The organism is Mycobacterium triplex (assembly GCF_000689255.1).
GTDB classification, from domain to species: Bacteria; Actinomycetota; Actinomycetes; order Mycobacteriales; family Mycobacteriaceae; genus Mycobacterium; species Mycobacterium triplex.
Genome location: NZ_HG964446.1, coordinates 5,713,118 through 5,768,918, shown reverse-complemented (window position 1 = coordinate 5,768,918; position 55,801 = coordinate 5,713,118). Strand labels below are relative to the sequence as shown.

At 65.7% G+C, this 55,801-nt stretch carries 59 protein-coding genes (2 of these 59 cut by a window edge); 38 read left to right on the top strand and 21 right to left on the bottom strand.

Annotated elements, in window-relative coordinates:
- The 6 genes from BN973_RS26820 to BN973_RS26795 all read left to right on the top strand — a co-directional run.
- Nucleotides 1–356 carry the end of an acetaldehyde dehydrogenase (acetylating) gene (locus BN973_RS26820; protein WP_036471751.1) on the top strand. It extends 571 nt beyond the left edge of the window, so the window shows 356 of its 927 coding nt (coding positions 572–927); its start codon lies beyond the left edge, outside the window; it ends in the stop codon at nucleotides 354–356.
- A complete protein-coding gene (dmpG, locus tag BN973_RS26815; RefSeq protein ID WP_036471750.1) occupies nucleotides 353–1,411 on the top strand; it encodes a 4-hydroxy-2-oxovalerate aldolase in 1,059 nt (352 codons plus the stop codon). Before BN973_RS26820 ends, dmpG begins: the two co-directional genes overlap by 4 nt.
- A gap of 61 nt (nucleotides 1,412–1,472) precedes the next feature.
- Nucleotides 1,473–1,772, top strand: a complete 300-nt coding sequence (locus BN973_RS26810; RefSeq protein ID WP_036471749.1) for a hypothetical protein — start codon at nucleotides 1,473–1,475, stop codon at nucleotides 1,770–1,772.
- 88 nt (nucleotides 1,773–1,860) lie between these two features.
- Nucleotides 1,861–2,988, top strand: a complete 1,128-nt coding sequence (locus BN973_RS26805; protein WP_036471748.1) for a hypothetical protein — start codon at nucleotides 1,861–1,863, stop codon at nucleotides 2,986–2,988.
- A 2-nt stretch (nucleotides 2,989–2,990) separates the two neighbouring features.
- The gene (locus BN973_RS26800; protein WP_036471747.1) at nucleotides 2,991–3,773 is read left to right on the top strand and encodes an SDR family oxidoreductase; all 783 of its coding nucleotides are present in this window, start codon (nucleotides 2,991–2,993) and stop codon (nucleotides 3,771–3,773) included.
- Nucleotides 3,773–4,918 (top strand): sulfotransferase family protein, encoded by a 1,146-nt coding sequence (locus BN973_RS26795; RefSeq protein WP_036471746.1) that lies wholly within the window; start codon nucleotides 3,773–3,775, stop codon nucleotides 4,916–4,918. The genes BN973_RS26800 and BN973_RS26795 overlap by 1 nt, the downstream gene beginning before the upstream one ends.
- Here BN973_RS26795 and BN973_RS26790 read toward each other — a convergent pair whose 3' ends face one another.
- A complete protein-coding gene (locus tag BN973_RS26790; protein ID WP_232232156.1) occupies nucleotides 4,919–5,209 on the bottom strand; it encodes a hypothetical protein in 291 nt (96 codons plus the stop codon).
- 100 nt (nucleotides 5,210–5,309) lie between these two features.
- On the opposite strand from BN973_RS26790, the gene BN973_RS26785 reads away from it, so the two are divergent.
- The gene (locus BN973_RS26785; protein ID WP_232232155.1) at nucleotides 5,310–5,897 is read left to right on the top strand and encodes a TetR/AcrR family transcriptional regulator; all 588 of its coding nucleotides are present in this window, start codon (nucleotides 5,310–5,312) and stop codon (nucleotides 5,895–5,897) included.
- Here the strand turns inward: BN973_RS26785 and BN973_RS26780 are convergent.
- The gene (locus BN973_RS26780; RefSeq protein ID WP_036471744.1) at nucleotides 5,870–6,316 is read right to left on the bottom strand and encodes a hypothetical protein; all 447 of its coding nucleotides are present in this window, start codon (nucleotides 6,314–6,316) and stop codon (nucleotides 5,870–5,872) included. The genes BN973_RS26785 and BN973_RS26780 overlap by 28 nt on opposite strands.
- A 5-nt stretch (nucleotides 6,317–6,321) precedes the next feature.
- The gene (locus BN973_RS26775; RefSeq protein ID WP_036471743.1) at nucleotides 6,322–7,494 is read right to left on the bottom strand and encodes a Rieske 2Fe-2S domain-containing protein; all 1,173 of its coding nucleotides are present in this window, start codon (nucleotides 7,492–7,494) and stop codon (nucleotides 6,322–6,324) included.
- 115 nt (nucleotides 7,495–7,609) lie between these two features.
- On the opposite strand from BN973_RS26775, the gene BN973_RS26770 reads away from it, so the two are divergent.
- Complete coding sequence (locus BN973_RS26770) at nucleotides 7,610–8,134, top strand: gamma carbonic anhydrase family protein (protein WP_036471742.1); 525 nt, start codon at nucleotides 7,610–7,612, stop codon at nucleotides 8,132–8,134.
- Between the two features lies 1 nt (nucleotide 8,135).
- On the opposite strand, the gene BN973_RS26765 is transcribed toward BN973_RS26770, so the two are convergent.
- The 6 genes from BN973_RS26765 to BN973_RS26740 all read right to left on the bottom strand — a co-directional run bounded on the left by BN973_RS26765 (nucleotide 8,136) and on the right by BN973_RS26740 (nucleotide 13,922).
- Nucleotides 8,136–9,113 (bottom strand): NHL repeat-containing protein, encoded by a 978-nt coding sequence (locus BN973_RS26765; RefSeq protein ID WP_085200645.1) that lies wholly within the window; start codon nucleotides 9,111–9,113, stop codon nucleotides 8,136–8,138.
- A gap of 109 nt (nucleotides 9,114–9,222) precedes the next feature.
- The gene (locus tag BN973_RS26760; protein WP_036471741.1) at nucleotides 9,223–10,188 is read right to left on the bottom strand and encodes an NHL repeat-containing protein; all 966 of its coding nucleotides are present in this window, start codon (nucleotides 10,186–10,188) and stop codon (nucleotides 9,223–9,225) included.
- 67 nt (nucleotides 10,189–10,255) lie between these two features.
- Nucleotides 10,256–10,663, bottom strand: a complete 408-nt coding sequence (locus BN973_RS26755; protein ID WP_036471740.1) for a nuclear transport factor 2 family protein — start codon at nucleotides 10,661–10,663, stop codon at nucleotides 10,256–10,258.
- A complete protein-coding gene (locus BN973_RS26750) occupies nucleotides 10,660–11,853 on the bottom strand; it encodes a thiolase domain-containing protein (RefSeq protein WP_036471739.1) in 1,194 nt (397 codons plus the stop codon). The genes BN973_RS26755 and BN973_RS26750 overlap by 4 nt, the downstream gene beginning before the upstream one ends.
- Complete coding sequence (locus tag BN973_RS26745; RefSeq protein WP_036471738.1) at nucleotides 11,853–12,917, bottom strand: thiolase domain-containing protein; 1,065 nt, start codon at nucleotides 12,915–12,917, stop codon at nucleotides 11,853–11,855. The genes BN973_RS26750 and BN973_RS26745 overlap by 1 nt, the downstream gene beginning before the upstream one ends.
- A 15-nt stretch (nucleotides 12,918–12,932) precedes the next feature.
- Nucleotides 12,933–13,922 carry a Zn-ribbon domain-containing OB-fold protein gene (locus BN973_RS26740; protein WP_036471737.1) on the bottom strand — a complete coding sequence of 330 codons (990 nt, stop codon included), beginning with the start codon at nucleotides 13,920–13,922 and terminating at the stop codon, nucleotides 12,933–12,935.
- A gap of 82 nt (nucleotides 13,923–14,004) precedes the next feature.
- Between BN973_RS26740 and BN973_RS26735 the strand changes: the two genes are divergently transcribed.
- Genes BN973_RS26735 through BN973_RS26725 form a run of 3 tightly spaced genes read left to right on the top strand, consistent with a single transcriptional unit; the run spans nucleotide 14,005 to nucleotide 16,996 of the window.
- Nucleotides 14,005–15,045 carry an LLM class F420-dependent oxidoreductase gene (locus BN973_RS26735; protein WP_036471736.1) on the top strand — a complete coding sequence of 347 codons (1,041 nt, stop codon included), beginning with the start codon at nucleotides 14,005–14,007 and terminating at the stop codon, nucleotides 15,043–15,045.
- A gap of 44 nt (nucleotides 15,046–15,089) precedes the next feature.
- The gene (locus BN973_RS26730; protein ID WP_139830137.1) at nucleotides 15,090–15,806 is read left to right on the top strand and encodes an acetoacetate decarboxylase family protein; all 717 of its coding nucleotides are present in this window, start codon (nucleotides 15,090–15,092) and stop codon (nucleotides 15,804–15,806) included.
- Nucleotides 15,803–16,996 carry a cytochrome P450 gene (locus BN973_RS26725; RefSeq protein ID WP_036471735.1) on the top strand — a complete coding sequence of 398 codons (1,194 nt, stop codon included), beginning with the start codon at nucleotides 15,803–15,805 and terminating at the stop codon, nucleotides 16,994–16,996. The genes BN973_RS26730 and BN973_RS26725 overlap by 4 nt, the downstream gene beginning before the upstream one ends.
- Nucleotides 16,997–17,055: 59 nt before the next feature.
- Here the strand turns inward: BN973_RS26725 and BN973_RS26720 are convergent, their stop codons facing one another.
- Together BN973_RS26720 and BN973_RS26715 are read right to left on the bottom strand one after the other, a co-directional pair.
- Nucleotides 17,056–17,919: a hypothetical protein gene (locus BN973_RS26720; RefSeq protein WP_036471734.1), complete on the bottom strand. Its 864-nt coding sequence runs from the start codon at nucleotides 17,917–17,919 to the stop codon at nucleotides 17,056–17,058.
- A 105-nt stretch (nucleotides 17,920–18,024) separates the two neighbouring features.
- Entirely contained in the window at nucleotides 18,025–18,837 is an 813-nt protein-coding gene (locus BN973_RS26715) for a crotonase/enoyl-CoA hydratase family protein (protein WP_036473133.1), read from the bottom strand.
- A 64-nt stretch (nucleotides 18,838–18,901) separates the two neighbouring features.
- Here BN973_RS26715 and BN973_RS26710 point away from each other — a divergent pair, with 64 nt between their 5' ends.
- The 4 genes from BN973_RS26710 to BN973_RS26695 are packed head-to-tail and all read left to right on the top strand — an operon-like array spanning nucleotide 18,902 to nucleotide 23,715.
- Complete coding sequence (locus tag BN973_RS26710; RefSeq protein WP_036473129.1) at nucleotides 18,902–20,554, top strand: acyl-CoA synthetase; 1,653 nt, start codon at nucleotides 18,902–18,904, stop codon at nucleotides 20,552–20,554.
- Nucleotides 20,551–21,318 carry a fructosamine kinase family protein gene (locus tag BN973_RS26705; RefSeq protein ID WP_036471733.1) on the top strand — a complete coding sequence of 256 codons (768 nt, stop codon included), beginning with the start codon at nucleotides 20,551–20,553 and terminating at the stop codon, nucleotides 21,316–21,318. The genes BN973_RS26710 and BN973_RS26705 overlap by 4 nt, the downstream gene beginning before the upstream one ends.
- Nucleotides 21,319–21,343: 25 nt before the next feature.
- Entirely contained in the window at nucleotides 21,344–22,168 is an 825-nt protein-coding gene (locus tag BN973_RS26700) for an amidohydrolase family protein (protein ID WP_036473126.1), read from the top strand.
- Nucleotides 22,165–23,715, top strand: coding sequence for an acetolactate synthase large subunit (locus tag BN973_RS26695; protein ID WP_036471732.1), 1,551 nt, complete (start codon nucleotides 22,165–22,167; stop codon nucleotides 23,713–23,715). Before BN973_RS26700 ends, BN973_RS26695 begins: the two co-directional genes overlap by 4 nt.
- Here BN973_RS26695 and BN973_RS26690 read toward each other — a convergent pair.
- From BN973_RS26690 to BN973_RS26675, 4 genes are read right to left on the bottom strand one after another with little or no spacing between them, the layout of a single operon-like run.
- Entirely contained in the window at nucleotides 23,701–24,414 is a 714-nt protein-coding gene (locus BN973_RS26690; protein WP_036471731.1) for a serine hydrolase, read from the bottom strand. The two genes, BN973_RS26695 and BN973_RS26690, sit on opposite strands and share 15 nt — an antisense overlap.
- A 4-nt stretch (nucleotides 24,415–24,418) precedes the next feature.
- The gene (gene fadD17 / locus BN973_RS26685) at nucleotides 24,419–25,927 is read right to left on the bottom strand and encodes a long-chain-fatty-acid--CoA ligase FadD17 (protein WP_139830138.1); all 1,509 of its coding nucleotides are present in this window, start codon (nucleotides 25,925–25,927) and stop codon (nucleotides 24,419–24,421) included.
- A gap of 4 nt (nucleotides 25,928–25,931) precedes the next feature.
- Complete coding sequence (locus BN973_RS26680; RefSeq protein WP_036471730.1) at nucleotides 25,932–27,029, bottom strand: acyl-CoA dehydrogenase family protein; 1,098 nt, start codon at nucleotides 27,027–27,029, stop codon at nucleotides 25,932–25,934.
- Between the two features lie 18 nt (nucleotides 27,030–27,047).
- Nucleotides 27,048–28,226 (bottom strand): acyl-CoA dehydrogenase, encoded by a 1,179-nt coding sequence (locus tag BN973_RS26675; protein WP_036471729.1) that lies wholly within the window; start codon nucleotides 28,224–28,226, stop codon nucleotides 27,048–27,050.
- Between the two features lie 191 nt (nucleotides 28,227–28,417).
- Here BN973_RS26675 and BN973_RS26670 point away from each other — a divergent pair, with 191 nt between their 5' ends.
- From BN973_RS26670 to BN973_RS26615, 12 genes are all read left to right on the top strand, one after another.
- Nucleotides 28,418–28,609, top strand: coding sequence for a ferredoxin (locus BN973_RS26670; protein ID WP_036471727.1), 192 nt, complete (start codon nucleotides 28,418–28,420; stop codon nucleotides 28,607–28,609).
- Between the two features lie 35 nt (nucleotides 28,610–28,644).
- Nucleotides 28,645–29,559, top strand: coding sequence for a 3-oxoacyl-ACP reductase (locus tag BN973_RS26665; RefSeq protein ID WP_036471726.1), 915 nt, complete (start codon nucleotides 28,645–28,647; stop codon nucleotides 29,557–29,559).
- 236 nt (nucleotides 29,560–29,795) lie between these two features.
- Complete coding sequence (locus BN973_RS26660; RefSeq protein WP_036471724.1) at nucleotides 29,796–30,560, top strand: MlaE family ABC transporter permease; 765 nt, start codon at nucleotides 29,796–29,798, stop codon at nucleotides 30,558–30,560.
- Nucleotides 30,561–30,567: 7 nt separating this feature from the next.
- A complete protein-coding gene (locus BN973_RS26655) occupies nucleotides 30,568–31,410 on the top strand; it encodes an MlaE family ABC transporter permease (RefSeq protein WP_036471722.1) in 843 nt (280 codons plus the stop codon).
- An 18-nt stretch (nucleotides 31,411–31,428) separates the two neighbouring features.
- Nucleotides 31,429–32,631: an MCE family protein gene (locus BN973_RS26650; protein WP_036471720.1), complete on the top strand. Its 1,203-nt coding sequence runs from the start codon at nucleotides 31,429–31,431 to the stop codon at nucleotides 32,629–32,631.
- Nucleotides 32,631–33,683 (top strand): MCE family protein, encoded by a 1,053-nt coding sequence (locus BN973_RS26645; RefSeq protein ID WP_036471718.1) that lies wholly within the window; start codon nucleotides 32,631–32,633, stop codon nucleotides 33,681–33,683. Before BN973_RS26650 ends, BN973_RS26645 begins: the two co-directional genes overlap by 1 nt.
- Complete coding sequence (locus BN973_RS26640) at nucleotides 33,673–34,737, top strand: virulence factor Mce family protein (RefSeq protein ID WP_036471716.1); 1,065 nt, start codon at nucleotides 33,673–33,675, stop codon at nucleotides 34,735–34,737. The genes BN973_RS26645 and BN973_RS26640 overlap by 11 nt, the downstream gene beginning before the upstream one ends.
- A gap of 7 nt (nucleotides 34,738–34,744) precedes the next feature.
- Complete coding sequence (locus tag BN973_RS26635; protein ID WP_036471715.1) at nucleotides 34,745–36,178, top strand: virulence factor Mce family protein; 1,434 nt, start codon at nucleotides 34,745–34,747, stop codon at nucleotides 36,176–36,178.
- Entirely contained in the window at nucleotides 36,175–37,329 is a 1,155-nt protein-coding gene (locus tag BN973_RS26630) for a virulence factor Mce family protein (RefSeq protein ID WP_036471713.1), read from the top strand. Before BN973_RS26635 ends, BN973_RS26630 begins: the two co-directional genes overlap by 4 nt.
- Before the next feature lie 9 nt (nucleotides 37,330–37,338).
- Nucleotides 37,339–39,027, top strand: coding sequence for a virulence factor Mce family protein (locus BN973_RS26625; RefSeq protein WP_036471712.1), 1,689 nt, complete (start codon nucleotides 37,339–37,341; stop codon nucleotides 39,025–39,027).
- Nucleotides 39,027–39,737: a hypothetical protein gene (locus BN973_RS26620; RefSeq protein ID WP_036471710.1), complete on the top strand. Its 711-nt coding sequence runs from the start codon at nucleotides 39,027–39,029 to the stop codon at nucleotides 39,735–39,737. The genes BN973_RS26625 and BN973_RS26620 overlap by 1 nt, the downstream gene beginning before the upstream one ends.
- Nucleotides 39,737–40,228 carry a mammalian cell entry protein gene (locus BN973_RS26615; RefSeq protein WP_036471708.1) on the top strand — a complete coding sequence of 164 codons (492 nt, stop codon included), beginning with the start codon at nucleotides 39,737–39,739 and terminating at the stop codon, nucleotides 40,226–40,228. Before BN973_RS26620 ends, BN973_RS26615 begins: the two co-directional genes overlap by 1 nt.
- A 3-nt stretch (nucleotides 40,229–40,231) precedes the next feature.
- Here BN973_RS26615 and BN973_RS26610 read toward each other — a convergent pair whose 3' ends face one another.
- The 3 genes from BN973_RS26610 to BN973_RS31225 form a co-directional block, all read right to left on the bottom strand.
- Nucleotides 40,232–40,804: a hypothetical protein gene (locus BN973_RS26610; RefSeq protein ID WP_407067557.1), complete on the bottom strand. Its 573-nt coding sequence runs from the start codon at nucleotides 40,802–40,804 to the stop codon at nucleotides 40,232–40,234.
- Between the two features lie 87 nt (nucleotides 40,805–40,891).
- The gene (locus BN973_RS26605; protein ID WP_036471705.1) at nucleotides 40,892–42,373 is read right to left on the bottom strand and encodes an alpha,alpha-trehalose-phosphate synthase (UDP-forming); all 1,482 of its coding nucleotides are present in this window, start codon (nucleotides 42,371–42,373) and stop codon (nucleotides 40,892–40,894) included.
- Nucleotides 42,374–42,538 (bottom strand): hypothetical protein, encoded by a 165-nt coding sequence (locus BN973_RS31225; protein WP_090607062.1) that lies wholly within the window; start codon nucleotides 42,536–42,538, stop codon nucleotides 42,374–42,376.
- 595 nt (nucleotides 42,539–43,133) lie between these two features.
- Between BN973_RS31225 and BN973_RS31470 the strand changes: the two genes are divergently transcribed.
- The 4 genes from BN973_RS31470 to BN973_RS26585 all read left to right on the top strand — a co-directional run bounded on the left by BN973_RS31470 (nucleotide 43,134) and on the right by BN973_RS26585 (nucleotide 46,892).
- Nucleotides 43,134–44,105, top strand: a complete 972-nt coding sequence (locus tag BN973_RS31470) for a DivIVA domain-containing protein (RefSeq protein ID WP_084163556.1) — start codon at nucleotides 43,134–43,136, stop codon at nucleotides 44,103–44,105.
- A 109-nt stretch (nucleotides 44,106–44,214) separates the two neighbouring features.
- Nucleotides 44,215–45,150, top strand: a complete 936-nt coding sequence (locus tag BN973_RS26595) for an enoyl-CoA hydratase (protein WP_036471703.1) — start codon at nucleotides 44,215–44,217, stop codon at nucleotides 45,148–45,150.
- 99 nt (nucleotides 45,151–45,249) lie between these two features.
- Nucleotides 45,250–46,104 (top strand): SDR family oxidoreductase, encoded by an 855-nt coding sequence (locus tag BN973_RS26590; RefSeq protein ID WP_036471702.1) that lies wholly within the window; start codon nucleotides 45,250–45,252, stop codon nucleotides 46,102–46,104.
- Nucleotides 46,101–46,892, top strand: coding sequence for an SDR family NAD(P)-dependent oxidoreductase (locus BN973_RS26585; protein WP_036471700.1), 792 nt, complete (start codon nucleotides 46,101–46,103; stop codon nucleotides 46,890–46,892). The genes BN973_RS26590 and BN973_RS26585 overlap by 4 nt, the downstream gene beginning before the upstream one ends.
- A 7-nt stretch (nucleotides 46,893–46,899) precedes the next feature.
- On the opposite strand, the gene BN973_RS26580 is transcribed toward BN973_RS26585, so the two are convergent.
- Nucleotides 46,900–48,480: an LCP family protein gene (locus tag BN973_RS26580; protein ID WP_036471699.1), complete on the bottom strand. Its 1,581-nt coding sequence runs from the start codon at nucleotides 48,478–48,480 to the stop codon at nucleotides 46,900–46,902.
- Nucleotides 48,481–48,735: 255 nt separating this feature from the next.
- Between BN973_RS26580 and BN973_RS26575 the strand changes: the two genes are divergently transcribed.
- Complete coding sequence (locus tag BN973_RS26575) at nucleotides 48,736–49,374, top strand: hypothetical protein (RefSeq protein ID WP_051641504.1); 639 nt, start codon at nucleotides 48,736–48,738, stop codon at nucleotides 49,372–49,374.
- Nucleotides 49,375–49,395: 21 nt separating this feature from the next.
- Here the strand turns inward: BN973_RS26575 and BN973_RS26570 are convergent, their stop codons facing one another.
- On the bottom strand, nucleotides 49,396–49,602 hold the full coding sequence (locus BN973_RS26570; RefSeq protein ID WP_407067558.1) for a hypothetical protein: 207 nt from the start codon (nucleotides 49,600–49,602) through the stop codon (nucleotides 49,396–49,398).
- A gap of 121 nt (nucleotides 49,603–49,723) precedes the next feature.
- On the opposite strand from BN973_RS26570, the gene BN973_RS26565 reads away from it, so the two are divergent.
- Nucleotides 49,724–50,875, top strand: coding sequence for a TDT family transporter (locus BN973_RS26565; protein WP_036471696.1), 1,152 nt, complete (start codon nucleotides 49,724–49,726; stop codon nucleotides 50,873–50,875).
- Between the two features lie 46 nt (nucleotides 50,876–50,921).
- On the opposite strand, the gene BN973_RS26560 is transcribed toward BN973_RS26565, so the two are convergent.
- Complete coding sequence (locus tag BN973_RS26560) at nucleotides 50,922–52,412, bottom strand: flavin monoamine oxidase family protein (RefSeq protein WP_036471694.1); 1,491 nt, start codon at nucleotides 52,410–52,412, stop codon at nucleotides 50,922–50,924.
- 266 nt (nucleotides 52,413–52,678) lie between these two features.
- Between BN973_RS26560 and BN973_RS31465 the strand changes: the two genes are divergently transcribed.
- From BN973_RS31465 to BN973_RS31460, 5 genes are all read left to right on the top strand, one after another.
- Nucleotides 52,679–52,849 (top strand): hypothetical protein, encoded by a 171-nt coding sequence (locus BN973_RS31465; protein WP_169718193.1) that lies wholly within the window; start codon nucleotides 52,679–52,681, stop codon nucleotides 52,847–52,849.
- Between the two features lie 24 nt (nucleotides 52,850–52,873).
- Nucleotides 52,874–53,749 carry an alpha/beta fold hydrolase gene (locus BN973_RS26555; RefSeq protein ID WP_198048964.1) on the top strand — a complete coding sequence of 292 codons (876 nt, stop codon included), beginning with the start codon at nucleotides 52,874–52,876 and terminating at the stop codon, nucleotides 53,747–53,749.
- A 147-nt stretch (nucleotides 53,750–53,896) separates the two neighbouring features.
- On the top strand, nucleotides 53,897–54,499 hold the full coding sequence (locus tag BN973_RS26550; RefSeq protein ID WP_051641651.1) for a S1 family peptidase: 603 nt from the start codon (nucleotides 53,897–53,899) through the stop codon (nucleotides 54,497–54,499).
- A gap of 157 nt (nucleotides 54,500–54,656) precedes the next feature.
- Entirely contained in the window at nucleotides 54,657–55,121 is a 465-nt protein-coding gene (locus BN973_RS26545) for a lipoprotein LpqH (protein WP_051641503.1), read from the top strand.
- Between the two features lie 50 nt (nucleotides 55,122–55,171).
- A protein-coding gene (locus BN973_RS31460) for an MAP_0585 family protein (RefSeq protein ID WP_036471691.1) crosses the window boundary here: on the top strand, nucleotides 55,172–55,801 show its 5' portion. It continues 294 nt past the right edge of the window; the window shows 630 of its 924 coding nt (coding positions 1–630); its start codon is at nucleotides 55,172–55,174; the stop codon falls past the right edge of the window.

Here is a 55,801-nt window from a genome sequence, read left to right as displayed (position 1 = left end):
GCAAGGCGATCATCATCTTGAACCCGGCCGATCCGCCGATGATCATGCGCGACACCATCTTCTGCGCCATCCCCGAGGACGCCGACCGCGACGCGATCGCCAAGTCCATCCACGAGGTGGTCGCCGAGGTGCAGACCTACGTGCCCGGCTACCGGCTGCTCAACGAGCCCCAGTTCGACGAGCCGTCGGTGGTCAACGGCGGCAACCACGTGGTGACGACGTTCGTCGAGGTCGAGGGCGCCGGCGATTACCTGCCGCCGTACGCCGGAAATCTCGACATCATGACGGCCGCGGCCACCAAGGTCGGCGAAGAGATCGCCAAGGAGACGCTAGCGGTCACCGGAGGTGCGCGATGACGACCGATATCTTCTTCAACCCGGTGTGGGACGTCCGGATGACGGACACGTCGCTGCGCGACGGATCCCACCACAAACGCCACCAATTCACCAAGGACGAGGTCCAGGCCATCGTCTCGGCCCTGGACGCGGCCGGGGTGCCGGTGATCGAGGTGACCCACGGCGACGGGCTGGGCGGCTCGTCGTTCAACTACGGCTTCTCCAAGACCCCCGAGCAGGAGCTGATCAAGCTCGCCGCCGAGACGGCCAAAGAAGCCAAGATCGCGTTCCTGATGCTGCCCGGCGTGGGAACCAAAGAGGACATCAAAGAAGCGCAGAACAACGGCGGGTCGATCTGCCGGATCGCCACGCACTGCACCGAGGCCGACGTGTCGATCCAGCACTTCGGGCTGGCCCGCGAGCTGGGCCTGGAAACCGTCGGGTTCCTGATGATGGCCCACACCATCCCGCCGGAGAAGCTGGCCGCGCAAGCCCGAATCATGGCCGACGCCGGTTGTCAGTGCGTCTACGTCGTCGACTCCGCCGGCGCCCTGGTACTCGACGGCGTGGCCGACCGGGTCTCGGCCCTGGTCGCCGAGCTCGGTGACGATGCGCAGGTCGGTTTCCACGGGCACGAGAACCTCGGGCTCGGCGTGGCCAACTCGGTCGAAGCCGTGCGCGCGGGTGCCAAGCAGATCGACGGCAGCGTGCGCCGGTTCGGTGCGGGCGCCGGTAACGCGCCGGTCGAGGCCCTGATCGGCGTCTTCGACAAGATCGGCGTCAAGACCGGCATCGACTTCTTCGACATCGCCGACGCCGCCGAGGACGTGGTGCGCCCGGCCATGCCGGCCGAGTGCCTGCTCGACCGCAACGCGCTGATCATGGGCTACTCGGGCGTCTACTCGAGCTTCCTCAAGCACGCCGTGCGCCAGGGCGAGCGGTACGGCGTCCCGGCTCACGAGCTGTTGCACCGGGCGGGCCAGCGCAAACTGATCGGCGGCCAGGAAGACCAGCTGATCGACATCGCGCTGGAGATCAAGCGCGAGCGCGACAGCGGCACCGCGGTCGCGCGCTGACTGCGCCGCCACACAGCGCGAGCACAGCCCGGCCACAGCCGCCGCGCGTAGCGTGGCGCGCATGAGGACGACATTCAGCACCAGCGGCGGACTGTACGGCCTGCTTGCCGGAGGGCTACTCACCGCAACCGCCGCAACGGTGATCGCGCTGCCCTTGGCGGGCGCGGCCAACGCGGATCCGTGCAATCAGACCGTCGGCCAATCCATCGACGCCTACCTGAGCCGGCATCCCGACGTGAAGGCGACGCTGTCCGCCAAGTCCCAGGCGGAGGGTGGCGGCCCGAACGTCATCGACTACCTGAATCGGCATCCGGATGTCCGGCAGCATCTGATCGACCTGTCCCAGCAGTGCACCTCGTAGCGAGCGGGCCTCGTGCTTGCACGGCGCCGTCGACGCGCTGGAATGTTCGCCATTGACGAAAAAGTAGAACACGTTCTAGCGTCTAGGCGTGTTCACTGATCCCCTAACCTCCGCGATCGCCGAGGCCGAGAAACTCGTGGCCGCCGCGCCGCACATCGAGACCGAAGCCGACCTGCTCGAGGGAATGCAATACCTGGCCGGCTGCATCTCGGCGTGCATTCATCTGGCCGTTGACTACGACCGCGACCATCCGTTCCTGCAGTCGGGAACCGGGCCGTTCACCAAGATGGCCCTCGACAACCCCGACACGCTGTACTTCGGCACCCGGGTACATGCCAACCACGAGTACGTCGTCACCGGCAGACGCGGCACCACCACCGACCTGAGCTTCCAGCTGCTCGGCGGCGAGTACACCGACGACAACGTGCCGGTCAGCCAGGCCGCCTTCGACGACCGTGAACTCGAGATTGCCGCCGACGGCAGCTTCGAGTGGCGGGTGACGCCGACCAGCCCGGGGCAGTTGGTCATTCGCGAGGTGTACGGCGACTGGGCGGCGCAGCGCGGCACGTTGGCCATTTCCCGCGTGGATACCGCGGGGACGGCGCCGCCGCCGTTGACTCGCGAGCTCATTGAGAAGCGTTATGCCACAGCGGGAAAGCAGCTGGTGCAACGGGTGAAGACCTGGCTGCAATTTCCGCAGTGGTTCTATTTGAACATCCCGGTCAACACCATGGTGGCGCCGCGGCTGACGCCGGGTGGGCTGGCGACCCAGTACTCGTCGGTGGGTCACTACGACCTGAATCCCGATCAGGCGCTGCTCATCACCATTCCGGTCAGCGATGCGCCCTACCTCGGCTTCCAGCTGGGCAGCATGTGGTACATCTCGCTGGACTACATCAACCACCAGACCTCGCTGAACAACACTCAGGCACAGGCGGATCCGGACGGCAAGGTCCGTATCGTCGTCGCCGATCAGAATCCGGGCGTGACCAACTGGGTCGAGACGCTGGGGCACCGACGCGGATATCTGCAGTTCCGCTGGCAGCGGGTGTCGCGCGAGCTGACCGACGCCGACGGCCCCACCGTCGAACTGGTCGACCTCGGTGCGGTGGCGAGCAAGTTGCCGTATTTCGACCACAACAAGATTTCCGAGGATGACTGGCGTGCACGAATTGCGCTGCGCCATCAACAAATTCAAGCAAGGATGCTGGGGTGACGATGTCAGGGATGCTCAAGAAAAAGGTAGTCGTCATCAGTGGCGTCGGACCGGGCCTCGGTACCACGCTGGCCCACCGATGTGCCCGCGACGGGGCCGACCTGGTGCTGGCGGCACGCACGGTCGAGCGGCTCGAACAGGTCGCCCAGCAACTCAAGGACGCCGGCCACCAGGCGCTGGCGGTGTCGACCGACATCACCGACGACGATCAGGTGAACAATCTCGTCGAGCAGACGATGGCGACCTACGGCAAGGTCGATGTGCTGATCAACAACGCGTTCCGGGTGCCGTCGATGAAGCCGTTGGCCGGCACCACCTTTCAGCACATCCGCGACGCCATCGAGCTGAGCGCGCTCGGGGCGCTGCGGCTGATCCAGGCCTACACGCCGGCGTTGGAAGCCTCCAAGGGATCGGTCGTCAACGTCAACTCCATGGTGCTGCGGCACTCGCAGGCCAAGTACGGCGCCTACAAGATGGCCAAGTCCGCGTTGCTGTCCATGTCGCAGTCGCTGGCCACCGAACTGGGCGAGAAGGGGATTCGCGTCAATTCGGTTGCACCGGGCTATATCTGGGGTGACACGCTGCAGGCTTACTTCAACCATCAGGCCGGCAAGTACGGCACCACGGCCGAGGAGATCTATCAGGCCACCGCGGCCAACTCCGACCTCAAGCGCCTGCCCACCGAGGATGAGGTGGCCTCGGCGATTCTGTTCATGGCCAGCGATCTGTCCAGCGGCATCACCGGGCAGACCCTGGACGTCAACTGCGGGGAGTACCACACCTAATGGCAGAACGCACCGACGTCGGCACGGTCGAGGACATGCACGCGTCGGCGACCAAGCTGGTCGGGCTCGACGACTTCGGCGTCGACGACGACAACTACCGCGAGGCCCTCGGTGTGCTACTGGAGTCCTATCGGCGTGATGCCGGCCTAACTCCGTTGGGCAGCAAGATGAATCGGTTTTTCCTGCGCGGCGCGCTGGTGGCCAGGCTGTTCTCCGAGTCCGCGTGGAAGCAGTATCCGCAGCACGCCGATGTCGCGATCGAGCGGCCGATCTTCGTCACCGGGCTGCCGCGCACCGGCACCACGATTCTGCATCGCCTACTGGGCGCGGACCCGGTCCATCAGGGCCTGCACTTGTGGCTGGCCGAGTTCCCGCAGCCGCGTCCGCCGCGCGACACCTGGGATTCAAACCCGTGGTACAGCTCGCTGAACGCGCAGTTCGAGAAGGCTCACGCGGAGAACCCGGAGTACACCGGCCTGCATTTCATGGCCGCCTACGAGCTAGAGGAGTGCTGGCAGCTGCTGCGGCAGTCGCTGCATTCGGTGTCCTACGAGACACTGTCGCATTTGCCCACCTACGCGCAGTGGCTGTCGCGGCAGGACTGGACGCCGTCGTATCAGCGGCACCGCCGCAACCTTCAGCTGATTGGGCTGAACGACGCCGAAAAGCGTTGGGTTCTCAAGAATCCCAGCCATCTGTTTGCGCTGGACGCGCTGATGGCGACCTACCCGGACGCCCTGGTGATACAGACGCACCGGCCGGTGGAAACGATCATGGCTTCGATGTGCTCGCTGGCGCAGCACACTGCCGAAGGATGGTCGACGACCTTCTCCGGGGCCCAGATCGGTGCTGACGCAATGGAAACCTGGTCGCGCGGTCTGCAGCTGTTCAACACCGCGCGCGCCAAGTACGACCCCGCCCAGTTCTGCGACGTCGACTACCACGACTTGATCGCCGATCCGCTGGGAACGGTCACCGGCGTGTACCGGCACTTCGGGCTGACGCTGACCGACGAGGCCCGAAAGGCCATGGAGGACAGCCACGCCGAGAGCCAGACCGGAGCACGCGCTCCGAAGCACAAGTACTCGCTGGCCGACTACGGACTGACCGCGGACGAGGTCAAGGAACGCTTCGCCGGGCTGTGATCAGCCCTCGATTCGTTGCGCGCCCAACCACACGCCGTCGGGGGCTCCGATCGCACCTGCTCGTTCGCGGGCCGCGGCCAGCTCGGGCGAGCCTGCGAATTGCCTTGCCGCGTCTATGTTCTGCATTTCCATGACGACGATGACGGTGTCGGGAGCGGTTCCGTCCACGTAGGTACCGGTCACCACCAGGCCGTGACGGCGCCGGATTGAGTCGAGCTCCGGATCGCGGAACACGGCGTTCCATTGATCGACGTCGGTCACTCGCTGTTTGACAAGCATGACTCCGGTCACGAGCACCTCCACACGGCGACACACGATGTCCACAGTCGTAGACATTTCCAAGCCTAGCGCGCCGACTACGCCATTGTCTACAGTCGTAGACATGAACGAGATGGCCGACGTGCCGCCGCGCCGCCGCGACGCCACTGCCACCAAAGCCCGTCTGCTGGAGGCGGCCCGTGAGCTGTTTCTCAGCCAGGGCTACACCGCGGTCGGACTACGCGAGGTGGCGGCGCGAGCAGGGGCAGACGTCACGCTGGTACGCCGTTATTTCGGCTCCAAGCAACAACTTTTCGCGGCTGCTACCGACGTCTCGGAGAACACCGAGGAGATCCGCGATGCCCCCGACGATGCGGTGGGGGAGCAGATGATCGCACGCGTCCTGGGTGCCCGCCGGGATGTCGATGCGCCCTTGTTCGCGCTGCTGCGCTCCAGCTCGGAACCGACGGTCGTCGCACGGCTGAATTCGCAACTGGACGTCGGCATCACCCGCAACCTCGCCAGGCGGATAACGGCGGACCACGCCAGGATCCGAGCCGACATGATCACCGCACTGCTATTGGGTATCGGCGTGCAGCGTGTGCTGCTGCAGAAAAGGCCGATGGCCAACGCGCGCGACGACGACATCCGAGCGGTGTTCCTCGAGGCGTTCGAGGCAATCACGAAGTTGGATCAATCCTCGTCGGGGGGCTCCAAATAGCCCTCGGCCACCGCGTGTTCGATGCTGTCGCTCAGCCGCGGGCAAGACCTGGTTCGGGCAGGGTCGCCACCGGATTCGCGGACCTCGGCGAAGTGAGCACACCGCTGCGATGCCTCGGTATTCCATTGCACCGCAGTATGTCCCGGCCCCAGCCTGCGCACGGTCACCGTGACATGGCAGAAGCGGCAATCCACCGGCTGCAGCCCCGACGTGAGGTAGCGCTGCCGGTCGGCCAGGCTGGCCTCGCGGACCGCCGCCGCCCGCTGCGGATCGTCGGTGAAATCCCTTGACTTCGACCAGGATCCCGACCCGCCATTGCGGGCCGGCTTGTCGTCATGGTCGTGGCCGTCGCCATGCAGCAGCAGCATCGATCGGGCGAGCCGATCGACGTCGGGAACCGCCGGCTGATCGTCAGACATGAGAGTCAGTGTTGTTCGGCTGGAACTTCTTCGGCCGCACGGGCTTCGGCATCCTGTGCCTTGAGGTTCTCGGCGACCTCGACGTTCCAGTGCTCGATGGCGCGCGTGGTGTCGACCTCGATCTCGAAGCGCTCCACCATCTCCGGCTCGATGTCGGCGACGTCGACGTAGAACTGTTGATACCAGCGGCGCAACTGATAAACGGCGCCGTCCTCCTCGACCAGCAGCGGATTGTCGATCCGGGTCTTGTGCTTCCAGATCTCGACGTCCTGCAGGAAGCCCTTGCTGACGCCCTCGGTGAACACCTTGGACAGCTTGTCGGTCATCTTTTCGTCCATGCCCTTGGGCTTTTCGACGATGACGCCCCACTGCAGCACGAACGAGTTCTGGGTCACCGGGTAGTGGCAGTTGATCAGAATCGACTCGGCCTTGTAACCGCCGTAGCTGTTGTGCAGCCAGTTGATCATGAAAGACGGGCCGAAGTAGGACGCTTCGGAGTCCAGGTGCGCCTCGCCGTAGGAGGTCCCCAGATCGTTGACGTCGGGGCGGCCCACGTTGTGCAGGTACTGCGAGGCGATGTGGCCCTCGAAGACGTTCTTGAAGTACGTCGGCAACCCGAAGTGGATGTAAAAGAAGTGCGCCATATCGGTGACGTTGTCGATGATGTCGCGGCAGTTGGATCCCTCGATGAGGATGCTGTTCCAGCGCCACTCGGTCCACTCGTCACTGTGGGATTCCGGGATGTCGGGAATGCGGACGGCGGGGTCCGGCGGGTTGTTCTCGTGGTCATGCCAGACGAACAGCAGGCCGCCGCGCACGTCGGTCGTCCACGACCGGGTGCGCGCGGTCTTGGGCGTGCGCTTGGCGTACGGCACCAGCTTGCAGCGGCCGTCGCCGCCCCAGCGCCAGTCGTGGAACGGGCAGGCGATCTCGTCGCCCTTGATGGTGCCCTCGGACAGATCGCCACCCATGTGCCGGCAGTAGCCGTCGAGGACCTTGATCTCCCCCTGCGAATCCGCGAAGACCACCAGCTTGGTGCCGAACGCCTGGATCGAGTGCGGCTTGCCGTCCTGGAAGTCCTTTGCGACGCCCAAGCAGTGCCAGCCGCGGGCGTATCGGGTCGGCAACGCGCCGGGATCGATTTCCCGGATGCCGACCGCCTTGGTGTCGGTACTCACCTGTCACCTCCAACTTGCTTGCCCTCTAACTAGAACACGTTACAGTTTTTAGACACGGGCGCGCAACGACAGCGGTCCTAACCACGGGATATTCATGCTGGGGTATATCTAGACGATGCCACTGTTTGCTTTCGAGGGTCGGGCACCTCGGATCGATCCGACAGCTTTCGTGGCGCCGACCGCGACCCTGATCGGCGATGTCACGGTCGAGGCCGGGGCGTCGGTCTGGTTCAACGCCGTGCTGCGCGGCGACTACGGGCCGATCGTCGTGCGGGAAGGCGCCAACGTGCAGGACGGGTCGGTGTTGCACGCGCCGCCGGGTATCCCCGTCGACATCGGGCCGGGTGCGACGGTGGCCCACATGTGCGTCATTCACGGCGTCCATGTCGGTTCTGAGGCACTGATCGCCAACCACGCCACCGTTCTCGACGGCGCGGTGATCGGTGCCCGCAGCCTGGTCGCAGCGCATTCTCTGGTCACCGCCGGCACGCAGATCCCGTCCGGCGTGCTCGTCGTCGGGTCACCGGCCCAGATCAAGGGCCCGATCGCCGGAACCGGCGCGGAGATGTGGATCAACCTGAACCCGCAGGCCTACCGCGATCTAGCACAACGGCATCTCGCCGGGCTGGAGCCGATCTAGGTCAATGCGCGAGTTCGGTCGGCTGGTATCCCGCCGCCAACTTCAGCACCCGGTTGCGGAAGTCGACCACATACACGTCGTCCTGAGGCCCGACCGCGATCCCATAGGGCGCAAAGAGATCGCCGAAAGGCAGCAAGCACAACGTGTTCGAGCCCGCGGTCAGTCGTAGCACCCGATTGTTGTTCAGGTCGGTGACGTACACGCTGTTGCTGTGGTCGATGGCCACACTGTTCGGGAAGTTCAGGCCGGTGAACGGGAGGATGACCGGGGTGGTCGTCCCCGCGGCCAGCTTCTGTACCCGGTTGTTGCCGGCGTCGGCGACGTAGATGGCGTCGGCGCTGTCCACCGCGAGATCGTAGGGCTGGTTGAGTCCGATAAACGGCACCGGAACCTGGACAGTCGAGCCGACGGGCAGTTCGAGCACCTGGTTGTTCTTGAAGTCTGCGACGTAGACGTTGCCGGCGCTGTCTGCCGTCACGCCGTGGGGCTCGGTCAGGCCGGTGAACGGAAGCTCGATCTGCGTCTTGGATCCGGCGGGGATTTCCAGCACCCGCTTGTTGTTCTCGTCGACGGCGTAGAGGTTGCCCTTGTTGTCGACCGCCAGACCGGCCGGACGGTTGAGTCCGGTGAACGGCAACTCGATCGGCGTGTTGGAGCCCGCCGGCAATTCCAGCACCCGGTTGCCGCCCGAGTCGGCGACGTACACGTTGCCCGCGCTATCCACCTCCACCCCTTCGGGATCCGCGAGGGTGAACGGCAGCACGACCGCGCCGGGGGCGGGGGGCGCAGAGCTTGACGTCACGGTCTGGGTGGACGCGGTGCTACCCGACGAGGTGCGCGCGAAAGCGAAGTATGCGGCCACGCCGAGGATCGCAACGAGGACGACGGCCGCGGCGCTCATGATCGTGAGAGAGGGCCCCGACCGCCGCCGCTGCGGTTTGGCCTTCGCAGGCGCCTCGAACTCCCAATCGTCGTCCATGCGCCGGCTCCTCAACCACCACGGTGTTCGCGACACCAGGACACTACCGCGCGGCATTCCCGACGCATAGCGAGTTCAGCTGAAAATGCCCGCTCCGCGGAAATACCGCTTAACCTCCCAGTGCTATCGGTTCGTATCCGGCCGGCAATTTGAGCACCCGGTTGTGGAAGTCGAGGACATAAACGTCACCGTTAGCGCCCACCGCCACCTCGAACGGGGCGACCAAATTCTCGAAGGGCAGCCTCGACACGGCATTTGAGCCGGCCATGAGTTTGAGCACCCGATTGTTGTTCAGATCGGTCACGTACACGTTGTTGCCATGGTCGACGGCCACGCTGTTCGGAAAGTTCAGGCCGGTGAACGGGAGCTCGACCGGGGTGGTGCTTCCGGCGGCCAGTTTCACGACCCGGTTGTTGCCGGCATCGGCGGCGTAGACGGTGTCGGCGTCGTCCACGGCAAGGTCGTATGGCTGCTTGAGCCCACCGAATGGCAACTCGGCCTGAGTATTCGAGCCCGCGGGTAATTCCAGCACCCGATTGCCATGGAAGTCGGCGACGAACACGCTGCCGCGGCTGTTCACCGCAATTCCGTGTGGTTCGTCGAGGCCGGTGAACGGCAATTCGATCTGCGTGCTGGAGCCGGCCGGTAGTTTCAGTACCCGCCGGTTGTCCTGGTCGACCACATAGAGCGCGTTACCCCCGTCCGCCGCGAGACCGCCCGGAGCCTTCAGGCCGGTGAACGGGAGCGCAATCGGGTTGTCAGAGCCGGCTTTCAGCTCCAGCACTTGGTTGCTGGCCGCGTCGGAGGCGCACACATTGCCCGCACCGTCGGCCTCCAGCCCGTCGGCGTCCACGAGCTGGAACGGCAATGCGACCTGGCGGGGTGGGGCCGGACGGCTCGGCGCTGGGGCCGGCGTCGATGCGGCGTGGGTGGCGGATGTCCGTCCGAATACCAAGTAACCGGAGACGGCGACGATCGCGACGACAACCAGGATCGCGGCGCCCACGACCACCACGACGCGCAGGCTGGGCGGCGACCGATCCGTTGCGGGCGTTCCGAACTCGACTTCGTCCATGGGAACCAGCACAATACCGCGTGACGTTGCACGCGCACAGGATGATCCAGGTGAATTCCCGGAGGACCTAGACCTTGCGGGTATTGGCCGCCGCGCGGTCCATCTCCCAATAGGCGCGCAGGGCAACGAGTTTGCCCTCGTCGTTCGCCTTGTACGTGAACACGCCTTCGGCCGTCGTCTGGTAGTCGCCCGTCGTGATCAGGATGTGGCCGACGTTGGCTTCCTCGTCGCCGCACTGGTAGGTATCGCGGAAGAAGAACTCAATCTTGGTGGTGGGGGCGATGGCCTTGTCCCAGAACGCCGAGATCGCGTCGCGGCCGCGGTGTCCCTTGCCCTCGGGGTCGAAGGCCGACGGTCCGATGGGATCCTCGACAATCGCGTCGTCGGTGAACACCGCGAGCCAGGCTTCTTTGTCCCTTGCCCCGACCGCCTCGCGCGAGCGTCGGCCGGCCTCGTGCGCGGGATGCTCGGTCACGCGCTTGCTTTTTCGGGCTTGTCCGTACCGACCACCCACATGGAGAAGTACTGCGAACCGCCGCCATAGGCGTGTCCCAATGCTTTTCGGGCGCCCGGCACCTGGTGGTCACCGCCCTTGCCCATCACCTGGATCGCCGACTCGGCGAAGCGGATCAGGCCCGAGGCGCCGATCGGGTTCGACGACAGCACACCGCCGGAGGGGTTCACCGGTAGCTTGCCGCCGATCCTGGTCTCGCCTGCCTCGGTGAGCTTCCAGCCCTCGCCCTCGGGGGCAAAGCCGAGACTTTCCAACCACATTGGCTCGAACCACGAGAATGGTACGTAGATCTCGGCGGCGTCGATCTCGTCGATCGGACTCTTGATGCCGGCCGCCTCCCACAGTGCCGCGGCCGCATCGCGGCTGGCCTGCGGGCTGACCTGGTCACGGCCCGCGAACTGCAGCGGCTCGGTGCGCAGCGCAGTGGCGTGAATCCAGGCCACCGGCTGTCCTTGCGCCAGACGGGCTTCGGCGACCTCCTCGTTGCCGATCACGACCGCGGCGGCACCGTCAGACGACGGGCAGGTCTCGTCGTAGCGGATCGGGTCCCACAGCATCGGGGAGTCCATCACCTTCTCGACGGTGATGTCGGGCTGGTGCAGGTGCGCCAGCGGGTTGCGGGCGCCGTTGAGCCGGTCCTTGACCGCGACGATGGCACCGATGTTCAACGGTGCGCCCGAGCGGCGGATGTAGGACCGCACGTGCGGGGCGAAGTACCCGCCCGCGCCGGCGCCGACCGGCTTGATGAACGGGATCGGAATCGACAACGCCCACATGGCATTTGATTCCGACTGCTTCTCCCAGGCCATCGCGAGCACGCGCTTGTACTTGCCGGACTGCACCAGGCTGGCCGCCACGATTGCGGTGGATCCACCGACCGAACCCGCGGTGTGCACCCGGATCAGCGGCTTGCCGGTAGCGCCCACGGCGTCGGCCATGAACAGCTCCGGCATCATGACACCCTCGAAGAAGTCCGGCGCCTTGCCGACCACGACCGCGTCGATGTCGTCGAAGGTAGAACCGGAGTCTTCCAGCGCACGGTCGATCGCCTCGCGCACCAGGCCGTTCATCGAGACGTCTTTGCGCTTGGCTACGTACTTGGTCTGCCCGGTACCCAGTACCGCGGCGAGGTGCGCTCCTGCACCGGCCATCAGTTCTTTCCTTCCATGACCGCGACCAGGTTCTGTTGCAGCGCGGGGCCACTGGTGGCGTGTGCCAGCACCCGATTCGCAGAACCGTCCCAGATGTGTTGTGCGGCAAATCCGATGCGCTCGAGACCGGCAGCGAACATCGGGTTGGCCGACAGCGCTCCACCGGACGGATTGACTTTCGTCTTCCCCGGGATCCGGATGGCGTCCATCAGGATCAGGTGCTGGTGGGTGAACGGCGCGTGGATTTCGGCGACGTCGAGGTTGGCGGTGGTGCCGCCGGTGGCCACCTTGGTCGCGGCTCGCGTCGACGGGGAGCCGGTGAGGTCGCGCGCACCGAGCACCGGAGTTTCGATGCGATGCTCGATTCCGGTTATCCAGGCCGGGTTTTCGCGCAGTTCGCGAGCGCGGTCGTCGGCGGCCAGCACGATGGCGGCGGCGCCGTCGGTGATCGGCGCGATGTCGTGCCGTCGCAGCGGGTCGGCGAAGAAGGGCCGATCCAGCAAGCCTTCGACATTGACCGCCGATTCCACCTTGTCGACCCGGCGGGCGTTGGTGAACGAGTCGAACGCCACACGGGCCATTTGGATTTCGGTCCACTTACCGGCGTCGAGGCCCAGGCGGGCCTGCAGTCCGGCGATCGACACCGAGTCCGGCCACAGCGGCGCGACGGTGTAGGGGTCGGTCTGCCGCGAGAGGATCTGGCGCAGGATGCCGGCCGAGGACTTGCCGAAGCCGTACACCAGCGCGGTGTCCACCTCGCCGGTCAGGATCTTGATGTAGGCCTCGTACAGGGCCCAGGCCGCGTCCATCTCGACGTGCGACTCGTTGATCGGCGGAACGGCGCCGATCGAGTCGATCGCCGAGATGAACGAAAAGGCGCGTCCGGCAAGGTAATCGGACGATCCGGAGCACCAGAAGCCGATGTCGGTCCGCGCGATGCCCAGCTCCTCGTACAGCTGGGCGAAGCACGGAATCAACATCTCGACGCCGTTGGTGGTGCCGTCGGTGCGGCGGACATGCGGGGCGTGGGCAAAGCCGACGACCGCAACATTGCGTTCGCTCATGTGCAGGTGGGCCCTTTACAGGTGGTGCTTGTAGGTGTCGTACTCGGCGTCCGGTTCACCGGTCGGCCGGAAGTACTCGATGTTGTCGATGCCGAAACCCCATTCCTCCCGGGGCTTCCACACGGCTTCCACGCGCATGCCCATTCGTACCTCGTGCGCGTCGACGTCGGCGACCAGATGCAGGAACGGGATGTCGGCGCCGTCCAGCAGCACATACGCGGCCACGTAGGGCGGCTTGATGCGCTGACCCTGGAACGGGATGTTGATGATCGCGAACGTCGTCACGGTGCCCTTGTCCGGCAGCTCGACGAAGTCGGTCGTGGGCTTACCGGTGGCCGGGTCCGCGCCGTGCGGCGGGAAATAAACCTTGCCCTTTTCGCCGGTCTTGGCGCCCAGCAGCTTGCCTTCGGCGATGGCGCGCAGGTAAGCGCTTTCCTCGTGTGAGGCGCTGTGCTGAATCGTCAACGAGACCGGCGTGACGATCATCGTGACCGGCTCCTGGTCACTAGCGGGGCCCTCGGGTTCGGCGTCCTCACCGAGCGCGAAGTACGCGATATCGGTGATGGCGCCCACGGTCTCGTCGGCCCAGTGCACGTGCACCCGCGCGCCGGTCTTGATGTTGGCCGGTTCGCCCGCGTCGACGGCGTGCAGCAACGCGGTGTCGGCCCCGTCCAGCTTGATCAGTGCCCAGGCGAACGGCCGGTCCAGCGGCTCGCCGCCCAGCGGCTCGGCCTGCCAGGTCCAGGAGACCACGGTCCCGACGGATGAGACCGGTACCATCTCGCCCAGCGGTTCATAGGTGACCGGGTCGTATTCCGCCGGTGGCACATGCACCCGGCCATCCGATCCGCGCACCCCGAGGACGCGGCGCTCACGCAGTGCGGTGAAGAACTTGCTCAGCGTGGTACCGACTGAACGGGTGTAGTCGAAGGCCAGAGTTAACGGCGCTGAGAGAGGCGGCTCGGAGTGATCGGTCGTGGTCGGGCCCGTCGAAGTGGCTGTCACGCCTTCGAGTAGAACAGGTTCTAAGAACCGTTTCAACATTGGGTTGCGGTCGGGTCCGTTCTGGCCGGGAAAGGTGCGAGAAATGAAGCTCGGTTTGCAGCTCGGATATTGGGGCGCTGGGCCGCCGGAGAACCACGGCGAGCTCGTCACCGAAGCGGAGGCCACCGGATTCGACGCCGTGTTCACCGCCGAGGCATGGGGTTCCGACGCCTACACACCGCTGGCTTGGTGGGGTTCGTCGACGCAGCGGGTGCGGCTGGGCACGTCGGTGGTTCAGCTCTCCGCGCGGACCCCGACCGCGTGCGCGATGGCCGCGCTCACCCTCGACCACCTGTCCGGTGGCCGGCACATTCTCGGGCTTGGCGTGTCCGGACCGCAGGTCGTGGAGGGCTGGTACGGCCAGTCGTTTCCGAAGCCGCTGGCCCGCACCCGTGAATACATCGACATCGTCCGACAGGTGTGGGCCCGCCAGGCGCCGGTGACCAGCGACGGCCCGCACTACCCGCTGCCGTTGAAGGAGGGGGGCCGGGGACCCGTCACCGGCCTGGGCAAGCCGCTCAAGCCGATCACCCATCCGCTGCGCGCCGACATCCCGATCATGTTGGGCGCCGAGGGACCGAAGAACGTTGCGCTGGCCGCCGAGATCTGCGACGGCTGGCTGCCGATCTTCTACACGCCCCGGATGGCCGACACCTATAACGAATGGCTGGACGAGGGCTTTGCCCGGCCGGGTGCCCGCCGCAGCCGCGAGGACTTCGAGATCTGCGCGACGGCCAACATCGTCATCACCGAGGACCGCCCCGCGGCGTTCGCGGCCATGAAGCCCTACATCGCGCTCTACATGGGCGGGATGGGCGCCGAGGACACCAACTTCCACGCCGACGTCTATCGCCGGATGGGTTACGCGGAGGTGGTCGACGACGTCACCAAGCTGTTCCGCAGCAACCAGAAGGACAAGGCCGCCGAGATCATTCCCGACGAGGTAATCGACGACGCCGCGATCGTCGGCGACGCGGACTACGTGCGTAAGCAGATCAAGGCCTGGGAGGCCGCCGGCGTCACGATGATGGTCGTCTCCGGGCGCTCTCCCGAGCAGGTCCGGGACCTCGCCGCGCTGATCTAGGCCGGGGCTTGCCCCGTCAATAGAACGGGTTCTAGATTGGCCGGATGACTGTGTCGCAGCACACCATCGCGGGCACCGTTCTCACCATGCCGGTGAGGATCCGCAAGGCAAATCAGCACATGGCGATGTTCTCGGTGGACGCCGACGCCGCGCAGCAGCTGATCGACTACAGCGGCCTGCGGGTCTGCCGCTACCTGCCCGGGCGCGCGGTCGTGGTGCTGATGCTGATGCACTACATCGACGGCGACCTGGGCCAGTACTACGAGTTCGGTACCAGCGTGATGGTCAACCCGCCGGGGTCCGACGCGAGCGGGCCACGGGCGCTGGGGTCGGCCGGCGCCTTAATCCACCACCTGCCCGTCGACCAGCCGTTCACGCTGGAGGCGGGGACGAAGATCTGGGGCTACCCGAAAGTCATGGCGGACTTCACGATTCGCGACGGGCGGCAGTTCGGGTTCGACTGCGCGATAGACGGACAACTGGTGATCGGCATGGACTTCCGTCCCGGTCTGCCGATCCGGTTGATGCCGCGACAGCAGGCGCAGCGCAGCTACTCCCACCGCGACGGGATCACCCGCGAGACCGCCTTCGAACACACCCTGGACGGCGTGCGGACCCGGCTCGGTGGCGTAAGCGTCCGGCTGGGCGATCATCCTTACGCGAAAGAGCTTGCGTCGCTTGGTCTGCCGAAGCGCGCTCTAGTGTCCAGCTCGGCTGACCACGTTCAAATGACATTCGGCGATGCCCAGGAGATCTCATGACGATGATTAAGCCCGACGTCGACTTGACCGACGGCGCTTTCTATGCCGGTGACTCCCGGTCCATCTACAAGTGGATGCGCGAGAACGAGCCGGTCTTCAGAGACCGCAACGGGCTCGCCGCGGCCTCGACGTATCAGTCCGTCATCGAGGCCGAGCGCAACCCCGAGCTGTTTTCGAATGCCGGCGGCATCCGGCCCGATCAGCCGGGCGTCGAGATGATGATCGAGATGGACGATCCGCAACATTTGTTGCGCCGCAAGCTCGTCAACTACGGCTTCACCCGCAAGCGGGTGAAGAACCTGGAGGCTTCGATTACCTCGCTGTGCGACACGCTGATCGACGCGGTGTGCGAACGCGGCGAGTGCGACTTCGTCTGGGACCTGGCCGCGCCGCTGCCGATGGCGGTCATCGGCGACATGCTCGGTGTGCGTCCCGAGGAGCGCGCGATGTTCCTCAAATGGTCCGACGATCTGGTCAGTTCCTTGAGCAGTACCGCGGCCGAGGCGGATGTCCAGGTCACGATGGAGGCCTTCGCCACCTACAGCCAATACATGATGGGCATGATCGAGGAACGCAAGAAGGAGGCGACCGACGACCTGGTGAGCGTTCTCGTGCACGCGGAGGTCGAAGGTGCGCGGCTCGAAGACCACCAGATCGTCACCGAGGTACTGCTGCTGCTGATCGGCGGCGACGAGACGACCCGGCACACGCTGTCCGGCGGCACCCGTCAGCTGCTGCTGCACCCCGATCAGCACCAGCGCCTCGCCGGCGATTTGAGCCTGCTGCCCAACGCAATCGAGGAGATGTTGCGCTGGACGGCGCCGGTGAAGAACATGGCCCGCACAATCACCGCCGACACCGAGTTCCACGGCACCCAGTTGCACGAGGGCGAGAAGATGATCCTGCTGTTCGAGTCGGCGAACTTCGACGAGAAGGTCTTCGACGACCCGGAGAGCTTCAACATCGAGCGCTACCCGAACAACCACCTCGCGTTCGGCTTCGGCACGCACTTCTGTCTGGGCAATCAGCTAGCCCGGCTGGAGCTGTCGATCATGCAGACCCGGCTCCTGCAGCGCCTGCCGGACATGCGGCTGGCGTCGGATGCCGAGTTGCCGCTGCGGCCGGCGAACTTCGTGTCCGGCCTGGAGAAGATGCCGGTCGCGTTCACCCCGAGCGCGCCGCTGGGGTAAGGCGTTGCCCCGAACGTGCAGGCTTAACCTCTTCGCCGAGCGTGCTCTGGTGGCGGGATTTAGGCGATTTTCCCGCCACCAGAGCACGTTCGGCGGGCCCAGGCCGCAGCCACACGGTGCAGAATTCCGCCCTGTGTGTCGTCGGCGGTAACCCGGATGACGATCCAGCCGAGATCGGACAGCGCTTCGTAACGCGCGATGTCCCGATTGAATTGCCTGCGATCGGTCCGGTGATGATCACCCTCGTACTCGACGGCGAGGTTGATGTCCTCCCAACCCATGTCGAGTACGGCCACGAGCTCGCCATATTGGCCGTAGACCGGTATTTGGGTCCGCGGCCGTGGGTAACCGGCGTTGATGAGCAACAGCCGCAGCCAGGTCTCGCGGGGTGACTCGGCTCCGGCGTCAACCAGCTTGAGCGCTCGCCTGGCTCGCCTGATATTGCGGTGCCCTTTGTAGCGTTCGGCGAGTAGTTCGACCTGGGCGGTGTCAAGCCTGGTAGCTCTTGCCAGCGCATCGATTGCGGCGACGGCTCTGCCGATGGGATTGCGACAAGCCAGGTCGAAGGCGGTTCGCGACGGGGTCGTTACCGACATCCCCTCGACCAGCTGTATCTCGTCGCCGGCAACTCGATCCAGCCAGGTGTGAATTCCCGGCGGCGGGCGCCGGTGTTGATACAGCAACTGCGCCGCCGCCCTGTCGTCGACCCACTTGGCGCCGTGCAGTGCCGATGCAGAGTGGCCCGCGATGACTGCGCGGCGACGTGACCACAGCCAGGCGGCGCGTGCACGCACCGCGGCGGTGAGGTCAGATCCGGACGGCACATAGACGTCGGGATAGATGGCGACGAATCGGGTGCGTAGCTCGTGGCGCGTTGCCTCGCCGGATGCCCGTGCTTCGCTGCCGAGGAATGGTGCAGTCACGCAGGAAGTGTGCCGCCCGACACCGACAGCCGCGCCGAACGTACTCTGGTGGCGGGATTTAGGCGATTTTCCCGCCACCAGAGCACGTTCGGCGAAAAAGGACGGCTACTTGTTCTGGAAGTTGGGCTTGCGCTTCTCGGCGAACGCCCGTGGGCCTTCCTTCGCGTCGTCGGACAAGAACACCTTGATACCGATCTGGGTGTCGATCTTGAAGGCGTCGTTCTCGTGCATGCCCTCGGTCTCGCGGATCGCCCGCAGAATCGCCTGCACGGCCAGCGGCCCATTGTTCTCGATCAGCTCGGCGATCTCGAGCGCCTTGGTCAGCGCCTGTCCGTCCGGCACCAGATGACCGATCAGGCCGATTTCCTTGGCCTCGGCGGCGGTGATGTGTCGGCCGGTCAGCAGCAGGTCACAGGCCACGGTGTAGGGAATCTGGCGCACCAGCCGCACCGCCGAGCCGCCCATCGGGTACAGGCTCCACTTGGCCTCGGAAATGCCGAACTTGGCGCTCTCGCCCGCGATGCGGATGTCGGTGCCCTGCAGGATCTCGGTGCCACCGGCGATCGCGGGGCCCTCGACGGCCGCGATCAGCGGCTTGGTCAGCCGACGGCCCTTGAGCAGGGCGTCGATGCGTGACGGGTCGTAGCTGCCGTCCTTGAACGAATCGCCCGGCGGCTTTTTGGTTGCTGCCTTGAGGTCCATGCCCGCGCAGAAGTAGCCACCGGCCCCGGTCAGGATGCAGCAGCGGATGTCGTCGTCGTTGTCGACGCGGTCCCAGGCCTGCACCATGATTTCCATCATTTCGGTGCTCAGCGCGTTGCGGGCGTGCGGTCGGTTCAGGGTGACGATCAGGGTGTGACCGCGCTGCTCGACGATCGCGTCGGGTCCCGTTGATTCGTTTGCTGGAGCCTGAGCCACGGCTACCGCCTTTCCCTCCACATCGAGTACGAACTTGTCAAGAAATGTAACACGTTCTAATTTGGTGGCCGTGGCCCTGAATATTGCCGATCTTGCCGAGCACGCCATCGACGCCGTGCCTGACCGTGTAGCTCTCATCTGCGGCGATCAACAGCTGACGTACGCCGAGCTGGAGGAGAAGGCCAACCGCCTCGCGCACTACCTGATCGAACAGGGTGTGAAGAAGGACGACAAGGTCGGACTTTACTGCCGCAACCGCAACGAGATCGTCATCGCGATGCTGGGCATCATCAAGGCCGGCGCCATCCTCGTCAACGTCAACTACCGCTACGTCGAGGGCGAGCTGCGCTACCTTTTCGACAACTCCGACATGGTCGCGCTGGTGCACGAACGCCAGTACTCAGACCGAGTCGCCAACGTGCTGCCCGAGACTCCGGCCGTAAAGACGATCCTCGTTGTGGAGGACGGCAGCGACAACGACTTTCAGCGCTACGGCGGCGTCGAGTTCTACTCCGCGATCGCAAATAGCTCACCGGAGCGCGACTTCGGCGAACGCAGCGCCGACGACATCTACCTGCTCTACACGGGCGGCACGACGGGCTTTCCGAAGGGCGTCATGTGGCGCCACGAGGATATCTACCGCGTGCTGTTCGGTGGAACCGACTTCGCCACCGGCGAATTCGTCAAGGATGAGTACGACCTGGCCAAGGCCGCCGCGGCCAATCCGCCGATGGTGCGCCACCCGATTCCGCCGATGATCCACGGCGCCACTCAGTCGGCCACCTGGATGTCGATCTTCTCGGGTCAAACCACCGTTCTCGCACCGGAATTCAACGCCGACGAAGTTTGGCGCACGATCCACGAGCACAAGGTGAACCTGCTGTTCTTCACCGGCGACGCGATGGCGCGACCCCTGCTGGACGCACTGCTGGCGCACCAGGACAAAGGCAACGAGTACGACCTGTCGTCGCTGTTCCTGCTCGCCTCCACCGCGGCGCTGTTCTCGCCGAGCATCAAGGAGAAGTTTCTCGAGCTGCTGCCAAACCGAGTCATCACCGACTCGATCGGGTCCTCGGAGACCGGCTTCGGCGGCACCAGCATTGTCGCCAAGGACGCCCCGCACAGCGGTGGCCCGCGGGTGACGATCGACCACCGCACCGTCGTCCTCGACGAAGACGGCAACGAGGTCAAGCCGGGCTCCGGAGTCCGCGGCTTCATCGCCAAGAAGGGCAATATTCCCCTCGGCTACTACAAGGACGAGAAGAAGACCGCCGAGACGTTCAAGACCATCAACGGTGTCCGCTACGCCATTCCCGGTGACTACGCGACCGTCGAGGAGGACGGCACCGTCACGATGCTGGGCCGCGGTTCGGTGTCGATCAACAGCGGTGGCGAGAAGATCTACCCGGAAGAGGTCGAAGCCGCGCTCAAGGGACATCCGGACGTCTTCGACGCCCTGGTGGTCGGCGTGCCCGACCCCCGCTACGGTCAGCACGTGGCGGCCGTCGTGCAGGCGCGGCCGGGGACCCGTCCGGCGCTGGCCGAACTGGACAGCTTCGTGCGCTCCGAGATCGCGGGATACAAAGTGCCACGCAGCCTTTGGCTCGTCGACGAGGTGAAGCGATCACCCGCCGGCAAGCCGGACTACCGCTGGGCCAAGGAGCAGACGGAGGCTCGTCCGGCCGACGACGTGCACGCCGCGCACGTCAGTGCGTGACGGATTTCGTCAAACAGCACGCCGGGGCGCCCGCCGGCTACTTCGGCTGGGAGGCCGCGGGGCTGCGATGGCTTGCGGCGGTCGACGGCGGCGTGCCGTGTGCGCCTATCGTGTCGGTTGACGCGACGAGCCTGACGTTGCGGCGACTCGAATCGGTGCGCCCCGACCCGGAGGCGGCGTGCGTCTTCGGCAACCGATTGGCTGCCATGCACGACGCGGGGGCCCCGGCGTTCGGCGCGGGTCCCGACGGCTGGGATGGGCCGGGCTTCTTCGGTCCGTTGTCGCGGCCTTTGCCGATGTCGCTGCGGCACCACCGTCGCTGGGGCGAGTTCTACGCCGCAGAGCGGCTGGCTCCGATGCTCGAACTCGCGGCCGCCAAGCTCGATGCGTCGGCCCGCGCCGCGATCGAGGCCGTGATGGCGCGTTGCCGTGCGGGCGATTTCGACGATGACGACCGGCCGGCCCGGCTGCACGGTGATCTGTGGGGCGGCAACGTGATGTGGACGCCGGACGGCGTGGTGCTGATCGACCCGGCCGCGCACGCCGGGCACCGCGAGAGCGACATGGCGATGCTCGCGTTGTTCGGCTGCCCGCATTACGACGCCATCATCGCGGGGTATGAGCAGGTGCGAGAGCTGCGACCCGGTTGGCGCGACCGCATCGGGCTGCACCAACTCTTCCCGCTGCTGGCGCACGTGGTGCTGTTCGGGGGCGGGCACGCCCGGCGGACCCACGCTTGCGCCCGCGCGGCGCTGGCCCTCTGACGCACGCGTCTACTGTTGAGTGGCGATGACGATCGATGTGTGGATGCAGCACCCGACTGCGCGGTTCCTGCGCAGTGACATGCTGGCGTCCCTACGACGCTGGACCGGTGGGTCCATGCCGGACGCCGAAATCCCGATCGAGGCCACCGTCGCGGCGATGGACGCGGCCGACGTCGACTTCGGGCTGCTCAGCGCGTGGTACGGGCCCAACGGTCAAGACCTGGTCTCCAACGACGAGGTCGCCGAATGGATTCGATTGCACCCGAACCGCTTTGCCGGCCTGGCCACGGTCGACCTGGACCGTCCGATGCGGGCGGTCCGTGAGCTGCGGCGCCGGGTCGCCGAAGGATTCGTCGGGCTGCGGGTGGTGCCGTGGCTGTGGAACGCGGCGCCCACCGATCGTCGTTACTACCCGCTGTTCGCCGAGTGCGTCGAGTCCGCCGTTCCGTTCTGCACCCAGGTCGGTCACACCGGCCCGCTGCGGCCCTCGGAGACCGGGCGCCCGATACCCTACATCGACCAGGTGGCGCTGGACTTTCCCGAACTGGTGGTCGTGTGCGGACACGTCGGCTACCCCTGGACCGAGGAGATGGTGGCCGTCGCGCGCAAACACGAGAACGTCTACATCGACACGTCGGCCTACACCATCCGGCGGCTTCCGGAAGAGCTGATCCGGTTCATGAAAACCTCTACCGGACAACGCAAAGTCCTCTTCGGCACCAACTATCCGATGATCACTCACGCGCACGCCTTGGCCGGGCTCGACGAACTCGGGCTCGACGACGAGGCTCGCCACGACTTTCTCCACGGCAATGCCGAACGCGTATTCAGACTGGAGGCGAACAGGTGAACGGTGCGCAGGCTCTGATCAACACCCTGGTCGACGGCGGCGTCGAGGTATGCTTCGCCAATCCCGGCACCTCGGAAATGCACTTCGTGGCCGCGTTGGACACCGTTCCCCAAATGCGGGGAGTGCTAGCCCTTTTCGAGGGCGTCGCCACGGGCGCGGCCGATGGATATGCCCGCATCGCCGATCGGCCGGCGGCGGTGCTGTTGCATCTGGGCCCCGGATTGGGCAACGGCCTGGCCAACCTGCACAACGCGCGGCGGGCACACGTGCCGATGGTGGTCGTCGTCGGAGACCATGCCACCTATCACAAAAAGTACGACGCCCCACTAGAATCCGATATCGACGCGCTCGCGGGCAGCGTCTCGGGTTGGGTGCGCCGCTCGGGTACCGCCGCTGACGTCGCGCTCGACGCGGCCGAGGCAATCGCGGCCAGCGTGGCTCGCTCGCAGATCTCCACCCTGATCCTGCCCGCCGACGCGTCCTGGTCCGACGGCGCCCAGCCTGCCGCCGCGGCCCCTGCCCGGCCGGCGAGCGCCGACGCGCTGCCGGCACCGGAGGTCGCGGAGGTGCTGCGATCGGGAGAACCGGCGCTGATCATGGTGGGTGGCGACGCGACGCGCGGCCCCGGGCTGGCCGCGGCGGCGCGAATCGCGGAGGCGACGGGGGCCCGATTGTTGTGCGAGACCTTCCCGACGCGCCTGGAACGTGGGGCCGGTGTCGCTGCCGTCGAACGGTTGGCGTACTTCGCCGAGGCCGCCACCGCCCAACTCGACGGCGCCAAGCATCTGATCCTGGCCGGCGCCAAATCGCCGGTGTCCTTCTTCGCCTACCCGAACACGCCCAGCGACCTGGTTCCGGCCGGATGCGAGGTGCACGTGCTGTCGGAGTACCTCGGTGCGGCCGACGCGCTGATCGAATTGGCGGACGAGATCGCGCCCGGTACGGTCGCACCGCTGGCCGCCGCGTCGCGCCCGCAGCTGCCGACCGGCGCCCTGACCTCGGCGTCGGCAGCCGACGTGATCGGCGCGCTGCTGCCCGAACGGGCGATCGTCGTCGACGAGTCGAACACCTCGGGCCTGCTGCTGGCGCAAGCCACCGCCGGCGCGCCGGCCCATGACTGGCTGACGCTGACCGGCGGGGCGATCGGCTACGGCATCCCCACCGCGGTGGGTGCCGCGGTGGCCGCCCCGGACCGGCCGGTGCTCTGCCTGGAATCCGACGGGTCGGCGATGTACACGATTGCGGGACTGTGGACCCAGGCGCGCGAGAACCTCGATGTGACCACCGTGCTGTACGACAACAGTGCCTACGACATCTTGCGGATCGAACTGCAGCGGGTCGGCGCCGGGTCTGCCCCCGGCCCCAAGGCGCTGGACCTGCTTGATTTATCGCGGCCCACAATGGATTTCGTGAAGATCTCCGAGGGTCTGGGCGTGCCGGCCCGGCGGGTGAGCACCGCCGAGGAGCTGGCCGACGCGCTGCGCGAAGCCTTCGCCGCACCCGGGCCGCATCTGATCGACGCGGTGGTCCCGTCAATAGCGGGCTAGCACGGGAAGCCGGCTGACGAGCCAGTCCGTCAACGTATTGACGACCTCGACTCCGGTTTCGAAGCCGCCATCGCGGACTTCGGCCGCCAATGCCACGCCCCATTCCCCCGACGGCGTGGTCAGAATCCCGAATTGCCGCACCAGGTACCCGCCATCCGTGCCCGGACCCCAACCGCCTTTGGCCGCAGCGCCATTGGTGGCCAGGCCCCATCGGTGATCGGGCGTGAGGTCGGTCATCAGCTCGATCACGTCCGCCGCGCCGGGGATCGACGGCAACTCGGCGGCGAAGCGCGCTTGTCGCTGCAGACTCCACTGGGTCTGGCCGAATGCGGTGAAACCACGTCGAAGCCGCCGCGATTCGACCACCGTCGCGGTGTCGCCACCTTCGGCGACGACGCCCTGCACCTTGCGCGCCGCGTCCACCGGTTCGCCCAGCAGCGACCACAACTGTTCGGACGCGCGATTGTCGGATTCGGTGATGGCCTTGACGGCCAGCTCGCGGGCGCCGAGCCAATCGCTGCGCAGTGCCGCGATAGCCAGGGGCACCTTGATCGTCGACCAGGCCACACCCGACCACCACCGGCCCAGTGAATACGTCCGGTCCGGACGGGCGATCGCAACACCAATGTTGGCCGGCACCACGTCGGAAAGCTGTTCAAAGCTCGCTTCCAACGCGAGCTCAAGGGGCCGGGACGTCATAGGGCTATCGGGGTATCGGCCATACCCGATCATGACAGTCGATACCTTCGGCCGCCAACTGCCGCTTGAGCACCTTGAATGTCACCGTCCGCGGCAGCTCCGCGCTGATCCTGACGTACGACGGCCATTGCTTGGACCCCAGGTCGGGCTGCTCGGCCAGGAACGCCCGAAACTTCTCGGCATCGAACTCGCCACCCGGCGCCATCACCAGTGCGGCCATCACCTGGTCGCCGACCACCGGATCGGGGATCGCATACACGGCAACCTCGGCCGCGTCGGGGTAGCGCAGCAGCACCCGTTCGATCGGGGCGGCGCCGAGATTTTCGCCGTCGACCCGCATCCAATCGCCCAGCCGCCCAGCGAAGTACGCGAATCCGGCTTCGTCGCGGTAGGCGAGGTCGCCACTGTGGTAGATCCCGCCGGCCATTCGCTCGGCCTCGGCGGCGGGGTCGTTGTAGTAGCCCTCGAAACGTCCTGGCCCGCTGGTGTTTACGATCTCGCCGACGACGCCCACCGGGCAGGACTTGCCGGTCTCAGGGTCGACGATGTCCAGCCCTTCGGTCAGCGGACCCAATGCGCCCGGCGGCGTATCGGGTGTGCGGGCGATCGCCACTCCGCCTTCGGTGGAGCCGAACCCGTCCTGGACCTTGCAGCCAAATCTGCGGCCGAACCGCTCGATGTCGGCGGGGACACCCTCGTTGCCGTACACCGCCCGCAGCGGGTTGTCCGCGTCGTCGGGTCGCTCCGGCGTGGCCAGCACGTAGGACAGCGGCTTGCCAACGTAGTTGGCGTAGGTCGCGCCGTAGCGACGGACATCCGGCAAGAATCCAGACGCGGAGAACTTGCGCCGCAACGCCATTGAGCCCTGGCACGCCGCGGCCACCGCCCAGCCGACCAGAACGGCGTTGGAGTGGAACAACGGCATCGACACGTAGCAGACGTCGTCGCGGCCGAGGTCGAAGCGCTGTGCCATCGTGATTCCGGCGATCGCGACCTTGCCGTGGCTGCACTTCACCGCTTTCGGTTCACCGCTGGTGCCCGACGTGAAGATCAGCATGAAAAGGTCTTCGGCCGAGGCGGATTGGAAGCTCAACTCGGCGTCGCGATGTGCGTCGACTTCGGCGGCCCACCGGGCCGAATCGACGTTCAAATGCTCGATATCATCCAGTGTCGCAGCGGATTTCGAGTCGGCCAGTACCAGCTGGCAGTCGGCTCGGTTGATGTCGCGGGCCAGTGCCTCGCCGCGGCGCACCGGGTTGAGGCCGACCGGCACGATCCCCGACATCCCGGCCGCGGTCAGCATCGCCGAGAAGAACGGCGTGTTCTCCAGCAGCACCCCGACGTGCGGCGGCCGGGTCGGGTCGAGGCGCGCGCGCAGCGTCGCCGCGATCGCGGCACCGTGTCGCAGATGGTCGCGCCAGCTGGTGAACGACTCCTCGAAGTAGACGCCGCGGTCGTCGATCTCAGCCAGCGGCGCCAGCAGTTTGGTGACCGTCGGGTTAGCCGGAATCACGAAGTTAGGCAGGAGTTTCCGCCAGCTCGCGACCGATCCGTCGCAGCTGCCCGGTGGCACCGCCCAGCGCGAACTCGGTCTCCTTGGCGGCCAGGAAGTAGCGGTGCGCCGGGTGATCGGTGTCCACGCCGACACCGCCGTGCACGTGCACGATGGTGTGCGCGACCCGGTGTCCGGCGTCGGCGGCCCAGAACGCGGCGCTGGCCACGTCGATCTCGGCGGGGATGTCTTCGGAGACCTTCCACGCCGCCTGGGTCAGCGTCAACCGCAGCCCCTTGACGTCGATGTAGCCGTCGGCCAGCCGCTGCGACACCGCCTGGAAGCTGCCGATCGGGCGGTCGAATTGCTCACGCTCGCGGGCGTATTCGGCCGTCATCTGCAAGCCGCGATCCAGCACTCCGAGTTGATACGCGCTGCGGCCCAGGGTTCCGAGCGTGCCAAGCCAGGCGGCGACTTCACTTCCGCCGACCTTCCGCGCCTCATCCACCGCGACGCCGTCCAGCGCCAAGTGTCCGACGCTGTTCTTCCCGGTGGTCGCCAGCGTGGTCACCTTGACGCCCTGATCTTCGGCACTCACCAGGAAAACGGCTGTGCCGGAATCGGTTTCGGCAGGAACCAGGAAAGCGTCCGCGACGGGGCCGAAGCCGACCTGGGTGCGGGTCCCGGTCAGCCGGTAGCCGTCACCGGCGCGGGTGGCCTGCACGGGTCCCTCGCCCATCTCGCCGTCCAGGGCAACCGTCAGGATCTTCTCGCCCTTGACGGCCGGGACTCCCCAGCCCTGCTGCAGTTCCTCGGAGCCGAATCGTGCCAGCACTCCGGCGCCCAGCATCACCGATTCCAGGTACGGCACGGCGGCCAGCTGGCGGCCCAGCGCAACCAGAATCGCGACCTGCTCGAGCGCGCCGAAACCGTCGCCGCCCAGCGCGGACGCCGATGCGCTGGTGAGGATGTCGGCCTCGATCAGCTTCTGCCACAGCTCACGGTCGAATCGCTGATCGAGTGAGTCGAGTTCGCGCTGGTGCTCGGGCGTGCACACCGAGTCGACGATCGTGTCGACCAGGCCGCCGAGGTCACTCGCCGCTTCGGTTGTCGTGAAATCCATGTCTGTCCTTCTCGATGCTCAGCGGTTTCGGGGCAGGCCGAGGGCGACCATGCCGATGATGTCGCGCTGCACTTCGTTGGTGCCGCCGCCGAAGGTCAGGATCAGGCACGCCCGGTGCATCCGCTCGACCCGACCGCGCAGCAATGCGCCCGGCGAATCCTGGCGCACGGTCGCCGCGGTACCCAGCACCTCCATCAGCAGCCGGTAGGCCTCGGTCGCCAGCTCGGTGCCGTATACCTTCGCCGCCGACGCGTCGGCCGGCCCCAGGTCGTGACCTTCGGCCGAGGCCAGTTCCCAGTTGATCAGCTTGAGAACCTCGGCCTTGGCGTGCACCCGCGCCAGGTTCAGCTGCACCCACTCCGAGTCGATCAGCCGGGCGCCACCGTCGTCCTTGGTGTTTTGCGCCCACTCGCGCACCTCGCGCAGGGCCAGGAAGATCGGCTGCGGCGACACCAGCGCGACGCGCTCATGGTTGAGCTGGTTGGTCACCAGCTTCCAGCCACCGTTCTCCTCGCCGATCAGGTTGGTCACCGGAACCCGCACATCGGAGTAATAGGTGGCGCTGGTGTCCACCCCGGCCATGGTGTGCACCGGCGTCCAGGAGAAGCCCTCGGCGGTCGTCGGCACCACCAGCATCGAAATGCCGCGGTGCTTCTTGGCCTCGGGGTTGGTGCGCACCGCCAGCCAGACCCAGTCGGCGTAGGCGATCAGGCTGGTCCACATCTTCTGGCCGTTGATGACGTAGTCGTCGCCGTCGCGGACCGCCGTGGTGCGCAGGTTCGCCAGATCGGTGCCGGCCCCGGGCTCGGAGTAACCGATCGAGAAGTGCAGCTCCCCGGCCGCGATCTTGGGCAGGAAGAACTTCTTCTGCTCTTCGGTGCCGAACGCCATGATGGTCGGCGCCACGCTGTTGATCGTCAGGAACGGCACCGGCACGCCGGCGATCGCGGCCTCGTCGGTGAAGATCAGCGAGTCCATCGGGGAGCGGTCCTGGCCGCCGTATTCCTTGGGCCAGTTCAGGGTGAGCCACCCGTCCTTGCCCATCTGCGCAACGGTGTCGCGGTACGCGTTGCCCGTCCCGACCTCGCCCTGGGTCGAGTGCAGCGCCTCGCGGCGCTCCGGCGTCATGAGCGCGGTGAAGTACGACCGCAGCTCGCGACGCAGCTCCTCCTGTTCAGGGGTGTAACTGATGCGCATTCCAGCCGTCCTTTTGGTTCAACGTGACAAGCGGCTATTCGACCAACGGCTACCCGTTCGTCTTCGGAGGTTGTAACACGTTCTAGTCTGGGAATCCAGCGAGCGTTTCCTCAGACGCACGTGAGCCCTATGGTGGAGCTACATTCTGATGGACATAGGACGAGATCCGGGCCAGCTTCAAGGAGGATGCCGTGCGGGTGATCGTGGATCGTGACCGGTGCGAAGGCAACGCGGTGTGCTTGGGAATCGCACCAGATATCTTCGACCTCGACGATGAGGACTACGCCGTCGTAAAGCTCGATCCAATTCCGTCCGACCAAGAAAATCTCGCCGAGCAGGCGATCGCCGAGTGCCCGCGCGCGGCGTTGCTGCGCGAAGACTAGCGGCGAGGGACCCCGAAACTAGAGGTATTCATAAATTGACTAGCAGCACGAACGCGACCGATCTATCCGGGAAGGTCGCGGTGGTGACCGGTGCGGCAGCAGGCCTTGGGCGCGCCGAAGCACTCGGCCTGGCCCGCCTCGGCGCCACCGTCGTCGTCAACGACATCGCCGCCGCGCTGGACGCCTCGGATGTGATCGACGAGATTGGCGCCGCCGGCTCGAAGGCCGTCGCGGTGACCGGTGACATCAGCCAGCGCGCCACGGCCGACGAACTGGTGTCCTGCGCCGACGGGTTGGGCGGACTCGACATCGTGATCAACAATGCCGGCATCACCCGCGACCGGATGCTGTTCAACATGTCCGACGAGGAATGGGACCAGGTCATCGCCGTGCATTTGCGAGGGCACTTCCTGCTCACCCGCAACGCCGCGACCTACTGGCGCAGCCGGGCCAAGGACGCGGGGGGGTCGATCTTCGGCCGGATCGTCAACACCGCCTCGGAGGCCGGACTGGTGGGTCCGGTGGGGCAGGCCAACTACGGCGCCGCCAAGGCGGGCATCATCTCGCTCACCCTGACGGCCGCGCGGGCGCTGGGCCGCTACGGGGTGTGCGCCAACGCGATCTGCCCGCGTGCGCGCACCGCGATGACGGCGGACGTGTTCGGCAGCGCGCCGGAGATAGCGGAGGGCGGCGTCGACCCGCTGTCCCCCGATCACGTGGTGAACCTGGTGCAGTTCCTGTCGTCCCCGGCCGCCGCGGAGGTCAATGGGCAAGTGTTCATTGTTTACGGGCGTCAGGTGACATTGGTCTCAGCTCCGACGGCGGAGCACCGGTTCATCGCCGACGGCGCCGCCTGGGAGCCGGCTCAACTGAGCAGCACACTGCGCGACTACTTTGCTGGTAGGGATCCAGAACGTAACTTTTCTGCGACCGAGTTAATGGAACAATAACGTCGCAAAGCTGTTTCTCCGGGCGAAATCCTCTAGTAGAACGTGTGTCAGATTGGCAATAGCGCAAGGGCGCTGACCAGGACAAATTAACGCTTTAGCCAGAGATAACCTGTTCATTGACATGGTGCACTTTCTCTGAGTTAATATGATCCGGCTCACACGGAGCCGACCGCGACGAATGGCCACGCAAAGGCGACGCACAGGCTTCGCCGTGAGCAGCAAAGGGGGGTGCCGCGTTGATCGAACAACTTGCGGTTCCCGCTCGTGCTGTCGGCGGGTTCTTCGAGATGATGATCGATACGGCCCGTGCTTCGTTCCGACGACCGTTTCAAGGCCGCGAGTTCTTGGATCAGACGTGGATGATCGCGCGGGTGTCGTTGGTCCCGACGCTGTTGGTGTCGATCCCCTTCACGGTCTTGGTGGCATTCACCCTCAATATTCTGCTCCGTGAAATCGGTGCGGCCGATTTGTCCGGCGCCGGAACGGCATTCGGCACCATCACCCAGCTGGGCCCGGTGGTGACCGTGCTCGTCGTCGCCGGGGCGGGCGCCACCGCGATCTGCGCCGACCTGGGTGCCCGCACCATCCGCGAAGAAATCGACGCGATGCGGGTGCTCGGCATCGACCCGATCCACCGGCTGGTGGTGCCCCGCGTTCTGGCGTCCACCGTTGTCGCACTACTGCTTAACGGTTTGGTGTGCGCCATCGGTTTGTCTGGTGGGTACGTATTCTCCGTGTTTCTTCAGGGCGTCAATCCGGGTGCATTCATCAACGGGCTGACCGTGTTGACCGGATTGCGAGAGTTGGTGCTGGCCGAAGTCAAGGCGCTGCTGTTCGGCGTGATGGCCGGCCTGGTCGGGTGCTACCGGGGCCTCACCGTCAAGGGTGGGCCCAAGGGCGTCGGCAACGCGGTCAACGAAACCGTCGTCTACGCGTTCATCTGTCTCTTCGTCATCAACGTGGTGATGACGGCCATCGGCGTGCGGTTCTCCACGAAGTGACCACGCGATGAGCTACGACTTCACCTACCGGCTGCGTAACGTCGCTTCGCGGCTGCAGGGGCCGGTCGACGACTTCGGCGAGCAGGCACTGTTCTACGGCCAGACCGTGCGCTTCGTCCCCAACGCGCTGACCCGATACCGCAAGGAGACAATCCGGCTCGTCGCGGAGATGACGCTGGGCGCGGGTGCGCTGGTGATGATCGGCGGCACGGTCGGCGTCGCGGCGTTCTTGACCCTGGCCTCCGGTGGGGTCATCGCCGTCCAAGGCTATTCGTCGCTGGGCAATATCGGTATTGAGGCATTGACCGGCTTCCTGTCGGCGTTCCTGAACGTGCGCGTGGTCGCACCGGTCATCGCCGGCATCGCGCTGGCGGCGACGATCGGTGCCGGTGCCACCGCACAATTGGGTGCCATGCGGGTGTCCGAGGAAATCGACGCCGTCGAATGCATGGCGGTGCATTCGGTGTCCTACCTGGTGTCGACGCGGCTGATCGCCGGTCTGGTGGCGATCGTCCCGCTGTATTCGCTGTCGGTGCTCGCCGCGTTCTTCGCCGCCCGCTTCACCACGGTCTTCATCAATGGACAGTCGGCCGGTCTCTACGACCACTACTTCAATACGTTCCTCATCCCGTCTGACCTGCTTTGGTCGTTCCTACAGGCCATCGTGATGTCCATCGCGGTGATGCTGGTCCATACCTACTACGGCTACAACACAAGCGGTGGGCCGGTCGGCGTGGGCATCGCGGTCGGTCAGGCGGTTCGGACCTCGCTGATCGTCGTCGTCGTCATTACCTTGTTCATCTCGCTGGCCGTCTACGGCGCGTCCGGTAACTTCAACCTCTCGGGGTAAGGGGACCGCTTAATTCATATGGCAAACAACCGATCGCGACGCACAACCGTCCGGCTGGCAGCAGCGCTGCTGGCCAGTTTGTTGGTCGCGTTCTCGGTGCTGACCTACCTGTCGTACACAGCGGCTTTCGCGTCCGTCGACACGGTCACCGTCGCGGCGCCGCGCGCCGGGCTGGTGATGGACACGGGCGCCAAGGTCAAGTACCGCGGCATTCAGATCGGCAAGGTCACCGACATCAGCTACCGGGGTGAGCAGGCACGCCTGACGCTGGCCATCAACAGCGACGACATGCATTTCATCCCCTCCAACGCGGCGGTGCACATCGCCGGCAACACGATTTTCGGCGCCAAGTCCGTGGAATTCATTCCGCCCCAGACTCCTTCGCCGACGTCGCTGCGGCCCAATGCGCATGTCGAGGCCTCCGCGGTGCAGCTGGAGGTCAACACGCTGTTTCAGTCGCTGATGGATCTGTTGCACAAGGTCGACCCGGTCGAGTTGAACGGAACGCTGAGCGCCTTCGCCGAAGGCCTGCGCGGTCATGGTGACGACTTGGGTGCGCTGCTGTCGGGCCTGAATACCCTTACGCAACAGACGAATCCGAAGCTAGCGGCACTGCAGGAGGACTTCCGTAAGACGGCCGTCGTGACAGGCGTCTACGCCGACGCCGCCGGAGATTTGAACACTATCTTCGACAACCTGCCCACGATCAACAAGACGGTGGTCGACCAGCAGAAAAACCTCAACGACACCCTGCTGGCCACAATCGGCTTGTCCAACAACGCCTATGAGACGTTGGCGCCGGCCGAGCAGGACCTCATCGATGCCATCAACCGGTTGCGGGCCCCACTCAAGGTGGCCGCAGACTACTCGCCGGAATTCGGTTGCCTGTTCGCCGGTATCGATCGCGGTATCAAGGAATTCGCCCCACTGCTCGGTGTTCGCAAGGCCGGCCTGTTCACGTCGTCGAGCTTCGTGCTGGGCGCTCCGGCGTACACCTTCCCGGAATCGCTGCCGATCGTTAACGCCTCCGGGGGCCCGAACTGCCGTGGCTTGCCGGACATCCCGACCAAGCAGACCGGCGGCTCGTTCTACCGGGCACCGTTCCTGGTGACCGATAACGCCAACATCCCCTACGAGCCGTTCACCGAACTGCAGTTCGATGCGCCCTCGACACTGCAGTTCCTGTTCCACGGCGCCTTTGCGGAACGAGACGACTTCTGATGGCAAGCTCGGAAATGCCATCGCACCGGTCGATGGTGATCAAGGTCAGCATCTTCACGGTGGTGATGTTGATGGTGGCCGCGGGGTTGGTGGTGGTCTTCGGTGACTTCCGGTTCGGCGACGAAAACACCTATCATGCAACGTTTATCGACGCCTCTAAGTTGAAGGCCGGCCAGAAGGTCCGCATTGCGGGTGTCCCGGTAGGTTCGGTGAACGGCCTCAAACTCAACCCGGACAACACCGTCGACGTGGCCTTCGGAATCGACAGCCGGTACACGTTGTACTCGTCGACACGCGCGGTGATCCGGTACGAAAACCTGGTCGGCGACCGGTTCCTCGAGATCACGTCGGGTCCGGGGGAGCTGCGCAAGCTGGCACCGGGCGGGACCATCAACGCCCAACACACCCAGCCCGCACTGGATCTGGATGCGCTGCTGGGCGGACTGAAGCCGGTACTCAAAGGCCTGGATGCCGACAAGGTCAACACGATCAGCGGCGCAGTCATCGAGCTGTTGCAGGGCCAGGGTGGAGCGTTGTCGAATGTGCTGGCCGACACCAGCGCCTTCACCAAGGCGCTGGGCCAGCGCGACCAGCTGATCGGCGACGCGATCACCAACCTGAACTCGGTACTGGGCACCATCGACCAACGCAGCGCGCAATTCTCGGCCAGCGTGGACCAGCTGCAGCAATTGATCAGCGGGCTGGCCCAAAACAAGGATTCGATCGCGGGAGCCATTCCGCCACTGGCGTCGACAACGACGGATCTGACTGAGCTGCTGAAGAATTCGCGTAGGCCACTGCAAGGCATCCTGGAAAACACCCGGCCGCTGGCCACCGAAATCGACAGCCGCAAGGCCGAGGTGGACAACGACATCGAGCAACTGGGCGAGGACTACCTGCGCCTGGCCGCACTCGGCGCCTACGGGTCGTTCTTCAACATCTACTTCTGCTCGGTGACGATCAAGATCAACGGGCCGGCCGGCAGCGACATCCTGCTGCCCCTTGGTGGTCAGGTGGATCCCAGCCAGGGGAGGTGCGCTTTTGCCAAGTAACCCAAAGCGCGAACGCGATCCGCTGCGCACCGGAATCTTCGGCGTGGTGCTGGTCGTCTGCGTGGTGTTGCTCGCATTCGGCTACGCCAACCTGCCGTTCTACCCGCAGGGCCGGGTGTACGAGGCCTACTTCAGCGACGCCGGCGGAATCTCGCCCGGCAACTCGGTTTACGTGTCGGGCTTCAAGGTCGGCAAGGTCCAGGCCGTCGGTCTGGCCGGAGACAGCGCGAAGGTGACGTTCGCGGTGGATCGGCACGTCGCGGTCGGTGACCAGTCGCTGGCCGCGATCCGCACCGACACCATCCTCGGCGAGCGCTCGATCGCGGTGACTCCCGCGGGTCATGGCAGGGCGACCACCATTCCGCTGAGCCGCACGACCACGCCGTACACCCTGGCCGGCGCGCTCGAGGACCTGGGGCAGAACGCCAACAACCTGAACAAGCCGCAGTTCGAGCAGGCGTTGAACGTTCTCACCGACACGCTGCGCGGCGCCACCCCGGAACTGCGCGGCGCGCTGGATGGGGTGACTTCGCTCTCCCGCACGCTGAACCGCCGCGACGAAGCGCTGCAAAGCCTGCTGGCCCATGCGAAGTCGGTGACCGCCGTGTTGTCGCAACGCGCCGACCAGGTCAACAAGTTGGTAGACGACGGCAACGAGTTGTTCGCCGCGCTCGATGAGCGCCGCGCCGCACTGGGGCAATTGATCGCGGGCATCAGCGGTTTGTCGGCACAGCTTTCCGGCTTCGTCGCCGACAACCGCAAGCAATTCGGGCCGGCCTTGAGCAAGCTCAACGATGTACTGAGCAACCTCAACGAGCGTCGCGACTACATCACCGAGGCCCTCAAACGGTTGCCCACCTATGCGACAGAGCTCGGTGAGGTCGTTGGTTCCGGGCCGGGATTCAACGTCAACGTGTACGGCGTCATCCCGGCGCCGCTGCTGGCGGCGATGTTCGACTTCTTCTACCAGCCGGGCAAGCTACCGGCCAGCCTCTCCGACTACCTGCGCGGGTTGATCCAGGAACGCTGGATCATCCGGCCGAAGTCGCCATGATGCTGGGATTGTCCTCGTGAGGAGGATCGCCGGCGGCCGTGGGCTGCGCTACACCACCATCATCGCGTTGGTCGCGGTGCTGGTCGGTGGCGTGTATGTGCTTTCCGCAAAAGCAAATAACCGCACCATCGTCGGCTACTTCACGTCTGCCGTCGGGTTGTATCCCGGCGACCAGGTCCGGGTTCTCGGCGTCCCGATCGGCAAGATCGACTCGATCGAACCGCGTCCGTCCGACGTGAAAATCACGATGACGGTGCCCAAGGACGTGAAGATCCCGAAGGACGCCAGGGCGGTCGTCATGTCACCGAACCTGGTGGCGGCGAGGTTCATTCAGCTCGCCCCGGCCTACACCGGCGGGGCGGTGCTGCCCGATGGCGGCAGCATCGACCTGAACCGCACCGCGGTCCCGGTGGAATGGGACGAGGTCAAGGAAGCGCTGACTCAACTGGCCGTTTCGCTGGGTCCGACGACCGGATCGATGCAGGGGCCGTTGGGCGCGGCGATCAACCAGGCGGCGGACACGTTGGACGGCAAGGGTCAATCGTTCCACAGCGCGCTGCGAGAGCTTTCGCAAGTCGCGGGCCGACTGGGGGATTCGCGCAGCGACATCTTCGGCACGGTCAAGAACCTGCAGGTTCTGGTCAACGCGTTGTCGGCGAGCAACGATCAGATCGTGCAGTTCGCCGGAAGCGTCGCCTCGGTGTCGCAGGTCCTCGCGGACAGCTCGCGGCATCTGGACAACACCCTGGGCACGCTCAATCAGGCACTGTCCGACATTCGCGGTTTCCTGCACGAGAACAACTCGACTCTGATCGATACGGTCAACCAACTCAACGACTTCAGCAAGACGTTGAGCGACCAGAGCGACAACATCGAGCAGGTGTTGCACGTCGCGGGCCCCGGTATCGCCAACTTCTACAACATCTACGATCCGGCGCAGGGCACCCTGAACGGCCTGCTGTCCATCCCCGAGTTCGCCAACCCGGTGCAATTCATCTGCGGCGGTTCCTTTGAAACCGCCGGCGGGCCACGGGCACCCGACTACTACCGGCGCGCCGAGCTGTGTCGCGAGCGGCTGGGTCCGGTGCTGCGCCGGCTGGCGGTGAACTACCCGCCGGTCATGTTCCACCCGCTGAACACGATCACGGCGTACAAGGGCCAGATCATCTACGACACTCCGGAGACCAAAGCCAAGGCACAGACGCCGATTCCGGAGCTGACCTGGATACCGGCCCAGGGTGTCCCACCGCCCGCCGTTCAGAACCCGGCCGACCTGCAGGCGCTGCTGGTACCGGCGGCCCCGCAGACCGGCGCGCCGCCGGGGGCACCGGCCGTCGCACCCGCTCCGGGTCCGGGCCCCGGCTCCGCGTTCGGCCCCCTTCCGGGTCCTGCGCAAGGACCTGCCGCTGGGCTGCAAAACGGTCAGGGGTCCGGCGGATGAGGCGAATCGGGTTGCGCGGCGGCGCATTAGCGGCAGGCAGCGTGCTGCTTGCCGGCTGTCAATTCGGCGGCCTGAACTCGCTGTCGATGCCCGGCACCGCCGGTCATGGCAGCGGCGCCTTCTCCGTCACCGTTGAAATGCCCGACGTGGCGACGTTGCCGCAGAACTCACCGGTCATGATCGACGATGTCACGGTCGGCAGCGTCGCCGGTATCGCTGCCGAGCAGCGCGCCGACGGATCGTTTTATGCCGCAGTGAAATTGGCGCTGGACAAAAACGTCGAGCTGCCGGCCAACGCGACTGCGACGGTCGCGCAGACCTCCTTGCTGGGTTCGCTGCACATCGATCTGGCCGCGCCGAAGGGCAAGCCGGCGACTGGCAGGCTGACCAACGGTTCCAAGATCTCGGAGGCCAACACCGGCCGCTTCCCGACCACCGAAGAGGTGTTCTCGGCCCTTGGCGTCGTGGTCAACAAGGGCAATCTCGGTGCGCTGGAAGAGATCACCGACGAGACTTACCAGGCGGTGGCGGGCCGGCAGGGCCAGTTCTCCGGCTTGATCCCCAGGCTGGCGGAATTGACGGCGGGGCTCAACCGGCAGGTCGGCGACATCATCGATGCGGTCGACGGTTTGAACCGATTTTCCGCGACCCTGGCGCGCGACAAGGACAACCTCGGCCGGGCGCTGCAAACCCTGCCCGAGGCGCTCAAGGTGCTCAACAAGAACCGCCAGCACATTGTCGAGGCGTTCGGCGCGCTGAAGAAGCTGGCGACGGTCACGTCGCACGTGCTGTCCAAGACGAAGGTGGACTTCGCCGAGGACCTCAAAGGGCTGTATTCGGTCGTGAAGGCGCTCAACGACAACCGGAAGAATTTCGTCACGTCGATGCAGTTGTTGCTGACGTTCCCGTTCCCGAACTTCGGTATCAAGCAGGCGGTGCGCGGCGACTACCTCAACGTGTTCACGACCTTCGACCTCACCTTGCGCCGGCTCGGTGAAACGTTCTTCACGACGTCGTACGCGCTTGATCCGAACATGATGCACATGTCGGAGATTCTCAACCCGCCCGACTTCTTGACCGGCGAAATGGCCAACCTGTCCGGACAGGCGGCCGACCCGTTCAAGATTCCGCCCGGCACGGCAGCACAGTAGGGGCGGGCAATGATAGACAAACTCACCAGAATCCAGCTCTGGATTTTCGCGGTGATCACCGCGATCACGCTGACCATCATGGCGATTTTCTACCTGCGGCTGCCCTCGACTTTCGGCATCGGAACCTATCTGGCCAGCGCCGACTTCGTCGCGGGCGGCGGCCTGTACAAGAATGCCAACGTCACCTACCGGGGCGTCGAGGTCGGCAGGGTGGCGTCGGTGGAGCTGAACCCCAATGGCGTCACCGCCGAAATGCGGCTGAACAGCGGCACTCCCATTCCGTCCAACGTCACCGCCACCGTGAAGAGCGTGTCGGCCGTCGGTGAGCAATACGTCGACCTGGTGCCGCCGAAGGATCCGGCAACGACGAAGTTGCACAACGGGTCTCGGATCGATCGGGCGCACACCCGGATCGGCCAGGACGTCTCCGATCTGTTGAAGCGGGCGGAGACGTTGGTCAACAGCCTTGGTGACACCAAGCTGCGCGAGCTGCTGCACGAGACGTTCCAGGCGGCCAACGGGTCGGGCCCGGAGCTGGCCCGACTGCTCGAATCGGCCCGGTTGCTGGTAGACGAGGCCAACGCCGACTACCCACAAGTCTCGCAGTTGATCGATCAGGCGGGCCCGTTCCTGCAGTCCCAGATTCGTGCCGGCGCCGACATCAAGTCGCTCGCCGATGGGCTGGCTCGGTTCACCTCCGAGGTGCAACACGCCGACCCGCAGCTTCGCTCGACGCTGGCCACCGCACCAGACGCGATCGACGAGGCCAACACCGCGTTCTCCGGTATCCGCCCCAGTTTCCCGGCGCTGGCCGCCAGCCTCGCCAATCTGGGCCGGGTCGGCGTCATCTACCACAAATCGATCGAGCAGCTCTTGGTCGTTCTGCCGGCGCTGTTCGCCGCGATCACCACGGCCGCGGGCGGCACCCCCCAGGACGAAGGCGCGAAGCTGGACTTCAAGCTCGACCTCAACGACCCACCGCCGTGCGCCGTCGGCTTCCTGCCCCCGCCGTTGATGCGAACGCCGGCCGACGAGACGGTGCGCGAGCTCCCGCGAGACATGTACTGCAAGGTCGCGCAAAACGACCCGAGTACCGTGCGCGGGGCGCGCAACTATCCCTGCCAAGAATTCCCCGGCAAACGGGCACCGACGATTCAGCTGTGTCGCGACCCGAAGGGCTATGTGCCGGTGGGACGTAACCCATGGCGCGGTCCGCCGGTCCCGTACAACACGCCCCAGACGAATGGGCTGAACACGTTGCCGCCCAACAAGTTTCCCTACATCCCGCCGGAAGCGGAACCCGATCCGGGTGTTCCGATCGTCGGGCCGCCCCCTCCAGGCGTGGTGCCGGGCCCGGGGCCGCTGCCCAACCACCAGCCCGCTTACGCCCCGCCACCGCCCAACGACAGCGGGCCGCCGCCGGGCAACCCGTCGTGGATGCCGCCGGGCGTCCCCCCAGTCCCGCCGATACTGCCGTATCCGAAGTGGCTGCCACCGCCATCACCCCCACAAGCCATGGCGCCGCCGGCTGCTCCGAGTCTGTCGACGCCGGCCAGCGGCCCCGCGTACACCACCTATGACGAGACCACCGGCGCGTTCAGGGATCCGGCAGGAGGCACTGGTATCTTCGCGGCCGGCACGAACACGTCCAGCGCCGAGAATTGGGTGGACCTGATGCTTGATCCAAGGCCGATGTAGTGGCCTCGGCAACCAATGGCGAATCAACCACGCCCCAGCGTGCACGTCGTCGCGCAACGCGCGCGGCGGGTCCCGCCACGAGCGAGTCGAGCACCACGACCGAGGTTGCGCTCAAGGCTCCGCCCACCCCGAAAATGCCACCGGTCAAACGCGTCCAGGCCCTCAAGACGATCAAGCCGCCACCACGGCGTCGGCCGAATGGTCGCATGGTCGGCTGGATTTCGTTCGCCGCCGCGGTGTTGGCGATCGGCGCGCTGGCCGGCAGCCTGACCGCCTTGCTCGTCTCCCAACGGCACGCCGAGGCGGCGCAGGCCCGCGACCAACGCTTCGTCGACACCGCCACCCAGACTGTCGTCAACATGTTCAGCTACAAGCAGGACAACATCGACGACAGCGTGAACCGGTTCTACAACGGCACCAGTGGACCGCTGCGCGGCATGCTCGGCGCCAACAACAACATCGAAAACCTCAAGGCCCTGTTCCGCTCCACCAACGCGACATCCGAGGCAGTGATCAACGGCGCGGCTCTGGAAGGCATTGACACGGTTACCGATAACGCCTCGGTGCTGGTGTCGGTCCGCGTCACGGTGGCCGACATCGATGGCGTGCACAAGCCGTCCATGCCGTACCGGCTGCGGGTCATCGTGCACGAGGATGAGCAGGGACACATGACGGGTTACGACCTGAAATACCCCGACGGGGGCAACTGATGCGGTGGCCCCGGTTTCTGATCGCCGCCGCGGGATACCTCGCGGTCGTCGGCGTTGTCGGGTTGTCCGCGGCGGCCGGCTGGTTCTACTGGGAGCGGGTGGAGATCCGCGGCGAGCAGACGGCGCGGGCGGTGTTGCCCCAGCTGGCCGCCAAAGAAGTGCCCGCGGTTTTCGCCTACGACTACCAGACCGTCGAACGCAGCCTCGCCGACGCGTATTCGATGCTGACGCCGGACTATCGCCAGGAATTTCAGAAGAGCGCCAATGCGCAGATCATTCCCGAGGCGAAGAAGCGCGAGGTGGTCGTTCAGGCCAATGTCGTTGGCGTTGGGGTCATGTCGGCCAAACGCGATTCGGCGTCGGTGATGGTGTACATGAACCGCACGGTTACCGACAAGTCGCGGCAGCCGCTTTACGACGGCAGCCGGTTGCGGGTGGACTTCAAGAAGATCGGCAACAAATGGCTGATCAACTACATCACGCCGATCTAGCCTTCAGTAGCAGATCGCAATGTTGTTGCACTGCAGGGGATAACGCTGGACGGGGCTAGGCGGCGGCCCGATCAGCTGCAGCGAGAACGGCGTCTTTTTCATCGCCGGTTCCATGCCGCAGACGGCGCCGTGCATCGTGGTGTGGGTGCCGCTCATCGATTCATCACTGAACGCAAAGGTCTCGGTGGACGGAGCGGTGCCGCCGCCCGGGCATGACACACCGTCCGCCTTTTGAACCTTGAAAGTCCACAGCATGCTGGACATCCGGGCCCGGCCGCTGAAGTTCTGCAGCTTGTCGGCGGCCGAGATCTGTTCGGGCGTCGAGCTCACGATGTTCAGCGCACATTGCATCGCGAAAACGATCGGGTCGTTGTAGTCGTTCATGTTACGGGTTCCCGACGGCTGATCGCACAACGCCGAGATCGTCCAGGTAGCTCCGGATACACCCGCCTCGTTGTAGGTGTACGTGCCGTCGGCCGGCGGTCCGAGCGCGCGCGCCGGATTATCCGACTCCAGCGCGATTCCGATTGCGACGGCTGAGAAGACGCCGGCTCCCGCGGCCAGCGCGCGACGCATTTTCACATCGACCTCCCTTCCGGCCTCCCCGTTACGCTGCATCGAGTATCACAGCGTTTCGGCGCCAGCACCATGGGTCCGCCGCCGCTATTTCGTGCCCGGCGGATGCGCCTCGGCGAGGGCGTCGAGAAAGGACCGCGCCCAGCGATCCACGTCATGAACGAGCACCTGGCGCCGCAACGCCCGCATCCGGCGCCGCCCCTCGTCGGCCGGCTGGTTGAGCGCCGCCTCGATCGCGTCCTTGACGCCCTCGAGGTCGTGCGGGTTGACCAGGTAGGCCTGGCGCAGTTCTGTTGCGGCGCCGGTGAATTCGGACAAAACGAGCGCACCGCCCAGATCGCTTCGACAGGCGACGTATTCCTTGGCCACCAGGTTCATGCCGTCTCGCAGCGGGGTGACCAGCATGACGTCGCTGGCCACGAAGAACGCGATGAGTTCGTCGCGAGGAACGGATCGATGGATGTAATGCACCACCGGATGCCCGACTTCGGCGTATTCGCCGTTGATGTGGCCCACTTCGCGTTCGATGTCGTTGCGCAGCAGCTGGTAGCTCTCCACGCGTTCGCGGCTCGGCGTGGCCAGCTGGACCAGCACGGTGTCGTCGCGTTTTATGCGCCCCTCGGCCAGCAGCTCGGAAAAGGCCTTCAGCCGAACGTCGATGCCCTTGGTGTAGTCCAGCCGATCGACGCCGAGCAGGATCTTGCGGGGATTGCCCAACTCCGCGCGGATCTCCTTGGCGTGGCGCCGAACGTCACGGTGTCGGGCTACCTGGTCAAGCGCGCCGGAATCGATTGAGATGGGAAAGGCGCCGACTCGAACGATGTGGGATTCCAGCTGCACCTCACCGAACCGAGAGCGAACACCGACGGCTCCGCGAGAAGTGTTGGCGCCCACCAGTCGCCGGGACAGGATCAAGAAATTCTGCGCGCCACCGACCAGATGGAAACCGACCAGATCGGCGCCGAGCAAGCCCTCGATGATCTCGGTGCGCCAGGGCATCTGCATGAACAGCTCTACCGGTGGGAACGGGATGTGCAGGAAGAAGCCGATGGTCAAATCCGGCCGCAGCGTGCGCAGCATCTTCGGGACCAGCTGCAATTGGTAGTCCTGGACCCACACCGTCGCGCCGCGGGCGGCGGCACGGGAAGTGGCCTCGGCGAACCGCTGGTTGACCTCGACGTAGCGGTCCCACCATTCGCGATGATAGATCGGCTTGACGATGACATCGTGGTACAGCGGCCACAGCGTCGCGTTCGAAAACCCCTCGTAGTACTGGGCGACGTCCTCGGCGGACAGCCGCACCGGGTAGAGGTGCAGTTCGTCTTGGGTTATCGGCTGGTCATCGACGTCGACTTCCTCGTCGACCACCCCCGGCCAGCCGACCCACGCCCCGCTGCGCTTGCGCAGCAGCGGCTCCAAGGCCGTTACCAAGCCCCCGGGGCTGCGTTTCCAGGTTGTGGTGCCGTCGGGAAGCCGTTCCAAATCGACCGGCAGCCGATTGGCGACCACCACAAAGTCGGAATTCCCGAAGTCTGCTGTCTTCGAGCTCCGGCCTTCCCGCGAAGCCATTTACGCGTCGAGTTTCGCCGGTCCAATACCGAGCATGGACAAGAAAACGCGGCACTCGTCAGCGTCGTTCGCGTACGCCGCGACGACCCTCCTGGCCTGGTTAGCGGTGCTGTCGGCCAGCGGCTCGACATCGCCGATTTCGCCAGGATCAGATTTCGTAGGCATGAGACAACTCTATGCGAAGCCGATATTCGCCCGCAGCCGTCCGGTGTCGCGCCGGGCCGACGGGGTCGCGGGACCCGGTTTGTCGGTAGCGCGCACCCGGCCGAAACCGGTGTGAAGCCATTTGTTCATGCAAAGAACTGGAATCGTTAAGAAACGCCGAATCTTCCCCCAGGTGGGATGCGGCGGCCGGCCCGTGCCGACAGCTGAGCAACGCGCCGGATTTAAATCCGAAGATTCGCATTCGGCAGATTCCGGATGGTGGTTTTCGAGGGCGCCCTGGCGAACGTTTGCGGTCGGTCTGGCGCCCGCGTGTCCGGTGGGCTCAGTGCGGGTCCCAATTGACGTTCGGGCAACGCCTCTAGGTGGGCCAACGTCACCGTGATCACGGTTGCGACGTGGAAAGACGCCGCTAGACGGTGGTGTCCGGGGGTCGCTTCGCGGTAGCCTGCTGGAGGCCGCACCTGTCTGTCTACTGACTGATGTCCAGTTGTTCAAAGGCAAACCAGGATGTCACCGCGACAAAGGCATTATCCTAAGCCGCAGTGCGCCGCATTTTTGGCGTTGCGGTGACGTCTAAGACTTCGGGAGAAGAACAATGGCTCTCACGCCGGCCGATGTTCACAATGTCGCGTTCTCCAGAGCGCGCATTGGGAAACGTGGCTATAGCGAGCAAGAAGTCGACTTGTTCATCGACCTGGTTGAGCAAGAGCTGATTCGCCACATCGAAGAGGACGCCGAGCTGCGTCACCGCAACGCCGAGCTGCGCAACCGGGATGGGGGTCTCAAGAAGCGGGAAGCCGAGCTGGCCCAGCGGGAAGCCATCCTGCACGAACACGAATCCAAAGTCCGCCGGCACGAAGTCGAGGTTCGCAAGCACGAGGAACAGCTTCGCCACCAAGAGGCCCAGCTCGTCCACCGGGGAACGCCGCTTCCCCAGCAGGTCGCCCAGCTCCGCTACCGGGAAGCCCAGGTTGCGCAGCGCGAGGCCCAATTCGCCCAGCACGAGGCAGAAGTCGCGCAGCACGAAGCGCAGCTCGCCCAGCGCGAGTCCGAGCTGCGCCGCCAGGAGGCCGAGCTCAATCAGTGGGCTTCCGAGCTGCGCGAGCAGGAGGCCGAGCTCGAGCAGCACGAAGCCCGGCTCGCGGAGCGGGAATCGGAGATCGAACAGCACGAGGCCGAGCTGCATCACCTGCTGGAGCAGCCGCACGCGGTGGCCTCCGGCGCGGAGGCCACGACCAGCCAGATGGTGCGACAGCAATTGCGGGCAGTGCCGCCGGTCGCCGTCAATGGCGCAGCGCACCTCGAGGAGACGCGCGCGGTCGCCGCGGTACACGGACGCCATGACATGGAGCGGATGGCGATCCGCGCGGTCACCGACACGCTCGGCAATACGCTGACCGAGACGGTGCATGAGCGGACCCGCCGCAGCGACGGCGCCGTGGCCTCGGCCGACGAGGAATTGTCCGAACTCGACCGATTGAAGGAAGAGAACGCGGAACTGGCCCGTTCGCTGGGCCTGCTCAAATCCGCCGCCGCTTTGTTGGCGGCCGCGCTCGACCGGCCGTAGCCCGGCCGGCTGTCGCTCAGCCGACGGCGACCAACCCAACTCGGAGTCACTTACACACTCGCCGTAATGTGTAAACAAGGCGGATTCAACGACGAACGAGGTGGGCCGAATGACAGTCTCCGAGGAAGCCGACGCCGCGGCGGCCAATGCCAGTGCTAACGAGCTGGTGGCATACGAGACCCTCGACGAGGGTCGCATCGCGCGGATCTGGCTCAACCGGCCCGAGGCCCACAATGCGCAGAGCCGCGGTCTGCTGGTTCAGCTCGACGAGGCGTTCGGCCGGGCGGAGGCCGACGACACCGTCCGGGTGGTGATCCTGGCGGCGCGCGGCCGGAACTTCTCCGCCGGCCACGACTTGGGCTCCGAGCAGGCCCTCGCGGAGCGCGCACCCGGGCCCGGCCAGCACCCGAGTTTCCGGTCACGCGGGGCCACACTCGAGCCGATCATGGAGAAGCTGTACCACCAGGAGTGGCACTACTTCTTCGAAAACACTTGCCGCTGGCGTGATTTGCGCAAGATCACGATTGCCCAGGTGCAGGGCAACGCGATCTCGGCGGGTCTGATGCTGATCTGGGCGTGCGACCTGATCGTCGCGGCCGACAACGCGAAGTTCAGCGACGTTGTCGCGGTCCGGCTCGGCATGCCGGGCGTCGAATACTATGCTCACCCTTGGGAATTCGGTCCGCGTAAGGCCAAAGAACTGCTGCTGACCGGTGATTCGATAGACGCCGATGAGGCGCATCGGCTGGGTATGGTGTCGAAGGTCTTCCCGGTCGACGAATTAGAGGAAAAGACACTGGAATTCGCGCGGCGCGTCGCCGAACGGCCCACGATGGCGTCGCTGTTGATCAAGGATTCGGTCAACGCCGCCTCCGACGCAATGGGTTACACCGAGGCGCTGCGGCACGCATTCCACGTCCACCTGCTGGGGCACGCGCACTGGGCCGCATTCAACGAGAACAGGTGGCCGGTCGGCCAGCCGCCGCACGTCGAGGACTGGCGTGACGCGAAGCCGACGAAGGTCGCTCGCCGCGACACGCCGTAGCGGCCGTCGTCCCGCCTAACGAGACCCGGGGTAGCGATATTCGGGCCGGGTGCTGCATGCTTCTATAGCTAGAACCTGTTCCAGTTTGAGAGGGCCCTCGTGCAGCTATCTTTCGAAGACCGGACGTATCTGATCACCGGCGGCGGCAGTGGGATCGGTAAAGGCGTGGCCGCCGGGTTGGCCACGGCCGGGGCTTCCGTCATGATCGTCGGTCGCAACGCCGACCGGCTCGCGGGCGCCGTCGAGGAGGTCCAGAAGCTCGCCGACAGTGCCGGCAACGGCGGCGCGATCCGCTACGAGCCCGCCGACGTCACCAACGAGGACGAGGTGGCCCGGGCGGTCGACGCCGCCACGGCGTGGCACGGTCGGCTGAACGGTGCGGTGCACTGCGCGGGCGGCTCGTTGACCGTCGGCCCGATCACCCACACCGACTCGGAGGCGTGGCGAAACACCGTCGACCTCAACGTGAACGGCACCATGTACGTGCTCAAGCACGTCGGGCGCGAATTGGTGCGCGGCGGCGGCGGCTCGTTCGTCGGGATCTCGTCGATCGCGGCCAGCAACACCCACCGTTGGTTCGGGCCCTACGGCGTCACCAAGTCGGCGATCGACCACATGATGATGCTGGCCGCCGACGAGCTCGGGCCGTCCTGGGTGCGGGTCAACAGCGTCCGCCCCGGCCTGATTCGTACCGATCTGGTGGACGCCGCCGTCATTCAGTCGCCCGAGATCAGCGGCGACTACGCCCTGTGCACGCCGCTGCCGCGGTGCGGGGAGGTCGAGGACGTCGCCAACCTCGTCGTGTTTCTGCTCAGCGACGCGGCCGCCTGGATCACCGGGCAGTGCATCAACGTCGACGGCGGCCACATCCTGCGCCGCGGCCCGGACTACTCCTCGATGATGGTGCAGATGTTCGGCGAGGACGCCCTGCGCGGAGTGGTCCCGAAATCATGAACAGGCTCGAGGGCAAGCGGATCCTGGTGACCGGCGGGGCATCGGGGATCGGCCAGGCCACCGCGTTGCGGTTGCTGAGCGAGGGCGCCAACGTCGTGGCCGCCGACATCTCGGCCGACGGTCTGAGCACCACCCGGGCCGGCGCCGACGAGGCCGGCACTGCGCAGCGGCTCACCACCATGCCGATCGACGTCGGTGACGAGGATTCCGTGATCGACGGCGTGCGCTTGGCGGTCGAGAAGCTCGGCGGCCTGGATTCGCTGGTCAACGCGGCCGGCATCCTGCGCGCCTGGCACACTCACGAGACCACGCTCGACCAGTGGAACCAGATCATCAACGTGAACCTGACCGGTACGTTCCTGGTGGTCCGCGAAGCGCTGCCGGCGCTGCTGGCGAATTCGCGCAGCGCGATCGTCAACTTCAGCTCGACCTCGGCGTCGTTCGCGCATCCGTATATGGCGGCCTACGCCGCGAGCAAGGGCGGAATCCAGGCTTTCACCCATGCCTTGGCGCTGGAATACGCGAAGAACGGCCTGCGCGCCGCGTGCGTTGCGCCGGGCAGCATCAAGTCCGGGATCACCGACGCCACCGGCGGATACATCCCGAAGGACGCGGACTGGTCGCTGTTTCCGCGGCTGATGCCGATCCTGCCGACCACGACGGAATCCAGCGGCGCGGGGATGGCCGGGCCCGAGGCGGTCGCCGGCGTGATCGCCATGCTGGTGTCCGACGACGGAGCCTGGATCACCGGCACCGAGATTCGGATGGACGGCGGCACGCACGCCTGAGGCGCGGCTAGTTGACGCACGGCACGCCGCCACCGTCGATCGGCTTGCCCTGATCGGGTGTCGGATAGGTGCTGGTGCCGTAGCCGTAGCTCGAACTGCTCTTGCTCGACGTCGTGGTGGTGGACGACGAGGACGAGGACGTGTAGGAATCGTCCATCGATTCATCCGGCGTCGGCATCGTGAAATTGGTATCCACGACCACCCGGACATGGCCCGGCTCGACGCTGGCGTCGGGCTGCTTGGGGGCGTCCAGGTTGAGCAGGTTCGCCAGGTTCTGCGCGTCGGTCTCGGCGCCCGCGCCGTACTGGATGGACGTGGTGCCCGGATCGAACCAGGTGCGGTCGCGGACGGTGCCGGGGGTGTAGCCGTACTTCCTCAGCGTGCGCGATACCTGGCTGGCCAGCCCGCTCATGCTGCCGGCGTTGACCACGTCGACGACGGTCGACGGATTGGGTTTGGCGGCGGTCGTCGACGATGAGCTTGTCGGAATGTCGGAGCCGATCGCCGATGCCACCTCGGCCTTGATCGCGGCCGGGTCGATGATGTTGACGTCCTGGCCGTTGATGTTGTCGTAGCGAACCACCGGCAGTGTCCGGAACTCCACCTGGTTTGCCGCTGCGCCGCCGGCGATTTCGCCCATCCGGCGGAACATGTCCTCGTCCCAGCCGGCCGACAGCACGACGTCTTTGCGGGCCACCGCCATCAGGCTCTTCATCTTGTCCAGGTTGGTGAAGGTGCCGGCATCCTGCAGCTCACGCATCACCGACGAAATGAACGCCTGCTGCCGGTGCGTACGGTCCAGGTCGCCGTTGTCCAGGCCATGACGTTGCCGGACGAAGGCCAGCGCCTCGGAGGCATCCAGCCGCTGCGGACCGGCGGGGAAATCGGCGCCGGAATAGGAGTCGTAGACCGCGTGGTTGAGGCACACGTTCACCCCGCCCAGGCTTTGCGCCAGATCGTAGAAACCCGCCAAGTTGACCTCGGCGAAGTAGTCGATCGGAACCCCGGTCAGGTTGCGCACCGCGCGCAGGGTCGCTGCCCGGGCGGCCTCGCGGCCTTTCGTCTCGAGTTCTTTCTGGCTGCTCACGCCCTGGTTGGCGAGCTTCTGGGCGACGTACTGCTTGGTGAGGCCGTAGGCCTCTTTGATCTTGATGTGGTTGTAGCCCGGAACGCCGTTGAACGGCACCCAGTCGTCGCGGGGAATCGAGAAGGCGACCACTTTGTTGTCGGCACCGACGTGCACGAGGATCAGGGTGTTGGTGTTGTAGCCGCCGTCGTCGGAGTCGCCGGCGTGCAGCTGCTTCAGGATCGAGTTGGGCAGGTCGTTGCCGTCCTGATCTTTTCGGGAGTCCAGGCCGATCAGCAGGATGTTCATGTTGTCCCCGCTGGATCGCGGATCGTCGGGGCTCAGCGCTTGCGAGACCGTGATGCCGCCCAGCGCCCCGTGCGCCACGTAGTAGCCGGCTCCGGTCATCAGCACCGCCGCCGTAGACACCAGCGTCATGAATGCCCGCGTCACCCCTCTGCGCAGCGGCGAGGGTTGGCGGACCGCTCGATGGCGGCGATGGGCGCCGCCGGAGCGTGCCATCAGAAACCTCGACCCTTCACCCGCGCACCACGGCAGACCGCGTCGGCGGTTTGCGGTGATGCGGCGAAAAGCATGAGGTCAAGTATGCGATAGCTATCTGAGAGGGCCCCTATAAAGGCGGGCGCGAGCGACTCACTGTGGCCTTTCTCACTCGCCAGAATCACCGTTCGCAAACTTCCCCTACCTGCGTGTTTTGGCTACCATGCCCCGAGTTTGGGGTTTGTGAGCGTCGCGGGCCGGGCTCGGGAGGAAAACATGGCCGACGAGATCGATTCCGACTCGTCACCGCACGGAGACAATGCCGACCCGAAGGCGTCCGAGAACGGGTTTCGGCAGGTCTGGCGGAAGATTCCACCAGCTGTCCGGACCCTGGTGCCCCTCGTCTTGTTGGTGGCCCTGGTGGTCGTCGGCTTCTACAACTGGGTTAGGCCGCCGCGAGGTGATTGGTCGCACCTGCCGGGCCGACTTGTTTGCCAGGTGCAGTCCGGGACCCGCCCGCCACCCGCGGTCAAGGTGGCCTCGGTCGCTGTTACACATCCCCGGGCAACCGTGCTGCAGCTCGTCGTGCGCTTTTCCCGACCGCTGCCGGCGTCGCCGGGCTATCGGTTGACCTACCAGCTCGCGAACAACGGGACCCCGTTCGCCGTGCTGGATCAGCAGCAGGGCCGAGACGAATTGCTGATCCGCGACGTTCGAAACACCGGGGACTACGTCCGGGAGGACCTGGGTACCCATGCCCATCTGACGGCGCCCGATGTCGTCGAGATGACGCTGAACCTAACGCAATTCGGCATCCAGAGAGAGTTCGTGAATCCGGCGCTCACGGTCGCATCTGCGCTCGACGCGCCGCCAGTCGAACCGGTGACCTACGCGTTGCAGATCTGCCATGGCTGATAAAGCCGTTGCGGCAGAGGGCTAACGAGCTCTTTCGAGATCCTCGCCCGAATGATAGAAGACTTGGATGTTCGAGCCGGTGGCGATTTCTGCGAGGTATACGCCCAGCGGTTCAACCTCGTAGTAGTAGTGAACGTAGCCTTGCTTATCCAACGTCGTGGCACACGTGAGGCCCGGCGCCCCGCATCGTTGCTTGGTGGGCAGCGCGAAAACACCGATTAGCAGCATGACGATGATCGCGACCAAGACCGGGGCTCTGTTCACGATGTGCCTCGTTTGCACGGAGAACGTCACCGATGGAGTGTAAGCGCAACGTTGAGTAATCCCGGGGAAGTAGGGTCTGTCAGCTATGGCGCGTGCAACCTCTGACAACCCACCGCCGTCGCACACTCGGGTCGAGGTGCTCGGCAACATCGGACCCAACTGGTTCGCCTCGGTGATGGGAACGGGAATCGTTGCGATCGGCGGCGCCACGTTGCCGTTCCACGTGGTGGGGTTGCGCGCCTTTGCCCAAGTCGTGTGGGTCATCGCCGCCGTGCTGCTGGTGGTGCTGATCGTGGTGGTGGGCAGCCACTGGCTGCGCCACCCGACGGTGGCCCGCGGCCACGCCCGCAATCCGCAGATGGCCCACTTCTACGGCGCCGCGCCGATGGCGCTGATGACCGTCGGTGGGGGAGCGATGGTGGTCGGCAGGGATCTGATCGGCGCGCGCATCGCCGTCGACCTGGACTGGGTGCTGTGGACCGCGGGCACCGTCGGCGGACTGTTCACCGCGGTCACCATTCCGTTCTTGATGTTCACCCAGCACGATGTGGAACCCGACGCGGCGTTCGGGGGCTGGCTGATGCCGGTGGTCCCGCCGATGGTGACCGCGGCGATGGGTGCACTGCTGCTGCCACACATAGCCGCGGGCACCGGCCGGCAGACCATGCTCTATTTCTGCTATGCGATGTTCGGGTTGTCGTTGCTGGCCTCGTTGAACATCATCGCGATGATCTGGAGCCGGCTGGTCCTGTACGGCACCTCGGGCACCGCACGGGTGCCGACGCTGTGGATCGTGTTGGGACCGCTTGGCCAATCCATCACGGCCGCGGGGCTTCTCGGGACGGCGGCGCTGCACGGCTCCATCGAGCACGACGTGGCCGAGGACATGAATGTGTTCGCCATCCTCTACGGCGTTCCGGTCTGGGGCTTCGCGGTGCTGTGGATCGCGCTGGCCACCGCGCTCACGGTGCGTACCTTGCGGCGCGGGATGCCTTTCGCCCTGACGTGGTGGAGTCTGACGTTCCCGGTCGGCACCTTCGTGACCGGGACCTCGCAGCTCGCTGCGCACACGCACCTGCCCGCTTTCACGGTGGCCGCGGCTATCGCCTACGCCGGCCTGCTCTTCACTTGGCTGTTGGTGGCGGTCCGCACCGCGCGGGGCAGCCTGCGCGGCAATCTGCTCAAGCTGCCGCCCAGCAGCGCACCGATCAAGGCCCACAAGGAGCAGGTGTCCTGAGCAGCGATGAGCAGGCGATCAAGACAGCCACTGCCGATCGTGAGACCTAGTCCGCCGCAAGCATTTCTCTGGCCGCACGCTCGCCGGACTGCGCCGCGCCGCTGACGCAGTGATACGAATACGTGCACGTATCGACACCCGCCCAGTGCACGCGTCCCACCGGTTCGCGCACTGCCGGACCGAATCCGGATCCCGTCCAGACGCCGGGCCCCAGGCAACCCGCGAAGTCCCCGCGTGTCCATTCGTCCATCGACCAGTTGAACTCGAAGTAGGAATCGGGCTCCGGGTTCTGCGGTGAGACCGCCGGGAAGGTGATCCGTTCGGACAGCTGTGCGCCGTCGGCCCCGAAGCGATGCGATATTTCCTTTAACACCTGGGCCTTTCGTTCGGCGCGGGTCAGCCGATTGAAGTCGCGTGCCTTGTCGCCGGCCACGAAGACGCTCATCAGTCCGGGCTTGTCGTTGGTCTCGTCGAATGCGCTTTCGCGCGCGTTGGGGCTGTAATCGCCGGCGTAGATGGAGATGGATTCGCCGACCAGGCCGCGCTTGCGCCAGAAGGCCTCGTCGTAACAGAGCCAGATCTTCCAGAAGGAGCCCGTCGGCACCCGGTGCTGCAACTGGGCGCGGTCCGGCGGCAGGATCGGATCGAAACCGATGAAGTTCGTCATCGAGATGTTCGTCGCTACGACCACGCGGCGCGCTCGTACGCTGACGCTCTCCGTGCTGACCGTGACACCGCTTGCGTCCTGGGTGATTTGGCGGACCGGTGAATCCGTGTGGACGCTGTCCGGAGCCAACCTGGCCACTATTCCATCGGCAATCTGCCGCATTCCGCCGCGGACACGGTATTGCTGTGCTTGGCCCGGGGCCTGGCCGCTCATGTTGAACAGCTTGCTGCGGTAGGTCTTGAGCACGAAAAGCCAATGCAGCAGCGAACATGCGCCGAGTTCTACGCCCGTGTATCCGACGATCGCGGCTCCTAGGAGCGCCTTGGCGTCCTTGGTGAGGATGTTCAGGTCGAACCACGACTGAACGGTCATCTGGTCGGCTTCACGGGTCGTGCTGGGGCCCAGACTGATCGTGAACGGAAACTTGATGTCGTCCCACGGTGCTTCGGGATTGACGACCTCCGACATCTTCTCCATGCTCAGGATGGCCTTGCCCAAATCCAATTTCGCGGGCATGGAAATCGGCGGCAACGCTTTCAGCGGGTTGGCATCGTGGGCGTCGTACTCGTGGACCTCGTTCGAGGAATCCACAAATACCGTCTTGCCCTGGTCGTATTGCGGGTAGACCTCGACGTCGAGCTCGTCCGTCAGCCGCCGGACGTCGGGCTGTGCCGCCGCGTCGGCCACCCACTGTCCGCCGATCTCGAACAGCGTCCCGTCCGAGAGTTGCGCGCTCCAGGTGCGACCGCCGATGCGCGGCGAGGCCTCGAGCACCGTCACGGAGTGCCCCGCTTGATGAAGGCGGTACGCAGCGGTGAGCCCGGCGTATCCCGCACCGACGACGCAGAAATCAGATTCGAGTGCAGACATCGTTGTCCTCTCGCCCGCGCAAGGCTCGACCGGAAAACTGTACGCGGACCAGGCGGTTGACGGATGACGATTGCGACAGTTTCCGGCAAACGCTGACGCGCGCGTAAATGTCGGGCGCCCAACGTGTTGCAGATTTGCCGGCGCCGCGTGACCACGCCGCCGACGGTGCACCGTTTTGATACACCGGCCCGCTGGGTGGCAACGTTGAACCGGATCAGCCGGGACCGCGGCAGATCACGCGTCCCGCTAGAGGAACGGAGCAGCGCATGCGCGCTGAAGAAGGCGACGAAACCGTCAACGACTATGCCCGAGAAGGCAAGCAAACACACGACCGGATCGAGGAAGCGCGGCGAGCGGGAAGCACCCTGGGGCGGGTTGCGCAGCGGATCGCCAAGTTCTTTCGCGGTGAACACGATTCCCCGGGTGGCCAGGACTGAGCGAGGTCGTCTTACGATCTCCTGATGACGACGGCTCCTGAACAGTTCTCCATCGCGGGGATGGGCGGTATTCGGATTGCCGCTGACCGTCAGGGCGACCCCGGTTCACGGGCCGTGGTGTTCTTGCACGGCGGAGGGCAGACCCGGCGGTCCTGGGGCCGGGCGGCCGCCGCGGTCGCCAAGCGCGGCTGGCAGGCCGTCACGATCGATTTGCGGGGTCACGGCGAGTCGGACTGGTCCAGCGAAGGCGACTATCGCGTGGTCAGCTTTGCCGCCGACGTGCAAGAAGTGTTGCGCGGGCTGCCCCCGAAACCGGTGCTGGTGGGCGCCTCGTTGGGCGGATTCACCTCGATGCTGCTGGCCGGGGAGATCTCGCCCGGCATCGCCAGCGCCGTCGTACTCGTCGACATCGTTCCCAACATGGAGCAATCGGGGGCGAATCGCATTCACAACTTCATGGCCGACCGGGTGGAATCCGGATTCGCCTCGCTGGAAGAGGTCGCCGACGTGATCGCCGAATACAACCCGCACCGGCCCCGGCCCACCGATCTCGACGGCCTGACCTCCAACCTGCGCCGCCGCGGCGACCGTTGGTATTGGCATTGGGATCCCCAATTCATCAGTGGCACTGCGGCTTATCCGCCCTTCGAGGTCACCGACGCCGATCGGATGCACAACGCCGTCGAGGCGATCCTGCGCGGCGGAGTGCCGATGCTTTTGGTTCGTGGCCAGGTGAGCGATCTGGTCAGCCAGGAGCGCGCGGACGAATTTCTCGCGCGCTTTCCCCAGGTCGAGTTCACCGACGTGCAGGGGGCGGGACACATGGTCGCCGGTGATCGCAACGACGTTTTCGCCGGAGCCGTCCTGGATTTTCTGTCCCGTCACGTCGACGCGGGCTAATGACCCGTCCTACTTCCGCCCGCTCACGGCGACCCGGGCCAGCGCAAACACGTAATAGTGCCGGCGCCGCTGTGACCAGGTAGCATCCTGGCCCGACAAGAGGAGATCGGCGTGGTTGGAGCGCGAGGGTTGGGGCTGTTGGTCGCCATGATGACGGCGGCGACGGTGTTCGCGAATACGGCGGCGGCAGAGGCGCCGCCGATGCCGGGCGTGCAGGTCGATGACGAAAGTAGCAGCTGCACAGCGGGTTTCGCGGCACAGGGTGATGATGGCAGCTACTACTTGCTGACCAGCGGCCACTGCGACGCGCACGACGGCTCGGTATGGACCTACGGCCCCAGCATCCCGCTCGGATCGATCACCGTCAGCGAGAAAGAAGTCGACAAGCGCGACGCCGCGATCATCCGCCTCAACCCGGCTGTCGGTGTCCCAACCGGTGGTGTCGGTGGCATGTCCGTCCGAGATGTGTTGAGCAGCAACCAACTTAAGCTGGGGGAGCCGTTCTGCAAGTTGGGCGGCGTCACTGGGGAAACCTGCGGAACGATCACCGAGATAGACGGCAACGTGGTCGAAGCCAGCGTGTACAGCCTGGGTGGCGACAGTGGGAGTCCCGGCTACGTGAAGAACGACGACGGGACGGTGAGCGCGGTGGGCATCTTGATGTCCTCACCGGAGGGTGACGACAACACCACGTACTTCACCCTCGTGCAGCCGCTGCTGGGCAAGTGGGGACTCCGCATTCTGCCCTGACGGGTGCGCGCAACACCTCGCGGTTTCGCCGGGCTCGGTATTGGGTACAAGCCGGTCCGGCATCTTGCGTACGGACCCGTGCTGCCCGGTAGGGTCCCTAGGTGTCGACAGCGGCAAACGTGAAGGTAGCGACACCAGCGGCACGAAGGAGTGGGCGGTGAAACGTGCGATTGTGATTGGCGTGGCCGGCGTGGCCATGGTGGCCGCAAGCTGTACCGGCTGTTCGACCAACAAATCCAACACCGGCGCATCGAGTACCGCGGCCGCACCGGCCGGGCCCCAGGTCATCGTGGACGGACAGAAGCAGAACGTCACCGGCCCGGTGACTTGCACGCCGGCCGGCGACAACATCAACATCGGCATCGGTGATGCGTCCGCCGGTGTGGGTGCGGTCGTCAGCAACGCCAACCCGCCCATCGTCCATGCGGTCGGTTTAGGCAATGTCAACGGCATCGCGCTCGGCTACTCTGACGCCGCGCCGAATCAAGCCAGCAACGCCGGAGCCGCGGTGGACGGCAAAACCTACGCGATCAAGGGCACCGCGACGGGTACCGACATGACCAACCCCGAGCAGCCGCAGACGGTGACCAAGCCTTTCGAGATGGACCTGACCTGCCCGTAGCGCGGGCCACCAGACGTCGTTGGGGCCGAAGCCCCAGAGGGGACGCAGCTATGTCCAAGAAGCGTGTCAGCGCGGTGGCGGTCGCGGCCGGACTGAGCATCTCCGCGCTGGGCTTGAACCCGGGGCTCGCCAACTCGGCCCCGCTCGACCCACCGCCCTGCCCGAATGGCAGCTGTCACGGTGGCCCCGGCGGACCGCACAGCCCGCAGGCCCCCGAAACCACGGCCCCGCCGGCAACCACCGCGGCGCCCGCCACTACCGCTGCACCGCAGACCACCGCTGCGCCCCAAACGACGGCCGCGCCGCCGACCACCGAGCAGCCGAGTCCGCAAACCACCGCGCCGCAAACAACGGCGAGTGCGCCGACCACCACCGCGCCCGCCACCCAGACCACGACGCCGCCCGCGAGCCAAACGACGACGCCGGCGCAACAGACCACGACACCGCCGGCCAGCCAGACCACCACGCCGGCCGAACAAACCACCACGACCCCGAGCGCGCAAACCACGACGCCCGCGGGCAGCCAGACCACCTCGCCGTCCGGACAGCGGCCCACTCGGACCGTGGTGGCGCCGAGCACCCAACCGCCGCACGAGCCGTACCAGCCGCGCGGCACCATCATGACCGCCACCGCCGAGATCGGCGGTCCGATGGACTCATCCGTCGGCTTCAGCATCGTC

What these genes read in the sequence shown, in the direction of transcription:
- BN973_RS26595 (WP_036471703.1), top strand. Translation starts at nt 44,215, where the DNA reads ATGACAGTCTCCGAGGAAGCCGACGCCGCGGCGGCCAATGCCAGTGCT.
- BN973_RS26570 (WP_407067558.1), bottom strand. Translation starts at nt 49,602, where the DNA reads ATGCTGCTAATCGGTGTTTTCGCGCTGCCCACCAAGCAACGATGCGGG.
- BN973_RS26760 (WP_036471741.1), bottom strand. Translation starts at nt 10,188, where the DNA reads ATGGACGAAGTCGAGTTCGGAACGCCCGCAACGGATCGGTCGCCGCCC.
- BN973_RS26655 (WP_036471722.1), top strand. Translation starts at nt 30,568, where the DNA reads ATGAGCTACGACTTCACCTACCGGCTGCGTAACGTCGCTTCGCGGCTG.
- BN973_RS26650 (WP_036471720.1), top strand. Translation starts at nt 31,429, where the DNA reads ATGGCAAACAACCGATCGCGACGCACAACCGTCCGGCTGGCAGCAGCG.
- BN973_RS26560 (WP_036471694.1), bottom strand. Translation starts at nt 52,412, where the DNA reads ATGTCTGCACTCGAATCTGATTTCTGCGTCGTCGGTGCGGGATACGCC.
- BN973_RS26680 (WP_036471730.1), bottom strand. Translation starts at nt 27,029, where the DNA reads ATGGATTTCACGACAACCGAAGCGGCGAGTGACCTCGGCGGCCTGGTC.
- BN973_RS26730 (WP_139830137.1), top strand. Translation starts at nt 15,090, where the DNA reads ATGACTGTGTCGCAGCACACCATCGCGGGCACCGTTCTCACCATGCCG.
- BN973_RS31470 (WP_084163556.1), top strand. Translation starts at nt 43,134, where the DNA reads ATGGCTCTCACGCCGGCCGATGTTCACAATGTCGCGTTCTCCAGAGCG.
- BN973_RS26610 (WP_407067557.1), bottom strand. Translation starts at nt 40,804, where the DNA reads ATGCGTCGCGCGCTGGCCGCGGGAGCCGGCGTCTTCTCAGCCGTCGCA.
- BN973_RS26555 (WP_198048964.1), top strand. Translation starts at nt 52,874, where the DNA reads ATGACGACGGCTCCTGAACAGTTCTCCATCGCGGGGATGGGCGGTATT.
- BN973_RS26810 (WP_036471749.1), top strand. Translation starts at nt 1,473, where the DNA reads ATGAGGACGACATTCAGCACCAGCGGCGGACTGTACGGCCTGCTTGCC.
- BN973_RS26630 (WP_036471713.1), top strand. Translation starts at nt 36,175, where the DNA reads ATGAGGCGAATCGGGTTGCGCGGCGGCGCATTAGCGGCAGGCAGCGTG.
- BN973_RS26725 (WP_036471735.1), top strand. Translation starts at nt 15,803, where the DNA reads ATGACGATGATTAAGCCCGACGTCGACTTGACCGACGGCGCTTTCTAT.
- BN973_RS26690 (WP_036471731.1), bottom strand. Translation starts at nt 24,414, where the DNA reads ATGACGTCCCGGCCCCTTGAGCTCGCGTTGGAAGCGAGCTTTGAACAG.
- dmpG (WP_036471750.1), top strand. Translation starts at nt 353, where the DNA reads ATGACGACCGATATCTTCTTCAACCCGGTGTGGGACGTCCGGATGACG.
- BN973_RS26770 (WP_036471742.1), top strand. Translation starts at nt 7,610, where the DNA reads ATGCCACTGTTTGCTTTCGAGGGTCGGGCACCTCGGATCGATCCGACA.
- BN973_RS26550 (WP_051641651.1), top strand. Translation starts at nt 53,897, where the DNA reads ATGATGACGGCGGCGACGGTGTTCGCGAATACGGCGGCGGCAGAGGCG.
- BN973_RS26795 (WP_036471746.1), top strand. Translation starts at nt 3,773, where the DNA reads ATGGCAGAACGCACCGACGTCGGCACGGTCGAGGACATGCACGCGTCG.
- BN973_RS31465 (WP_169718193.1), top strand. Translation starts at nt 52,679, where the DNA reads ATGCGCGCTGAAGAAGGCGACGAAACCGTCAACGACTATGCCCGAGAA.
- BN973_RS26615 (WP_036471708.1), top strand. Translation starts at nt 39,737, where the DNA reads ATGCGGTGGCCCCGGTTTCTGATCGCCGCCGCGGGATACCTCGCGGTC.
- BN973_RS26605 (WP_036471705.1), bottom strand. Translation starts at nt 42,373, where the DNA reads ATGGCTTCGCGGGAAGGCCGGAGCTCGAAGACAGCAGACTTCGGGAAT.
- BN973_RS26565 (WP_036471696.1), top strand. Translation starts at nt 49,724, where the DNA reads ATGGCGCGTGCAACCTCTGACAACCCACCGCCGTCGCACACTCGGGTC.
- BN973_RS26745 (WP_036471738.1), bottom strand. Translation starts at nt 12,917, where the DNA reads ATGAGCGAACGCAATGTTGCGGTCGTCGGCTTTGCCCACGCCCCGCAT.
- BN973_RS26765 (WP_085200645.1), bottom strand. Translation starts at nt 9,113, where the DNA reads ATGGACGACGATTGGGAGTTCGAGGCGCCTGCGAAGGCCAAACCGCAG.
- BN973_RS26780 (WP_036471744.1), bottom strand. Translation starts at nt 6,316, where the DNA reads ATGTCTGACGATCAGCCGGCGGTTCCCGACGTCGATCGGCTCGCCCGA.
- BN973_RS26625 (WP_036471712.1), top strand. Translation starts at nt 37,339, where the DNA reads ATGATAGACAAACTCACCAGAATCCAGCTCTGGATTTTCGCGGTGATC.
- BN973_RS26585 (WP_036471700.1), top strand. Translation starts at nt 46,101, where the DNA reads ATGAACAGGCTCGAGGGCAAGCGGATCCTGGTGACCGGCGGGGCATCG.
- BN973_RS26575 (WP_051641504.1), top strand. Translation starts at nt 48,736, where the DNA reads ATGGCCGACGAGATCGATTCCGACTCGTCACCGCACGGAGACAATGCC.
- BN973_RS26750 (WP_036471739.1), bottom strand. Translation starts at nt 11,853, where the DNA reads ATGGCCGGTGCAGGAGCGCACCTCGCCGCGGTACTGGGTACCGGGCAG.
- BN973_RS26785 (WP_232232155.1), top strand. Translation starts at nt 5,310, where the DNA reads ATGGCCGACGTGCCGCCGCGCCGCCGCGACGCCACTGCCACCAAAGCC.
- BN973_RS26580 (WP_036471699.1), bottom strand. Translation starts at nt 48,480, where the DNA reads ATGGCACGCTCCGGCGGCGCCCATCGCCGCCATCGAGCGGTCCGCCAA.
- BN973_RS26645 (WP_036471718.1), top strand. Translation starts at nt 32,631, where the DNA reads ATGGCAAGCTCGGAAATGCCATCGCACCGGTCGATGGTGATCAAGGTC.
- BN973_RS26675 (WP_036471729.1), bottom strand. Translation starts at nt 28,226, where the DNA reads ATGCGCATCAGTTACACCCCTGAACAGGAGGAGCTGCGTCGCGAGCTG.
- BN973_RS26735 (WP_036471736.1), top strand. Translation starts at nt 14,005, where the DNA reads ATGAAGCTCGGTTTGCAGCTCGGATATTGGGGCGCTGGGCCGCCGGAG.
- BN973_RS26700 (WP_036473126.1), top strand. Translation starts at nt 21,344, where the DNA reads ATGACGATCGATGTGTGGATGCAGCACCCGACTGCGCGGTTCCTGCGC.
- BN973_RS26800 (WP_036471747.1), top strand. Translation starts at nt 2,991, where the DNA reads ATGTCAGGGATGCTCAAGAAAAAGGTAGTCGTCATCAGTGGCGTCGGA.
- BN973_RS31225 (WP_090607062.1), bottom strand. Translation starts at nt 42,538, where the DNA reads ATGCCTACGAAATCTGATCCTGGCGAAATCGGCGATGTCGAGCCGCTG.